The sequence below is a fragment of the Roseofilum sp. Guam genome (assembly GCF_017746735.1).
In the GTDB taxonomy this organism is placed as follows: Bacteria; Cyanobacteriota; Cyanobacteriia; order Cyanobacteriales; family Desertifilaceae; genus Roseofilum; species Roseofilum reptotaenium.
Genome location: NZ_JAGHZN010000037.1, coordinates 1 through 49,074, shown reverse-complemented (window position 1 = coordinate 49,074; position 49,074 = coordinate 1). Strand labels below are relative to the sequence as shown.

The window sequence follows — 49,074 nt, the reverse complement described above, 5'->3', positions numbered from 1 at the left end:
CTATCTTAATTCGTCGGGGCATTGCTTTGCTTGGACACTCTTCATTTATATCGTAACTTATTCATCGGACTTGATATGACTATAGATTGATTCCATTCTTGAGCGTGAAAGAGGCTAAGAATGATAAAAACAAAACTATTTTACAAGTAGATACTGTCTATATTCGACGTGGAACTAGTTCTTGTCCAGCTAATGATGAAGAACTACAAAAGTTGATCAACAGACGAATTGAAGCCGGTTACTCTTCAAAACACCTTCTTGACTTATCAGAACATCTAGAACAACTTAAAATATTGTATAGGGAGAAAGAAGACTGTATGAATATAACAGCAAGGATGCCAAGAGGTATACGTTCAAATTTTGGATTTAACGGTTTTTTTGATGGAGAATACTCTGATTTTGTTGATAAACTCATCGAACAAAAGAGATTGATAATAGAAAGATGCTTATCGCTATAGGTTAATGATTAGGGGTAGATGACTCTACCCCTAATCCACAATTGATGGTTATGCTTTCGCAGTTAAGCGGGTTAAGACTTGAGTCGAGCGATCGACAAAAGATTTCATTCCACCTGCATCAAAGCCTTTTTGTGCCATCAGAGCTAAATCGTAAACTTGATTGCAAATCAGGTTAGCTAACTCCGCGGAAGGAGAAGATCCTTCACCGGAAATAATGCTGCCTTGACTTAAGCGCAATAAGTCTTGAATTAAGGGATGAGCTGTATTGACTAACAGAATATGTTCTTCAGGAAACTTCGCGGTTTCTTGTTGGAACATGGCGTTCATTTCCTGCAAACGGCGCATGAATTCCGGCAATAACACCATTGCGGGTGGGTTTTGTTCATCATTATTGCCTTTCAAGGATTCAGTGCGAATCTGAAGTTTGGGTTTATTGAGCGCTTTCTCAAACAGTTCTTTGATTTGTTCGCTGGCAGTGGTATTGGTTTTCGGATCGACAATTTCTTTGTCTTTGTCCTGCTCCAATAGTTGCTCGTCAATTTCAGCATCCACGCGGGCAAACTTGACATCAGAATGCTCGCGCTCTAGGAAACTGATAAAGTGAGGATCGATGAAGGAATCCATATAGAGAACTTCTAAACCTTGGTTTTGGTGAAGTTGGATATAGGTTCCTTGGTTGACTTCATCGGTGCAGTAGAAGACTCGATTTTCGTGCCGTTCTTTGTTGCGCTCTAGGTATTCTTTTAAGGTGGTATAGGTATGACCTTGAGCGTCTTTGTTGCTGGATTGAACTTCTTGCCAAGCGTCACCTTCTTCGGCTTGCACTTGGACTTCTGGGGAACTTTCAGTCGTTTCCCCTTCCCAGGTGGTACGGTAGATGACGATCTCTTCGACTTGGCCTTTAAATTTGTCGTCGTTGAGGCAGCCGAATTTAACGAATGTGCCTAAGTCTTTCCAGCTCTTGATGTAGTCTTCGCGGGAATCGCGGTACTGTTCTTTGAGGCGATCGCCGACTTTTTTGGCGACAAAGTCTGCTATTCTCCGAACGGTGCGATCCATCTGAAGGGCAGATCTTGACACATTTAGGGGAATATCGGGACTATCAATTACCCCTCGCATAGGAAGCAGGAACTTAGGAATAATTTCCTCGCAATGCTCGGAGACGAACACCTGATTGCAGAACAGCTTGATCTGTCCTTTGGTGACATCTACATCAGGCTTGAGTTTGGGGAAATAGAGAATCCCATTGAGCAAGAAGGGATAATCCGTTTTTAGATGAATCCAGAGTAGGGGTTCTTCTTGGAATGGATAGAGATAGCGATAAAACTCTAGATAGTCCTCATCCGTCAGATCTCGTGGAGATTTACGCCATAGAGCATCCCGTTTATTAATTTGCTCTTCGTCGAGCTTAATGGAAACCGGCATAAAATCACAGTAGGTTTTCACCAACTGCTTAATCCGAGTGGGTTCTAAGTATTCTTCCTCTTCGTCCATGAGGGTAAGAATAATCGTGGTTCCTCGGGTAGTACGTTCCGAATCTTCCAGTTTGAATGCTGGGGAACCGTCACAAGTCCAATGAACTGCTTGCGCTCCATTGCGATAGGACAGAGTATCGATTTCAACTTGTTTGGCCACCATGAAGGAGGAATAAAACCCTAGACCAAAGTGGCCAATAATGCCTTCTTCTGTGGTTCCTTTATACTTTTCTAGGAATTCTTCTGCGCTAGAAAAGGCAACTTGGTTAATATATTTTTTGACTTCATCAGCCGTCATGCCGATGCCGTTATCGCTAATAGAGAGGGTTTTCTTCTCTTTATCAACAGTAATTACGATTTCGGGTTCTCCGACTTCACCGGAAAAGTCATCGGTGTGAGAGACCATTTTGAGTTTGGCGATCGCATCTACTGCGTTAGAGACTAATTCCCGAAAGAAAATCTCATGGTCAGAATAGAGAGATTTTTTGATAATCGGGAAAATATTCTCAGTATGAATACTGATGGTTCCTTGTTCGAGTACAGTTGTCATTGTTGATAATAAAGGATAGCGAGAAGTTACATAAAATAGGGGATTACTGTACAATTTTGGAAGATTGAGGCGGGTTTGCCTAGACGACTGCACCGTACCCTAGATTCGGATCTCCCTACTTTGGACTAATTTTGATGGAGTTTCTGCGAAACCCCATCAAGTAAGGATCGTGGGATTACATTTTCGGCTTTTGCATTGACTTCAGTTTCAGCCAATGTTCAAGTCCCGTTAGATTGATTCATAGGTGCAGGAGCAAGACCTGCACCTGTAGGCGGATTACATGGTAGAAAATTGTCACTCAACCGCTTTATGGTCTTGCTTCCAAGCTTTATAAATCTCAGTAGACATCAGTCATCAAAATTAGACATTTTCGACATTCAGTTATGGAATTATCGCTTCTGAAAACATTTGTCGATGTCGTTAAGCAAGGCAGTTTTGCAGCAGTGGCACGAGAGCGCAACGTTGACCCTTCATCTGTGTCACGGGCGATCGCTCGTTTAGAAACAGAACTGAGTCTGCGCTTACTCCAGCGCACATTACTCCCTAGCTGGTTAATTGCAGATGATTTACGAGATCGCAAACTGATTAATGTGTTTCCATATTATGCTGTAACAGCAACAAGCTTCAATACCGCCGCTTGGTTGCTCTATCCTTCCCGGGCTTATATTCCGCTCAAAGTTCAAGTGTTCATTGATTTTCTCAAGCAATCTATTTCGGGTGAAGTGTAGTCTAACTTAACGTCTTCCCCCACCCTCCACTTCATTAAAGGGCAGGGCTGAAACCCATTTTTCCCGGTCAGGTTCCCTGAACCAAAACTGAGGTTAGACTAGAGAGACGACACTACCAAAGCTCAACCTATGGATTTAGATGCCCAGATTCAAACTTTAATCGATCAAGCACCTCAAGATGGCCATACTCCTCAAATCATCGCGGCGATCGCTCCAGCCCTGAAACGGTTAGCCCAAGAACTGCAACACTCTCAGTATTATATTTTGCAATCGGTCAGTGGGGAGTGGGTGTTTACCACCCTACGCAATAATGAGCAACCGAAATTAACGAAAAAGGTGATTTACGCCTTCCCCACCCTCAAAGATGCGGCTCAATCTCCTTCAGCTAAAGAAGATCCTAACTTGATGGCTGTAGCGATCTCCATTACTTCCCTTCTGTTTCAAATGGTGACGTTGCCGATTGATAGTTTAGTTTTCTTTGAAACTCCAGGAAATTTGCAAGCGGGGGTAGAAGTGTTCGCTGAAGATGTGAAAAATTTAATTCAATCTTATTTGGCTCAACTCTCTTCCGGTGCGGCTCCTCCCATCTCAAATATTCCTCCCAATATAGCTTGATAAAAAGCTGGGTGGATCTTGTCAAATTCTAAATCTAGAATCAAGCCATTGGGATAACACGATTATGGGCTATTGAAGGAAAGGGTGGAACCCGGTTTTCCCTATTCCCTATTCCCTATTCCCTATGTTCTGACTTGTACAAGAAGTCTAATATAAACGACGTAGTACATAGTCAGTAAGATTGATCAGCGTTTCGTAAGATTCTGTTTTCGGCAGATCTGCTAAAGATTCACGAGCCAAACGAGCATGTTTAGCCGCCAGCTCACGGGAGAGCGGTAATCCTTGAGATTTATCAATCCAACTTAGAGCTTGTTCTAAATCTCCGGGTTCCTTAAATTCGCGCTCAATCAAGGTCTCTAAACCTGGGTGTTCTTCCAAGGCATATAATACGGGAGCTGTGAGATTGCCGTTTTTCAAATCTGAAGCTGCGGGTTTGCCCAGTGCTTCATCAGAACCGGTAAAATCGAGAATATCATCTACAATTTGAAAGGCTAACCCTAAATTACGCCCATATACATATAAGTTTTGGGCCATCTGTTCGGAGACACTGCTCAAAACACCGGCTGCTTTTGCACTATTGGCAATCAGCGATGCAGTTTTGTAATAACTTTTTTCTAAATACTCTTCCAGGGATAAACTCGTATCAAATCGTCTCAGTCCTTGTTGAATTTCTCCTTCAGCCAAATCCATAATGACTTCTGATAGCAGCTTGACGACCGCAAGATTATCTAAGTTGGCTAAATACCAGGAAGATTGGGCAAATAGGAAATCCCCAGCTAAGACAGCGATACGATTGCCAAAACTACTGTGAACTGTGGGTAGACCCCGACGTAGATCCGATTCGTCCACCACATCATCATGGACGAGGCTAGCAGTATGGATCATTTCGGTGATTTCCGCTAAACGCCGATGGCGATCGCTAATTTCTGGGTTGGCAGTGGTTGCCCTAGAGATTAAGAGGACAATGGCGGGTCTTAAGCGCTTCCCTCCTGCTCCAAAGAGATACTCAGCGGCTGCAAACAGGATGGGATGACGCGCACTAACCAACTGTTTCAAGTTTTCCGTTAGCAGATCAACGTCTGCTTCAACTGGATGGAATAAGGAGGTCGTTGAGGTCATGAATTAAGCTGACTCTGCCGTTAGTTACGAAACTTTACATATTTATTCTAATACCATGTTGCCGTTTGTCAGGGAATTAGAATCGAGAGAGTCTCACCGAGTACCAATGGTGTGGTTCAAGAGTCCACAACGAAGTTTATTGAGCCAATAAGGGGGCAGATCTCCGATTTTCGGATTTTTTTTCCAAATTGGGCAATATTCCCTCAGCAAGTTGAAAGTTTTGTGTTAGATTAAATAATAAGGATTTCAAATCACTCAGTAACCCAACTGGAAAACTGCAAAGTCGTACAAGTTAGGGCTGATAGACGTTAACCTCAATATAAGTCTTGTTGGTGGAAGGATGCTGCTGTAGTAAACCGTTTTCGGTTTTACTATGCACTCTTTTAGAGTTGGGTCTCTTTCCGAGTCTGTTATATTGAGGGGCTATCAGCACCTGCATCGTCGTTTGTATATTTTTTAGGGATGTCAGGACAGTTGTCCTTCTAGATATACCCCCTATATTTAAGAGGATAAAAAGTCCTTGGCAGAGCAGTTTAAAGCGATCAAGTGGACTGGTTTAAGTCTATCTCCAGAGTCAGACTGGCCGCTGGCTTAACTGGAGGTTACCTCAGCTTTGAAATCCTTGTGCTTGTTCCTTACTCCGCTACTTAACTGATGCCCTATGTACACTGGTTTGCCCCTCATGATTGTTGCCTTAGCTTCTATGTATCTGATGGTTGTGTATTTGCTGTTGACATTTGCCCAACGCAATGCCAAATTATCGAGATCTCGTAGCAGCGCCCGTTAAATTTAAATAAGTTCCATATCCTCACTCACTACCCATAAAGTTTCAAGACCTGATTTACGGGAAAAGATGAAATCTATTGGTGGGTTGATGAGGAGTTAATGGTAAGGGTGGATGAACCCAATCTTTTGATTTCATCTATAGATACGGGTACACCCACCCTTACTCATTAATCATCAAGGGAATAGGGAATAGGGAAAACTTTTAATTCAGATTCTCAAAAGTAATTATTATTTCCAGCAAGAATTAGATCCAAGATAGGGATCGTTATCCTTTATTCTTAATCATCATGACTTGGATGATCTGATTGACGAGAGTATCGGGTAATTCTAGAGCGCGGCATAAACTACCGAGAAGGTCTTCTTCTTCGTTGCTGACTTGGCCATCGGCGAGGACTAGATCGGTGGCGATCGCAAAAGTCGTATCATACAAATCATGGGGTAGGGTGGCGATCGCTGCATCAAACAGAACGTTTCCACCATCGCGCCGCAGCGTTCCACAAAGACTGTCAAACATGCGCCGCATTACATCATCAGAATAGCTACGGAAGAGCCTCATACGGCTCAGAGTTGTATTGAGCAGGCGAACTTCATCATCAGCTAAGTAACCATCTGCGGCAACTACTAATAGCATAATGGCAGCAAAGGCTTCCGCAGGGCCAAGGGTAAGTTGGCTATTTTTTACCGTGTCCTTGCGAAATGCATCAAATAATCCCATAGTAGTGGCTCCAAATCACTGAAATGGCGTTGACTATTTTTTGTGGCCAATTGATTTCTAGGCATTGAGTTGCTTACTAAAATAGCATGGTTTTACGCTATAAGTTTTATAGTGCTGGGTGCTGGTAATCGATCATGGGTAATGGGAAATAGGTAATGGGTAATCGATTAAGTATTTCAGTTGTGGAGTTGGGTAAGATGAGGCAAAGGTTTCTCCAGTTCCTGGTTGCGGGTTTGATGATGGTTTATTTGTGGTTCTCAGGAAATGCGATCGCCTCTGCGTCACCTTCAGTCGATCAGCTTCAACAACAACAGGAACAACTCGAACAGGATCAAAAACTGATTTCCAAGGAACAAGGGCGCTTGAAACACCTAGAGAAAGCTGCTCAAGAACACCTGAAAGGTCTTGAAGGCACTTTAAAGCTGACGAAAAGTCAACTCAAGGGGATTGAAGATCAAATTGAAGGCACGACCCAAAATCTCGATCGCCTCAAGGGAGAACTACACACCCAGAAACTAGAGTATCAAGACTTAGCTGAAGGCGCGATCGCCCGCTTCCAATTTCTGCAACGACAACCGCGTCATTCCGGGTTATCTGTATTGCTTCAGAGTGAAACCCTCACCGACTTTCTCAGTCGTCGTCATCGCTTAACACAACTGGCATTGGCCGATCGCCAACTGCTGCTAACGGTTAAAGCGGTTTTGGATGAGACTCAACAACAGACCCTAGATGTTGAACAAACTTATAATCAATTGTTACTGATGCGCCAACAATTGGTCAATCAAAAAAGTGATTATCAAACGCAAAGTCAAGTTCAAGTCCAATTAATTGAACGGTTGAATAGCGATCAACAAGCTCTAGATGCCGCCTATCTTCAATTACAAAAAGACTCTCAAAACTTAGAAGTCTTAATTCGCCAGCGCCTGGAAACTTCATCCTTGTCCTTACGGAAAGTGCTTAAGCTCAAACCTGGGAAAATGCTTACCCCCAGTTATGGGGAATTTTCCAGTAATTTTGGTTGGCGCACTCACCCCATTTTCGGCGATCAACGGTTTCATAACGGCCTAGATTTTGCGGCTGACTATGGCGCTCCTATCTATGCGGCTCAAAATGGGATTGTTCTATACGCTGGATGGTATGGGGGTTATGGGAATACGGTGATTCTCGATCATGGGAATGGTATTACGAGTCTCTATGCCCATGCCAGTCAAGTTTATGTGCGGGAAGGACAAAGTGTTACTCAAGGAGATGTAGTTGCCGCTACTGGATCGACTGGACTGTCCACTGGCCCCCATTTACACTTTGAAGTAAGGGAAAATGGCACTCCCGTCGATCCGATGAATTATCTGACTTAAACTCGATCTTAATCCCACCAAAAGCTGATGCGATCGCTCGTTTTCAAAGATTGAACGAGCCTCTCCCGCTCGATAAATCCTTGGTCAATGATATCAGGGCAGAATTCATACATTTCATCAGCCCAATACTCGACATCTTCTAGGGGGGAGAGAAAGCGAAGTCTTAACAAATCATAACGAATATAAGTAACAATAAACGGCTGTTGGACTTCTAATTCTTGCAACCATTGCAACACATAACCCGTGCCAATACCATAGTTATCTCCATTTGTCTCCATGGCCGTGATCGCCTCATACTTATCGGTAGTGGGAAAGATCGTCAAACATTCGGGCAAATCATCAAAGATGGTGCGACTAGAAGCAAAAACATAGAATCCCTTAGCCAGGAACTGATTTTGCACCGCTTCCACGTCTAAACCCTTGCGTTTATTGGTTCTGACATTGATGTAAAATCCACCCTCAAGATCGCCAAATTCAATCGGTTTATCGCCGCAGATGTCTGCTAATTCTTGCACTGCTTCCGCATAGGCAGGATTGCGCCCGCGCTCCGAAAAATCAGGATATTCATACTCCACATCAGCGCGGGGATTGTCTTCTTCTTCCAATTCTTTAGCGCGATCGCCTACCTGTTCCCGCAATAAGTTTAAGATATCAGAGCGACCCAAAAACTTGGCTAGGCTCAATGCTGTTTGACCCTCTCGGTCTCGTTGCTCAATATCCACCCCCGCAGCCAGTAATGCACGAATTGCATCGACACTGCCTCGATAAATCGCTCTAGTTAAAGCTGTTCCTCCCTTATAACCCAAATTAGGGTCAGCTCCTGCTGCTAACAAAGCCTCAATCACCTCAAGATTTTCCTCCTCTGAATTGTAGTAAGTCAAGGCATGAATTAGAGCAGTGCTGTCCCCATTCCTAGCATTCACATCCATCCCTTTACTTAACAAGAGCTGCACTAACGCTAAAGAACCCATACGCGCAGCTCGCATTAATAAAGTGTCCCCCTCTTGACTCTGAACCAGAAAATCAGCTCCTTGATGAATCAAGAACAGGGCGATTTCTTCGTGTTTTTCCCAAACAGCAATGTTTAAAGCACTGACACCTTTGGCTTGCACATTTATATCAGCCCCTTCAGCCAATAATCGTTGCACAATGTCCAGATGTCCCTTCTCACAGGCAATCATCAGGGCAGTTACGTTCAAGCCATCCTGTTGATTCAAGTCGGGTTTAGCTGCCAATAAAGCCTCTATAACATTGAGGTGACTGGCTTCCACTGCTAACATGAGGGCTGTTCTCCCGGCTTGGTAACCATGCTGTTTTAAGAAATCAGTATGATAAGAACCAGAAAAGTAGAAGGGTACCTCTCCACCAGCCAGGTCATCGAGATTGGGGTTAGCACCAGCCGAGAGGAGTAGGTTTACCATGTCTACATGGCCTTCCCTTGCGGCTAACATCAGTGGCGTTTTATTTCTCGTATCGCGCCTTGGATCGCGAGTATTCACATCTGCTCCTTGCTCAATAGCCGATCTCGCCGCATCCACTGCCCCCGCAACGGCTGCTTTGAGCAAAATTTCATCGAGGGAGGGGAAGATTTGAGTATCTATAATGCCAAAGGAGCGCAGCACCTCGAAAACTTGGGTATCTTGGTTAAAAGTTGCCCAATCAAAGGCACTCAAACCTTCACCATCCTTTTGATGGAGATGAGCGCCAGCTTCTACAAGAATGGCAACCGTTTGAGCGCATCCACATCGAGCCGCCAAAGTCAAGGGAAATGTATCCCTAATATGAATGGGTTCGACGTTAGGAGATGGAGAAGGTTGAGCTTTGATGGCTTCGAGTTCTTCTAGGGCTTGATTGGCTTCAGATTCAGGGTAAATCGTAATCCCCGAAATCTCTTGATTGACATCGACACCAGCAGCCAGAAGTGCTTTTAAGACTTCATTAGCTTTTGGGTAATTACCTGCGGCTACAGTTAAGGCGATCGCTCTTGTGTCAAAGTCATCGGTTACATTCGGATCGGCTCCCTCATGAAGTAATTGCATAGCAATTTCCCAATGCTTACCTTTAAGCGCACAAAGGAGAGGCGCTTCAGCATCAAGATCGGCACCCGACTCAATTAACAGAAATACCATGTCTTGATCACCCCTGCCAGCAGCTACAGAAAGAGGCGTTCCACCACCAATGGTCTGCACATTCACATCTGCTCCTTTCTCGACTAGGGTGCGGACGACCTCAATCCCATAGGGAAGGGCTGCCACCAATTCAGTTTTGAGTCGATTTTCCCAAGCTCCAGCTTTAACTAATTCGTAGCGAATTTCTCTCTCGTATTCACACATCCGTAGTATATGTTGGTTGCCATCTGTCACATTGGGATTAGCTCCAGCATTGAGCAATTGCTTGACCAGAGAAAGGTTTTTACTTTTAACCGCTTGAATCAGTTGGCGGTCAAGATCGGACATCATACAGCACACCGATAAAGTTCCCTTCTCCTAGTATAGATAGCGCTTCACCTTTCGTGTTAGGTAATACATACAGAGGTTTGCGATGTAATGAAATACAGTAAGAAAACCCCCCTGAATCCCCCAAAGAGCGGGGGACTTTTACTGCCTCCTTTCTAAGGGGGATTGGGGGGATAGAAATGTACCACATAAAGCGCGAACACGGCTGTCTCACTTAGCGATCGACCGATCCCATAATGATATCGATACTACCGAGAATCGCCATAATATCGGCCACTTTCATGCCGCGCAACAAATGGGGCAGAATTTGCAAATTATTAAAATCAGCCGCCCGAATCTTAAAGCGCCAAGGAAACATATCATCACATCCTTGAATAAATACGCCTAATTCTCCTTTTCCAGACTCTAGGCGAACATAATGTTCTCCAGAGGGAATTTTGAACGTTGGCGCTACTTTTTTACCCAAAAATTGATAATCAAAGCCACTCCACTCTGATTTTGGCCCGGCTGCCATGCGTTTGGCTTCGAGGTTCTCGTAGGGGCCACCGGGTAGTCCTTTTAAGGCTTGGCGAAGGATCTTAATCGATTCTCGCATTTCCCGAATCCGCACCAGATAACGGGCAAAGCAGTCACCAGCCGTTTCCCATTGGACTTCCCAATCGAAGTCATCGTAGCATTCGTAGTGGTCTACTTTGCGTAAATCCCACTTCACCCCCGAACCCCGTAACATGGGGCCAGAGAGTCCCCAATTGATGGCTTCTTCCCGGGAAATGGTACCAATTCCTTCAATCCGACGGCGGAAAATGGGGTTATTGGTAATCAGCTTTTCATATTCATCCACTTTGGGGTCAAAGTAGTCGCAAAAGTCGATACATTTATCGACCCAACCGTAGGGTAAGTCGGCCGCTACACCGCCCATGCGAAAATAGTTATTGTTAATGAGGCGTTGGCCTGTGGCTGCTTCCCAGAGGTCATAAATAAGTTCTCGCTCTCGAAAGATGTAGAAAAAGGGCGTTTGAGCGCCAACATCAGCCAGGAAGGGGCCAAGCCACAGAAGGTGGTTGGCAATACGGTTGAGTTCGAGCATAATGACCCGAATATAGCTGGCGCGTTTGGGGACTTCTATCCCTGCCAATTGTTCGGGAGCGTTGACTGTAATGGCTTCATTAAACATCCCTGCTGCATAATCCCAACGGCTAACATAGGGGACAAACATGATGTTGGTGCGGTTTTCGGCGATTTTTTCCATACCTCGATGGAGATAACCGATGACTGGTTCGCAGTCAATCACGTCTTCTCCGTCGAGGGTGACGATTAACCGCAAAACTCCGTGCATGGAGGGATGATGCGGCCCCATGTTGATAACCATTGGGTCGGTTTTGGTCTCAATCCTGGTCATAGGCCTTGGTCTTAGAGGTATGGTTTGGTTACATCTTTTTAATTCTATGATGAAGTCGCGAAAGAAGAAGATTACGGTTTATTTGACAGCCGAGAATGAGGAGTTTCTGGATGAGTATCGCCAAAGTCAGGGCAAGATCCAGTATAGTCGGGCTGTCAATGAGATTTTGGGAGAGTTTTTTGAGCAGCAGGATGAAGATGAGGTAGAAGAGCGGTTGGGTGAGGTGGAGGAGCGCTTAGGTGAGTTGGAGGAGGAATTTTCGGAACTAAGGCACTCTCCAGATTACAGGGGGCAGATCGAGCAGTTGCGATCGCAAATCACTCAATTAACCGAGCGATGCGATCGCCTCATCGCCATCAATGACCAGCAAAAACAGGCTCTCTCCCAAGCTCAACATCGGGAGCGCCAATTCTGCCAACAGTTATCCCAAACCATTCAAACCGTTCAAACCCAGGGGACACCCTCCTCAGATTCCCCAAATCATTCCCAAAATACGACTGAACCAGACCATGAAGCGTTTGATATTTTAGATGCGGAACTGGTCGATAACTCGGCAGAAGATCTCTTATTCAAATTATCCCAAGAGTTAGGCTTAATTTGAATAACTGAGAGTGTAAAGAGTTTCTAGATTTTTTTGCTTTTCTCCTGATTTAAAAGTATAATTCAAGAGTTGGTTTGCGTTCAGGAGACTCAATCAGGCTGAGTCGCTCAAAGAAAAACTCAAATTTAAGCCTTTGGGGATTAATTTAGGGTTAAGTGCAACTCCTTTGCTATATTATGTCATCAAAATTTATTAATGCTCAAGAGAAAATTGCTATCCTTGAGTCCCAAAACCAAGATCTACAAGCAGCCTTAGCCAGAGTAAACCAACATTGGCAAGACACGGTTAAGGAACTGCAAACGGTTAAAGCGGACTTAGAGCGTTTACCCAGCTATCACTCTGAAGCAGAAAATTTTTTATCCTTAGCAATTAACCATATTCCCGAAGCCATCTTCTGGAAAGATTGTTCGTCTGTATTTGTCGGATGTAACCAATATTTCGCTGAATTTGTTGGCTTAAATTCCCCCTCAGAGATAATAGGAAAAACGGATTATGATTTATCTTGTAAACCAGAAGAAATAGAAAAATATCGGGCCGATGATCGCCGAATTATGGACTCCGATACCCCAGAATTAAAAATTATCGAATCGATGCAACACCAGGATGGCAGCCATCATTGGGTAGAAACGAATAAAATTCCTTTGCACGATCAATCGGGAGAAGTCGTTGGTATTTTAGGTACGTTTATTGATGTCACAGATCGTGTAATTGCCGAGCAACAATTACAAAAGCTGAATCAAGAGCTAGAAGAACAAGTCAGCGATCGCACGCAAAAATTACAGGCGACTCAAGCCCGATTACAACGGTTAATTGATAATCTCCCTGGATTAATTTTCCAATTTCGGATCGAAGCGGATGGTACTCGTTCCTTCCCCTATGTTTCCGAAGGCAGTCGAGATCTTTATGAACTCGATCCGGAAAGCTTTATTACCTGTTTTGATTCCGTTCATCCTACAGATATGCCCTCCCTACAGCAAGCCATAGAAGAATCACGAACCTCCCTAAGAAAATTTCAACATGAACATCGGATTATTACTGACGAATCTATCCTGAAGTGGGTACAAGTTATTGCTCGACCAGAAAGACAAACTGACGGTGCGGTGGTCTGGGATGGGATGAGTATTGAAATTAGCGATCGCAAACGACAAGAACAGGCCTTGCACTCTATTGTAGAAGGAACTGCCTCACAAACGGGAGAAGCTTTTTTCAAATCCTGCGTTAAATGTATTGCTATATCTCTAGACGTTGCTTATGCGTTTATTGTTGAAGTGACCTCCCAAGAAGGTGAACCCTTAGCCAACGTACTAGCCGGTTGGGAAGGCTCAGAATTCAGTCGAAAAATCCAGTATAATCTCATCGATACTCCTTGTAATACAATAGTCGAAAATAAGACATTTTGTTGTTATGCACAGGGTCTCCAGTTCCAATTTCCTAACGATCAATACTTGGTTAGTATTGGAGCAGAAAGCTATGTTGGAATGCCTATTTTAAATGCCCAAGAAGAATTGTTGGGATTTATTGCAGTTTTGGATACTCAACCTATGGAAAAAGATCTAGACCTGCAATCTTCCATTTTAGAGATTTTTGCAGCACGAGCGGGAGCAGAAATAGAACGAATTCGAGCTGAAAGAGCGCTACGTCAGAAAGAGACTTTATTACAAATGACCCTAGAAGCCGGAAAAATGGGCTGTTGGAGTTGGAATCGGTACACAAATGATGTGATGTGGTCTGATGGTGTAGAAGGAATTTTGGGGTTGCCTTTAGGATCATTTCATGGCAGATTTGAAAATTATGTTGCCTTGATTCACCCACAGGATCGCGATCGAGTTTTGCATGTCATTGAACAAACGTTAGAGAAAGAGGAAGAATTTAGTATTGAACACCGTATTGTTGTCTCAGAGCGTAAAATCCAATGGTTGCGTTTAATGGGAGAGATTTGGCGAAACGATCGCGGGGAGACCATCGGATTACTCGGATCGGTACTCAATGATACACGTCGAAAAATGTCGGAGATTGCTCTGACTCAATCAGCGCAACGGATTGAAAAACAGGCCCAGCGATCGGAATTACTCAATCAAATTGCCCATCAAATTCGCACCTCCCTAGATCTCGATCGGATTCTACATACAACTGTATATGAAATTCAACGGTTTTTAGAAGTAGACCGGACTCATTTTGCATCCTATGTGGAACAAGAGGATGGAGCCTATTGGGAGGTTATTGCTGAAGTGACGATTGAAGGCTTACCTAGTTTTGTAGGGAAACATCCTGCGGCTAATTTTGGCCCCCTGTCACACCTGTTATTAAGTCAAGAAATTATTAAGATTGATGATGTTTCTACGGTTGAAGATCGGGCCGTCCGAGAGCGGTTAATGGCTTTAGGAAATCAGTCTATCCTGGTGCTGCCTATTGCTACAGAATTTGATCATTTTGGGATTATTACCTGTATTCAGAGTCAACAGGTGCGTTCTTGGCAAGATGATGAAGTTGATTTTCTCAAAGCTGTGGTTGCTCAAGTGGCGATCGCCCTTCAGCAAGCCGATCTACTTGCCCAAAGTCAAGCCCGCGCTCAAGAACTCGAAAGACTTTTAGAGCAACTGAAATTGACGCAAGCTCAGTTAATCCAAAGTGAAAAAATGTCTAGTTTAGGACAAATGGTGGCAGGAGTTGCCCACGAAATCAATAATCCGGTGAATTTTATTCATGGTAATATCACCCACGCACAAGGCTATAGCCAGAATTTAATGGATTTGGTGAGTGTCTATCAACGTTACTATCCCCAGCCCCATCCAGAGGTTGCCGCAGAAATAGAAGCGATTGATTTGGATTTTATTCAAGAAGATTGTCAGAAAATTTTCCATTCTATGGAAGTCGGAACTAATCGCATTCAGGAAATTGTCCAGTCTTTACGCACGTTTTCCCGTTTGGATGAATCGGAACTGAAAGCAGTTGATTTGCATGAAGGTATTGATAGCACCCTCAGTATCTTAAACCCTCGTTTACGGGCGATCAGTTGGCGGCCAGAAATTGAGGTGATTAAGGATTATGGTCAATTGCCTTTGGTCGAATGTTATGCCAGACAACTCAATCAGGTATTTATGAATATTTTGACCAATGCGATTGATGCGTTAGAAGAGAAATCACGCGCTCTGACATCAGAAGATCCGCCTGGGATGACGATTGCGATTGAAACTAGAGTGGCTGGTGAAAATGTTATGATTCGGATTACGGATAACGGATTGGGCATGAATGCGGAAACTCAAGCCAGGCTTTTTGACCCTTTTTATACGACAAAACCCGTGGGTCAAGGCACAGGTTTAGGACTATCAATTAGCTACCAAATTATTACAGAAAAACATCGGGGGTTTCTCTCTTGTGTCTCGTCTCCTGGGGAAACGGCGTTTATAGTTGAAATCCCGATTCGCTATTCTTTCTGATACCGAATCGGGAATCAGAAAAATCCAGTTTTCTCCTTTCCTAGAGCTGTCCATAACTAAAATCATCCCATTTGCTTAACCTCATAATTTGTTATATTGAGGGTATTATTTGAACTCTTATTGCCGAATGACAAGTCTTGATTCAAAAAATTATGCAGAAGTGACATTGGTCTATAGTGGTGGCCGGACAATGGTCTATCGCGGAATAAGAGTGAGCGATCGCCAACCCGTTATCGTCAAAGTCCTGCGTAATCAGCACCCCACCTTCAATGAATTGGTAAAATTTCGCAACCAGTATGCGATCGCCTCTAATCTGGAATATCCTGGAATTGTTCGACCCCTTGCCCTAGAACGTTGCGATCTCGGCTATGCCCTAGTGATGCCAGATGAGGGAGCAATTAGTCTTGGAAAGTATTGGCAGCACTCCCATTACAGTTTATCCGAGTTTCTGATCCTTGCCATTCAGTTAGCCGATACGCTGCATTATTTGAACAAACAGCGAATTATCCACAAAGACATTAAACCGAGCAATATCCTGATTCATCCCCAAACTCACCACGTTCAACTGATTGACTTCAGTATTGCCAGTTTGCTGCCCAAAGAGCAACAGCAATTGATGAATCCCCATGTCCTTGAAGGAACTCTAGCTTATATTTCTCCAGAACAAACCGGACGTATGAACCGGGGAATTGACTATCGGAGTGATTTTTATTCTCTAGGAGTGACTTTTTTTGAATTACTCACAGGAGAATTACCCTTCACAAGTGACGATCCCATGGAATTAGTGCATTGTCACCTGGCAAAAATGCCTGCGGAATTAGGGAGTCGGGAAACTATTCCTCAAGTGCTGTCGGATATTGTCTTGAAGTTGATGGCCAAGAATGCAGAAGACCGCTATCAAAGTGCCTTGGGATTAAAGTATGATTTAGAACAGTGTTTGCAGGAGTGGCAGGCTACTGGAGAGATAGCCAGATTTGCGATCGGACAACGGGATGTGTGCGATCGCTTCCTGATTCCTGAAAAGCTCTACGGGCGAGAGCAAGAAGTACAAATTCTTTTAGAGTCCTTTGAGCGAGTCAGCTTTGGAGAAACAGAAATGATGCTCGTTGCTGGGTTTTCTGGGATTGGGAAAACCGCAGTCATTAACGAAATCCATAAACCCATCGTCCGACAGCGGGGCTATTTTATTCAAGGAAAGTTTGACCAATTTAATCGTAATATTCCCTTCTCTGCTTTGGTGCAAGCATTCCAAGAGTTGATCGAACAATTGTTAGGGTATTCCGATGCAGAATTAGCCATCTGGAAAGCCAGAATCCTACAAGCGGTGGGAGAGAATGGCCAAGTAATCGTTGATATCATACCAGAACTCGAACAGATCATCGGCCAACAACCCCCAGTCCTAGAACTTTCTGGGAGTGCTGCCCAGAACCGGTTTAATTTACTCTTTAGCCAGTTTATTGGTGTCTTCACTACCCAAGAGCATCCCCTGGTCATATTTTTGGATGATTTACAGTGGGCAGATTTAGCTTCTTTGAATCTATTAAAGTTACTGATGGATGATTCAGAAGGGGGATATTTATTGCTCCTTGGAGCCTATCGAGATAATGAAGTTTTCCTCACCCATCCCCTAATGTTAACCCTGGAGGAAATTAAGAAGCAGGGGATAATGCCCTATACCTTAACTCTGAATCCCTTAGGTAAGCCAGAAATTACCTCCTTAATAGCTGATACCTTGCTGTGTTCTGCTGAAATTGCTTCACCTTTGGCCGATTTTATCTATCAAAAAACTCAGGGAAATCCTTTCTTTACCACACAGTTTTTGAAGGGGTTACATGACGATGGTTCGATTAAATTTAATGTGAATGTGGGGTCTTGGCAATGTGACATGTCTAAGGTTCGCCAGCTTACGCTGACCGATGATGTCGTGGAATTCATGATGGGTCGATTACAAAAATTATCACCGACAACCCAAGAAGTGATTAAAATAGCAGCCTGTATTGGCAATAAATTTAATCTCAAAACTTTAGCGCTGGCGGGTCAAAGAACTCCAGAAGAAACAGCCGTTCATTTATGGTCATCTTTAGCTGAAGGTTTTATTTTACCAGAAAGTGATGTCTATAAATTCTATTTGCAAAGTTCTCTACCTCAATCTACAATTCATGCTTCAAATCCCTGTTATCGATTTCTCCACGACCGGGTTCAACAAGCTGCCTATAGTTTAATTGAAGAAGACCAAAGAAAACAAACTCATTTAGAAATTGGTCGCCGGCTTTGGGAACATCTAGATACAGATGTCGAGAATGTTTTTGAGATTGTTGATCATCTCAATAGGGCAGAGGAACTGATCGGCGATCGCGCCCAGAGAGATGAAATTGCCCAACTCAATTTGCTGGCTACTCAAAAAGCTAAAAGCACAACCGCTTACGCCGCAGCTAGGGAATATGCCAATGCGGGGCGCTCCTTCTTAGGAGAAAATAGTTGGTCAACTCAGTATGATCTCACTCTAGCTCTGTATGTCGCCACCCTAGAGGCCGAATTTTTAAGTACAAACTTTGAAGGCATTGAACGTCTCGCTGAAATTGTTCTTCAACGAGCGAAAAATATTCTCGATCGAGTTGAAGTCTATAACATTTTAATTCAGGCTGATATTAGTCAAAACAAGATGCAGAATGTGATAGATTCTGGTCTAAAAGTTTTGCAGATGTTGGAAATCACATTATCGGATGACCCCCGCGATCGAATCAAAAATTTACAACAACTCATCGATCTACCCGAAATGACAGATCCTTACAAGTTAGCGGCAATGGATCTGTTGACTAATATTATTACAACCGCTTGGATGGTCAATCCCGAATTATTGAAACAAATTACGTTTACAATGGTCGATCTGTCTCTAACATACGGCAACTGTTCCTGTTCAATTGTTGGTTATGGTTGGTATAGTATGTTGTTATGCGAAGGGTTGGGTGATCTTGAGCTTGGATATGAGTTGGGCGAACTGTCTGTTCAGTTAATGGAACGATTCAATGCTCCAGAGATTAAAGCCCAAGTGCTAAATATTGTTGCTGGAGGATCTAGGCTCTGGAAACAACATCCCAAACAATGTATAGAATTAGAGCTAGAAGGAATTAAAAATGGATTAGAATCTGGTGATTTTGAATGCGCGAGTTATTCGGCAGCAGAATATTGCCATTTTCTTTTTCTGATGGGTGAAAATCTAGGTTTCGTCAGCAGTGAATTCCAAAAATACAAAGAGATGATTGAACGACTGAAGCAAGATTATCATCTAGATTACATCGCTACTTGGCAACAAATAATCCAGAATTTACAAGGAAATTCAGAAGATCCAACTCAGCTTTTTAGGGATGATTCACAGGGAGAATTGCAAAGATTACAGGAACTTATAGATGAAAATCAAACAGTATTGGTTTATCATTATCATCTCCTTAAAATGATGTTGTCTTATTTATTTAATGATTATTTAAATGCTGTGGAGAATGCTGTTTTGATTATTCCAGAAACAAAAGAGAATGGCAATAATCTATTTTCCATTCCGGCAATCTTTTATTCATCTCTAGCTTTACTGGCTGGGGTGCGAGAAACTGGATTGGTTGAGACAGAACACTATTTGGAAAAAGTAGAACAGAATTTGCTTCAGATGGAACACTGGGCCAAGTTTTCTCCCCTGAATTATCAGCACCAATGCGATCTAATTCAAGCAGAAAAAGCACGAAATCTAGGTCAAAAGTGGGAAGCTGTGGAGTGTTATAAACGAGCGAGAACGGGTGCAAAGGAAGGTGAATATCTGCACCATGAGGCGATCTCCTGTGAGTTAACGGCAGAGTTTTATTTTGAACAAGACATGCCCGAAGTTGCCAAAATTTATCTCATTGATGCTTACTACGCTTATGCACACTGGGGCGCTCAAGCCAAAGTTGTAGACTTGGAACAACGGTATTCCCAGGTACTTGCTCCTATTCTAAATTCAGAAACAAGGTATACTACAGAGAACTTTGATTCCTCTAGAGCTACCTCTGTTCATCTGACTTCAACCAGTTCAGGGGCAAATATCTTTCTGGATTTTTCTTCAGCGATCAAAACCTCTCAAGCCCTATCTGGAGAAATAAATCTAGAACAATTACTGGCAAAATTGATACAATCTCTAATCGAAAATGCTGGAGCAACTAAAGGAGCTTTGCTGTTACTGAAACAGGAGAGTTTATGGATTGAAGCGATCGCCGACTACATAGACGATGCATCCAACATACAAATTCGTTCTTTGGCGCGCTCTCTCCCTCTAGCTTCGACTCAAGAACTCCCCCTGACTATCATCAATCGGGTTTGGCGCACTCGTGAAACTCTAGTCTTGAATCATTCAATCGAGGAATCCCGATTTTCCTCTGACGAGTACTTAAGCCAATCTTTACCCAAGAGTATACTGTGCCTGGCATTACAGAATCAAGGCAAACTGATCGCCATTCTTTATTTAGAAAATAACCTCACAACCGGCACCTTTACCAGCGATCGCCTAGAAGTTCTCAAACTGATCGGTACTCAAGCCACTATTTCCCTAGAAAATGCGCGACTTTACCAACAGTTAGAAGACTACAGTCACAACTTAGAAGAGAAAGTTGAACAGAGAACCCAACAATTACAAGAAAATAACCAACAATTGGAAAAAACTCTCCAACAATTGCAACAAACTCAAGCGCAATTAATTCAAACCGAAAAAATGTCTTCTTTGGGACAAATGGTAGCAGGAATTGCCCATGAAATCAATAATCCTATTAACTTTATTTCTGGGAATATCATGTACGCTCGCCAATATGTGCAAGATTTACTCGATCTAGTCAGCCTTTATGAGGAACACTCCTCGGAAGTGGATACAGCAATCGTCCAAAAATTAGAAGAAATAGAGTTAGATTATTTACGCTCAGATGTAGAGAGTTTGTTTAATTCCATGCAAGCCGGTAGCGAGCGCATTTATAAAATCATTCAAGGATTACGGAATTTTGCCCGACTCGATCAATCTAAGTATAAAAAAGTCGATATTCATGAAGGCTTAGAAAATACTTTACTGCTCTTAAACCATCGTCTCAAGGCTCAACACAATCGTCCAGAAATTAAAATCCTGAAAAACTATAGTCCACTGCCTCTTATCCACTGCTGGGCTAGTCAACTGAATCAAGTATTTTTGAACCTTCTTACCAATGCCATTGATGCTTTAGAAAAAAATCCACCCGATCAATATCCTACCGTTCATATTACGACCACTATACTGGATTCCCAAAAGGTACAAATTTCTATCCAGGACAATGGTTCGGGCATGAGTAAAACCAATCTCCAAAAAGCCTTTGATCCTTTTTTTACGACGAAACCAGTCGGTCAAGGAACAGGATTGGGTTTATCAACCAGTTACCAAATTATTACCCAGCAACATAAAGGACAGTTACGATGTGTTTCTCAGCCGGGAGAGGGGACAGAGTTGATTATCGAAATTCCCATTTAAATCAGTCCAGCTTAATATGAGGCTAATCCGACCTAATATCATGACTTAAAAGTCTATTGGTTGCTGTTAATCAAAGCTAGAATTTGTTCAGCTATTCCCTCTACAATCGGCATCACTGATAAGCGGTTTCCCCGTTTCACCACTAATAGTTCTTCTGGGGAAAATTTCTGTTTTAATTCTGTAATTGAAATCAAGCGGGGAAATTTTTCTATAAACTCGATATCCACGGTTTGCCAGCGAGGAGCTTCTCGTGTCGCTTTCGGATCGTAATGTTTATCCTGGGGATTAAATTGGGTGGGATCGATGACATTCTCGGTAATCACTCTTGCTAATCCGGTAATGCCTGGGGGTTTGGCATTGGAGTGATAAATAAACACCCGATCGCCGACTTTCATTTGTCGTAAGAAGTTTCTGGCTTGATAGTTGCGTACTCCATCCCAAACCGTGGTGCGATCGCGCTCTAAATCCGTAATACTATAATCTGTCGGTTCTGATTTTAACAACCAATATGGCATGAATAATGGCACAGTTCACTAAATCTAGGGCTAGTTTATCATGGTCAAGGGGCGATTGCCTTTTCTTCAGACTCTAATTTTACCTATCCCTCAGTTGATTGCCTATAATTAGAAAATCAGGTCTCTCATCTTAATCCCATGTCAAAATCCCAAGAAAAGCCCAAGGGATGCGGATGCTCCAGTATTCCTCTTTCTGTAATTATCCTCTGTTTAGGACTAGGCTATGGGTTATTTACGCAACGACACCGTTTACCTCTAGGCCAACTTTTACCCCACATTAAAACCGCTATTGCAGCCTTAAACTTGCCCATCGGAGAAACTACTCCAGAGCCATCTATTAGCCCTTCTTCATTGCCTTCTTCCCCCTCCACGACTCCCTCCTCAGAGCCATCACTTAAGCCTTCTCCAACTGCCAAGAAACCAACTCCAGATCCCTCAATTCGTCCATCTCTCACCCCCGAAGAGGTTGTAGCATCTCCTTCTCCTTCCTCTGTCCCAAAGTCCGATCGAATAATCGCAATTCGAGGCATTTATCTGAGTCGATATCTGGCTACTGCAAACGCGAGTGAAAACACAATCCGCGATCGCGTGCGCTACTATAAAAAACAAGGTATCAACACCATTATCCATGGCGTTTGGGGCAATGGTTGCACTATGTACAAGAGTGAAGTCATGGAGAAGAAACTAGGGTATGAAAGTTGTCCCAACCAGTTTCAGGATCAATGGCTAGATTGGCTGATTGATGAAGCGCATAAACAGGGGATGGAAGTTCATGCGTATTTCGAGAAAGGGATTAAGATTGACGAAAATAGCCCTATTTTTGATTTAGCGATCGATCAGCGCTGGATCGTAGCGGGAGTGGATAAAACCCATACAGGAATCGATCATTATGTGCTAGATGTAGCAGTCCCTGAAGTAGCCTCCCTGTTGACTAATGTCCTAGTGGAGTTTGTGGAAAAATACCCCGAAATTGATGCAGTGCAATGGGATGATTACTTAGGATATCATGCCGAATTGCCTGGAAAGAGCGATCGTACGCAAAAATTAACCGATTTTGTCCAAAATATGATTGCTCAAATGAAAGAAGCTAATCCCAATATCAGTTTTGACATTTGTCATCATAATCCCTATTGGGCAAAAACCTATTTTGATGCAGATTGGGAAAACTGGGATGTGGATCGGGTGTTTATCCAAGTCTACAATATGGATAACTTCCAAGATGAGATGAAGTATGTAGCAGCAAATGATGGAATTGCGATTACAGAGCGACAATTTGACTATTTACCTCAATTGGTGAATAATCCAGAAATCGATAGTATTTTGCTGTTTCCCTTGGAAAAACCAGATAAAATGGCGGCAACTTATCACCAGTTAATCGCCGAGAATGGGGAATAGGGGGGGTTAGAAACCCGGTTTCTGTGGACTTGTTGCACGCTGCATTCCCCAATGTCATAGCGATCGCTATCAACAATTCTAAATTCGATCAATACTTTTCAGTAATCAATGATATTATACATCAATAAAAGGGTATTGAGATTATTTCTTCTATTCTGAATCGCTTTGAAAATCAACCTTATCATACAAATCTACTAGAGAAATTTCGCAAGGAATCGCCTGAAACTGGATCACAGATTCAGGCTGACTATATTCTGATAACACCCATTGATTGGGTTCAGTTCGATAATATCGCTCCAAATGCATCGTATATTGATCGATTAACAGATATTCTTGTAAGCTGGGAATTGTGCGATAGGCTTGGAATTTTTGACCACGATCGTATCCCTGGGTAGACTTCGATAAAACTTCAGCAATCAGGATGGGATTGGTGAGAGTATCTTTGCGCCCTTCTTGCAATTGTAATGCTCCTTGAACGACCATAACATCAGGGTAAGTATAGATCCGTTTTTCGGGAATACACAATCGCTGATCGGTCATAAAGGCAAAGTAGGGCTGACGTTTGAGACAAAAGTTTAACGTTGCAAACAAATTACCAGCGATTAAGTTATGATTTGGCATTGCACCTGTCATGAGAATAATCTCCCCATCAATATATTCATGGCGTTCATCACTGTTAACTTCTTGCTCTAGATACTCTTCGGGAGTATAGGTTTTAGTTTTTTCTGCTTGCATCACCATAGGGGTAAAACCTCTGATATTTGGAGCAATTATTGTGAGCTTATTTCTAGATTATAATATCAAATCCTTAAATGTTTGCGACAATTGATTCCTGAGAGGCAAGGGGCTGGGGGCCCCTTGTGAGCGTGCAACATCATACAGAAATAATATAACAGATAAATCCAGTAGGGCGCGTTACGCCAGCGTAACGCACCCTACTGGACTGTTTTATCTAAAATAGTGATTTGTTTGTAGTAAGCACGAAGAGTGCTAAAAAGCCTAGCTGGAGATTGCTCAATCCTTCACTACAAACAAAATCTAATGCATCACATTAGATGAAACAATCCACTACTGCCTTGACTGGAGGTAGCAAGCGCTTTAATCTAAGGATTGGGGGGAAATTCAGATAACCAATCCTCTCCAATTCTTAGGGTTAGATCCGAGCTTAGATCTCCGGTAGACATAGCTTCTAACGTGCCCATTTCCAACTCTTCTAATAGAATTTCTCCACCTTTCAGGTCTCCTTTTTGGACAACGACTTGAGTGGTTTTGAGGGGGTGAGGCCAATCGGGAATAAAATAGAGGTCATAATAGCCTTTCGATTCTAAATAATCAGCGACTTGATGGGCTAATTCAGGTTCGGTAGTGGCATTTTGAATGGCAATTCTGAGGGTTGTGGGGTCTCGACCGGTGGAAACACTATAATCTGGGGTATCCCAAACATTTCCCATCCAAAACTGCTGAAAATATTCTCGGAGGATGCGATCGCGGCCATCGTCGTCCATAATCCAATAACTGGTATTCTCGAAAGGCGAGAATTGGGAAGAACCGGGGAGCATGACCATTTTCAGAGCCTCGTTGTCCATGTCCAGGGTAAACTGCATCAGGGCAATTCTTTCTTCTGGACTCAAGTTGGTATCGATATAGGGTTCCATTGTTCTCAGCACTTGTGCAAGCCGGGGAATGACTACGGGGTTTTTGAGACGTTGCTGGATGGCTTTGAGGAGTAATTGTTGACGTTGCACCCGACCAATATCACCGAGTGCATCCCCCCGAAAACGGACAAAATCCTCTGCTTGCTGACCATTGAGGGTTTGCCATCCAGGAAGGAGTTCAATCGTTAAGCTCTGGGTATAATCGATGTAGGACATGGGCTTAGGAACATAAACCTCTAGTCCTCCCAGGCGATCGACTAATTCAGTTAAAGCCCCTCTTTGAATGCGAATGTAGCGATCGATCTGAATTCCCTTAAGCAGGTCTTCAATTGCATCAATAGTGACCTCTGGACCGCCTAAAAAGTTCACTTCATTGATTTTGCGCTCTCCCAGTTGGGGAACTTGCACTTGGGTATCCCTGGGAATGGAGAGCAGGTTAATGGTTTGGGTTTTGGGATCAATACGCAAGAGCAAGATCGTATCGCTGCGACCCCTAAAACCAGCACTCGATCCGCGATCAACTCCCATGATCAACAGATTCATCGATCGCCTGAGACGATATTGAAAGGGATACCCCAAATTGACCAGAGGTGCTTGTTCTTGGGGTTCCTCTTGCACCATTGTAATCAGTTGTTTGGGGACTAGCAAAGCGGCGATCGCCCCCAATGTAGCAGAAATTAAGGCAGTGATAATAATGACATAGCACCAGAATAAGACCTGATTGGCTTGGATTACCCTAGAGCCACGATCCCATGAATCTTTCCCAGAAGAATAGTCAATCAGTCCAGACAAGTCCGTGAACCTATACAATCAACAATCAAAGGCTATTGTGACATAGAGCTACACCGACTCAAGGAGATCCTTATAAATTCTCTCAAAACTCAAATCAGATCATAGTTATGGATTCACGTTTTCGGTTTTCCAAATTTTCACAGTTCCATCTTTACTACTACTGAGGAGAACTTGCAGTTTAGGATGCGCTAAAAATTGCAGTGCAGTGATGGCTCCATCATGTTCTCTAATGGTCTCTAACAATTCTCCAGTTTGAGTATGCCATAATTTAATCGCTTTATCTTCACCGCCACTAGCGATTAAGGGTTGATGGAAACTAAAGGCCAGAGATGAAAGGGGAGAACCCTGATGAGCTGACCAGAGTTTCGTATAATTCGGAACTTGCCAGAGATAAATCTGATGATTATATCCTGCTGTTGCCAACATTAATCCATCAGGACTAAATGCTAGAGATGAAATTGCCGATGGACTTTTTACCGAACGGACTAATTTTCCATCTGCTATTTGTCGAATTCGCACCAAGGGTTCTAAAGCACTACTGGCAAAATATCTGCCATCCGCAGACAACGCCAGATCCATGAGATGGGCCGAATATCCGGTCAAAATTTTCAGCAGTTGACCGGTTTCAGTATTCCATATTTTGACTGTTTTATCTTCAGATCCTGTGATTAACCACTCACCGTTCGCGCTAAACTGAATACAAGTAACGGCAGCTTGATGAGCATTCAATCTGAGAATTTCTTCTACCTTGCCTTTGCCCAGTTTCCAAGCTTTGATGGTTCCATTTTGACAAGCACTGGCGAAAGATTGACCATCAGCAGATAAGGCAACAGCATTGACGCGATCGCTATGGTCTTCAATCGTTCTTAAAAGATCTCCCGTTTTCAAATTCCAGAGCTTAACCGTACAGTCATAACTACCACTAATCACTAAACCTTGGGCACTGATCGCGCAAGAGCTAACCCCATCTTTATGGTCTGCTAGAATGTGAAGACACTGCCAATCTGAAGACTTAATACTATCTTCTTTAGGCGGACTTTCCGGTTCTGGAATTGGCTCTTCCTCTTTCGGCGTTTCAACCGGATAACTTACTGAAGCAGTAGTTTGTTCTAACTTGATCTGCTTCACCTTAAGAAAGTCAGCTTCCGCTCTATAGGTATACCCTAATTTTTCATAGAGAAACGCTCGATATTGATAGGCTTTGAGATAGTTTTCATTCAGTTTTATCGCATGAGTGAAATCCTCAATTGCCTCTGGATAATCCTCCAATTCGGCATTAACCAGCCCTCGCTGATAATAAAAATCAGGATTGTTTTTTTCAGTCTTCAATTGAACTCTACTAGAGTCAGGTTCCAATACTTGCTGTTTGATTAACTCGTAAGCCTGATTAATTTCCTTAATTTTTTCATCCGCTTGTTTGATGGCACTCTCATCTCCCACAAACCGATCCGGATGCCACTGTTTTACTAGTTGGTGATAAGCTTTTTTGATGCTTTTCAGGTCTGCACCCCGCTTGAGACCGAAAAGTTGCCAAGCCTGTTCTATAGTAATCATCTTGCCCAGATCCTTCTATTCTGAATCTCTTTGAAAATCGACTTTATCATACAAATCTACTAGGGGAATTTCTCCAGGAATGCTATTCAACTGGATAACCGATTCGGGCTGATTGTATTCTGATAACATCCATTGATTGGGTTCAGTGCGGAAATATCGTTCCACTTGCATCGTATATTGATCGATTAACAGATATTCTTGTAAGCTGGGAATCGTGCGATAGGCTTGGAATTTTTGGCCGCGATCGTATCCCTGGGTAGACTTCGATAAAACTTCGGCAATTAGGATCGGATTGGTGAGAGTATCTTTGCGTCCTTCTTGTAGTTGCAATTCTCCCTGAACAACCATCACATCAGGATAAGTATAGATCCGTTTTTCGGGAATCCACAAGCGCTGATCGGTGACAAAGACATCATAAGGTTGGCGTTTGAGACAAAAATGGAGGGTTGCTCCCAAACTCAGGACAATTTTGTTATGACTTGGCATTGCACCCGTCATCAGAATAATCTCCCCATCAATATATTCATGGCGTTCATCACTGTTCACTTCTTGCTCTAGATACTCTTCAGGAGTATAGGTTTTAGTTTTTTCTACTTGCATCACCATAGGGTTAAAACCTCCGATCTTTGGAGCAATTGTTGTGAGCTTATTTCTAGATTATAGTTAAAATAGAAGTGCGATCAAAGCAGCGTAAGGTAAATGCTAATGGTACAGGCTCCTTCCCCACCTAAACCACTTCTACTCCAATTACCTGACGAGCTACTGCTCCAGGTGACACGGGAACAGTTTGTGGCATTAGTTAGCGCAAATCCCGATCTCAGACTTGAATGCACTGCTAGAGGAGAACTGATTGTGAATCCACCCACAGGGGGCGAAACCGGTAAACGAAATGCGAAAATCGGCACTCAGCTCGGTATTTGGGGTGAAGCGAATGAGACGTTAGGAGAATATTTTGACTCATCGACCGGATTTGAGTTGCCCAATGGAGCGAACAGATCCCCGGATGCCTCTTGGGTAAGCAAAGATAAATGGGAAGCGCTGACTCCTGAACAGAGGGAAGGCTTTATTCCCCTATGTCCTGACTTTGTTGTAGAGTTGCGCTCTAAGACGGATAGCCTGAAAGATCTGCGGACTAAGATGCAGGAATATCTAGATAATGGCACTCAGTTAGGATGGCTGATCGATCCGAAGAATAAGCGAGTAGAAATTTATCGGGCGGATCGAGTGGTGGAAGTGGTGGAAAATGCGATCGCTTTATCGGGGGAAGGGATTTTACCCTCCTTTACACTTTCAATGGAACGAATTTGGTCTTAGGTATCGAGCATTTGCTAGGGGGCCGCTAGAAACCGGGTTTCTTTGCACTTCTCGCACCCACCAGATAAATTTCCCATACAATAATTTACTACACAAACTAATATTTCATCATTGTTAATTGTTAATTATTAATTGTTAATTGAATGCTACCATAGCGACAGTTGAACCTTGCAACCTTAAGGAGTTCTGCACCATGTCTCATACCGTTGTGCCTGTGATTTTAGCTGGGGGAAAAGGAGAGCGCTTTTGGCCCCTGAGTCGCAAACATCGGCCCAAGCAGTTTTTGAGCTTAGATGGAACCGGTTCGAGTCTGTTGCAGACCACTGCCGATCGCCTGGTTCAACTGGCTCCAGGTTGGGATAAACTCTGGATCTGCACCTCTAGCCAACTGGCGGCTGGAGTCCAAGAGCAGTTACCCCAACTACCTCCAGAGAACCTCCTCGCAGAACCTGAAGGTCGGGATACCGCACCAGCCGTGGCTTGGACAACCCTCGAAATTGCCCAGCGCTATGGTGAAGATGCCGTCATTGGATTTTTCCCCGCAGATCATTGGATTGGAGATTATCCCGCCTTTGAGAAAACCATTCAAGCAGCCGTAGAACTCGCAGCCACAGAAGAAGCTATTGTTACTCTCGGCATTAAACCCGCCTATCCTTCCACCGGCTACGGCTATATTGAACAGGGAGAACCCAAGGGTAGCTATCTGGATTTACCGGTGTATCGGGTGCAACGCTTCACGGAAAAACCCGACCTTACCACGGCTGAACAGTTTATCGCCCAGGGTAACTTTAGCTGGAATAGCGGCATGTTCATCTTCCGCGCTGGGGTTGTGTTGCAAGAACTCGCCACCCATGCCCCAGAAATTCTCACCCCTCTGCAAAACCAGGGTAAAGCGGCTTATAGCCAGTTACCGAAAATTTCCATCGACTATGCCTTAATGGAGAAAACCCAACTCGCCTATATTTTACCGGCTGATTTTGGCTGGGATGACCTGGGAGACTGGAATGCCATGGCTCGTCTATTGCAAGGAGAGCAGCCGAATTTAGAGTTGGGCAACCATGTCAGCTTGGATACCCAAGGGGCGATCGTGTACGATCGCGATCCAGAGGGTTTAGTCGTGACGATTGGTTTAGAAGATATCGTTATTGTCCGTGATGGGAATGCCACCTTAATCGTCAAAAAAGAGCGCACCCAAGACATTAAAAAAGTGCTGGGACTGCTCAAAGAAAATCCCAAATATCAGAATTTGCTTTAAAACTAAGACAGTATCCCAAATTAATCCCACCATGTTTGCACTCACCAAGACCAGTTCGCGCCAACGGGAAATCTTAGAAGTCGTCTTCCGCAACGGTTGGGATTATATCGAAGGCTTGCTCAAAGGGGATCAACCCGGTGAACCTAAGTTACCTTCTCCCACTGTATTACGCAATATTCTGGTTGATTTAGGGCCCGTATTTGTCAAATTAGGACAACTGCTCAGTACCCGACCTGATTTACTACCGGGTCGTTATATTACGGCTCTGTCCGATTTGCAAGCTAATGTTCCTGCGGTGCCTTGGTCAGATGTGGAGGCCCAACTGCGGCAAAGTTTACCTGTTCCCTTAGAAGAAGCCTTCCCTCAAATTGAGCCAGAGGCGATCGCCGCCGGTTCCCTCGGCCAAGTCCATCGTGCTACCCTCAACACGGGGCAAGAAGTTGCCTTAAAAATCCAACGCCCTGGTATTAGTCGCATTGTCGAGCAAGACATTACCCTCATTAAAGGATTAGCCGAACTGGCCTCACTGAGCGATTTTGGGCAAGACTATGATTTAGTCGCCCTCGCTGACGAATTTACCAAATCCTTGCGTGATGAATTGGACTTCACCAAAGAAGGCCATTTCACCACACAAATGCAAGAAAATTTATCTGCCAGTCGCTGGTTTGACCCCAAACAACTTGTTATTCCCCAAGTCTACTGGGACTATACCAGCGAAAAACTCCTAGTTTTAGAATGGTTAGAAGGCAAACCCCTCCTTTCAGCCGACTTAACCCCATTTGTCACTCCCACCCTATCGCTCGAGCAAAAACGAGATCAGGTCACCACCCTCCTCTTCCGGGCCTTTTTCCAACAAATTTATATTAATGGCTTCTTTCATGCCGATCCTCATCCTGGCAATATTTTCTTGCTCAATGATGGAAGAGTGGCCCTGTTAGACTGTGGCATGATTGGACGCTTAGATCCACGGACTCAACAAATTCTAACCGAAATGTTGCTGGCGATCGTGGATATTGATGCCCAACGTTGCGCCCAACTCACCTTAGATTTAGCTGAATCTAATCAACCCGTTAATCTTAGTCGTTTAGAAGCCGACTATACACGGATGCTTCGCAAATACTATAACGTTAATTTGAGTGAAATTAACTTTAGTGAAGTCTTCTACGAAATTCTCGAAGTTGCCCGCAAAAACAAAATTCGTCTACCCGGTAACATGGGACTCTATGCCAAATCTTTAGCCAACTTAGAAGGAGTCGCCAGAGGCTTTAATCCCCAAATTAATTTACTCGATCAAATTAAACCTCTGATTACCGATATTTTCCAGCGCCAATTGCTCGGAGATAAACCCATTCAAACCTTACTCAGAACTGCTCTCGATTTCAAAAGTCTCTCCTTACAATCCCCTCGTTTAATTGAATTATTTCTCGACCGTTTAACCTCAGAAACCCTGAATTGGAATATTCAGGTTAAAGATCTAGAGCGACTTCGGCGCAGTATTGACGACTCCGCTAACCGCCTCTCCTTTAGCATTCTCGTTGGTTCCCTGATTATGGGAGCAGCCATTATTTCCAGTAATGCCCAAAGTCCCCAACTCTCTTTACTCAGCGCTGTCTTATTTGGAGCCGCCAGCTTTATTGGATTATGGCTTGTCGTTAGTATATTGCGATCGGGACGATTGCGCTCTTAAGGAACCAGGATTAGCTGGTGGAGATTGCCCCTTGAACTGAATACACCGCTTTCTGTAATCCTGGCAGAAGGGCCTCAACATATTCTGGCCAACCAATAACAATCATTTGCTCGTGGGCTAGGGTATCAGGATGAATGGCATTGGGGCTAAACTCTAAGGGTTGACCCTCTAGATCGCAACAAATTAATCCCGCCCTCTGAGCTAAGGCGATGGGGCCGACAGTATCCCAGAGTTTTACCCGACGATTGAAGTAAAAATACAGGCCAACCCGGCCAAAAATCACCTCTAAGACCTTCAAGCCAAAGCTGCCTAAAGAGTAAAACTGAATGTGGGGAACAAACTGAGTTAGGGCTTGGCCATACCTTTTCCGGTCTTGAAAGCCAATTTGCACCGGACAGAATGATGCAGAGGGAGAGGAAGGCATTTGGGGTATGATGGCTTTGGGGAGTTCTTGAGAACGAATTTCAAATAAACCCCAATCCTGGCCTCCATAATATAATCTTGCCCGTGCAGGAGCATAAATCCAACCAGCGATCGGTTGATAATCTCGCAACAACCCTACCATCACCGCATAATCTTGACGACCATTGACTAATCCTTCTGTACCATCTAAGGGGTCAATACACCATAATTGTTCATACCCTTGATGGAATAAGCGTCTTGATGCTTCGTTTTCCTCGGTAATAATGCCATCTTGGGGAAACATACCGCCAAAAACCTGAGACAGCTTCCGGTCTAAATAGCGATCGACATTGGTTACATAATCTCCTGGCCCTTTTTGATCGACCTCAAAAGACTCACTGAGCAATTCAATTTGTTGACCACACTCTTGTAATACTTGAGTGATTTTGGGATTAAACTCAGATGCAATCCGATCCATAGTTCTCTCGACATAAAAAAACGGGGTAACCAGAATTAGGTTAACCCGTTAACTTGGAAACGCGCTAGAGAAATTACTTTTGGACAACCAATTTCACGTTAGCGTTTTGCAGACCAGGACGCTTAACTTCGCTCAGGGTCTTGTTGACTGCATATTTTTGGTTGATGGAGTTGATCAACTCGGTTTGATTGTGCTTTTTTGCAACACCCCAGAGGTCAGCGATCAGGTCGAAAGAACCATCGGCATTACGAGACCAGCCGAGGTCATACTCGCCTTCGAGAACCGCAACGATGTCAGCACGAACCTGTTGGCCATTGTATCCACGCACATTGGCTTCACTCTTAACGGAGATACCCAGGTCACGCAAGGAAGACTTGAGGATTTCAGCGTCGGTGATTTTGGTACGCAGGGTGCTAAAGTGAGACATTTGAGATTTCCTCCTAAGAAAACGTTGTTTGAGAGAAACGACAACTCATGGATTGAAACTATGCCGTTGAGCGCTGATGGCGATCGCTGGCGTTGGATGAACTAGCGAGGGATGCGCTAGTCTTTCCTCCTGTTGGGAGCAGGAGAGAAAGTCTGTTAGAACTCCAGTCGCTGATATTCAGCAACCGAAGCAGCAGCAGGCCGAGCACGTTGTCTTGCCCAGTCTCTGAGGGCAGTGACCTGTTCTTGCATGGTCTTTGACAGGGGCAACGTGGCTTTGATGGCAGCAATGATGTCCAGTTGGGTAAATTCCCGATCCTGGGCAAATGCTTCATACATGGCTGCAATCAGGGCCTGCTCAATTTCAGCTCCGGAAAAACCATCGCAGATCTTCGAGAGTTGCTCGATATCGAAGCGGGATATATCTCGGCGACGTTTTTCTAGATGAATCGTGAAAATATCTTGACGCTCTTGTTCATTGGGTAGATCGACAAAGAAGATTTCGTCAAAGCGGCCTTTACGCAAGAACTCTCCGGGCAATCGCTCTACACGGTTAGCGGTTGCCATGACAAACACTGGGGAGGTTTTTTCTTGCATCCAGGTGAGGAACGATCCGAAGATCCGGCTAGAGGTTCCGCCATCGGAGTCCGCCGAACCGGTTCCTCCAGCAAAGGCTTTGTCGAGTTCATCAATGAACAAGATAGCGGGGGAAATGGATTCAGCCGTTTTCAGGGCATTTCGGAGGTTCGCTTCTGAACGACCAACCATAGACCCATCATAGACTCGACCCATATCCAGGCGCAGTAGGGGTAATCCCCACAGGCGAGAGGTCGTTTTAGCAATTAAGGATTTTCCACAACCGGGAACGCCTAAAATGAGCATTCCTTTGGGTTGGGGGAGTCCGTATTGTCTGGCTCGCTCAGTAAAGGCGTTCGATCGCTGTTTGAGCCAGGATTTGAGTTCTTCTAACCCCCCGACTGAATCAAGGGTTTCGTCTTCTTCAATGTATTCGAGAATACCATTACGGCGAATTAACTGTTTTTTCTCAGATAGAACGATTTCTACCTCAGATCCGGTTAATCGACCGGCTGTTACTTGAGCTTTACGATAGACCTTTTCTGCTTCATCTAGGGTTAATCCTAGGGCAGCTTTGAGGAGTTTTTCTCGCACATTGGTCTTGATCCGACTAGAACCGAGTTGAGCGGATAAGATTTGGTTGAGAGCCTCAAGATCGGGTAAAGGAAAGTCAAGAACAATAATTTCTTTTTCCAATTCAATGGGAATTTCTTGCACAGGAGACATTAATATAATGGTCTTCTGAGTTCCCTTAAAGTTGGCGATCGCATCGCGTAACCACCGCACGATCGTTGGAGTGTAGAAGGAATGCAAGTCCTTAAAGATAAAGATTGCCCCTTCTTTGGAAGGTTGGCGAATCACCCATTCGATCGCCGCTTCCGGTGACAACGTATTGTGCTGGGTTACGCTGCGAGGTTCTCCGTACTCAACCATTCCACGGGTGACTGTCCAAACGTAGAGTCGTCTTGGAGACTTGCCTTGTGCAAGGTTGGCTATGGATTGCTCTGCCCGCTCTTCCTCAGAGGTTACGAGGTAGATTAGGGGATATTGAGCTTTAATTAAAATACTAAGCTGCTCTCGCATAGCGATCGACCTACTTGCAACAGGGGGAATACCGGTTGGGGCTAGACTAATCTGATCCATACTAAGTGGATAACCCAGGGTTAAACGTTTAGCTTACAATCGGATTAGTCCGGCCATTTTATGTCAGCATATGATCCGACAATATTTAGCACGGAACCAATTCTTCCTCGCCAGATTGAGAAATCTGGGGATCAAGGTTTGACACCCTCTCAACTGGCAGTTCCTCTTCAGACAGCACTGTGGGCTGATTCTTAAGAGCGACCAGTTCTCCATCTTGGATAACCACTGAACTCTCACATTCTGGACAGGTATGGATCTGATACGTTTTCCCGTAGGAATCGTTCATATTGTCCACGACCTCTGGATGTTCCAGGTAGAATGTAATTGCCCGTTCTACAATGGCTGACATCGGTTCTAAATCGATCGCCGCTTGTATTTTTAGCCGACGATGGAGTTCTGGGGGAATGTACAGCGTAACTTTTTGCTTGTCTTGCATATAGCTCTGGAGTCGTCCTATCCGGCTATGCCTTATTACCTTATCGATTCTATCATTAGCTGTCAAGACGTAAAGACTATATGACGGCAATATTGTTACATTTGTTTACAAAGCGGAGGATGTGGAGGACAGCGTTAAAAGCGCTCATCCTTTTGTGTGTAATGATTTCAGTCTCTGCTTGCCCTGCCAATCCCCCATTGAATAACTGGAAAATTTATCAAAATCCCCGTTATGGATTTACATTTCCCTATCCCGAGCAATGGCAAGCGCAACCGCCACCGGAAAATCAGGACGGGCAAATTTTCAGCCATCCCGATCGCCCAGAGATTCAGATCCAAGGGTTTGCCCAGTCTCAGGTTGAACTCAATGGCTTATACGATGGTTCAAACTTCATCACCAACCAAGGAATCAAAGGCTTATTAACCCCAACTTTGGAGACGACCACCAGCCGGTTAACCCTGAGAATCTATAGCAATCAAGTCTATTATGTTTGGGAAGGGCGATCGCCCAGTTCAGAATTTGCCCAATATTATCCCCTCTTTGAACAAATCGCGAGGGAATATACCATTCCCTTAGTCGAGTAACGGGCAATCGCAAAAGACAAAACCCGTCCCATGCTGGCGCTCATCGGGTTACTCTCGGTAAACGATGTTTGAAGCTACATAAAATTTCCCAAGAAATAGTGCCAAGAGTGTCAGCCCAATCATCAGCGGTAAACTGATTTTGGCCATCTTGTCCTAAAAGGGTGACGACCTCGCCCACTTGTAGATCGGGGATGCTGCTGACATCAAGCATTAACTGATCCATGGTAATAGCGCCCACTTGGGGAATACGCTGCCCTCGAATACCGACGTGCAGTTTATTGGAGAGGTTACGAGGAACCCCATCGGCATATCCAATACCCACAACAGCAACAGTCATCTCCTGGGCCGTAATATATTGATATCCATAACTAATACCGGTTCCCGCAGGAATAGTTTTGATTTGGGTGATCCTTGCTCTAACTTGCATCACCGGTTTAAGGCTAACCAGACCTTGAAGGTGGGGAGCGGGATAGAGTCCATAGGTAGCCAGTCCGACGCGCACAAAGTCATAATGGCAAGAGCGATCGCATAACGTAGCCGCAGAATTAGCTAAATGCAGTTTTGGCAAAGGTAAACCTGTGGCTTTAATTTGGGCGATCGCCTCTTGAAAACGCTGATGCTGTTGATTCATGATCTGCGGATCGGGACTATCCGCCGTTGCCAAGTGAGAATAGATACTGCCAATTTGGAGATGGGGTAAGTGGGAAACCTGCTGAAAAAACTCAGCTCCTTCTTGCCAAGGAATACCTAAACGGGACATTCCGGTATCCAGTTTCAGGTGAACCGTGAGAGTTTTGCCGAGTTCACTCAGGGTTTCGGAAACAATTAAAGCTTGTTTGGCACTACACAGAGTCGGTTGCAGATGCCAATGGGCGATCGCCTGGATTTGTTCTGGACTATTAACCGCGCCTAAAAGTAGAATCGGGGCTTCTATCCCGGCTTCCCGTAATTGTATTCCCTCTGGAATTGTCGCCACCCCTAACCAACTTGCCCCCGCTTCCAAGGCAGTTTCAGCCACAGCGATCGCCCCATGACCATACGCATCCGCCTTCACGACTGCCATTAACTGACAGTTTTGGTGTAAATGGTGTTTGAGTTCTCGCACATTATGGGCGATCGCCCCTCGATCGATTTCTACCCAAGCTCGTTCCCGCAAAGGCACAGTTGCCCCACTTTCTTGTAAAGATGAACGATTCGATTGAAGTTTCAGCGAAGATTCTTGACTGAGCATATCCACTCCTTACAGACCACACCAAAGTTATTCCACACTGTATCTGGTGTTCCGGATTCCGACAAGAGAGAATGGGGAGTCAGGAGTCAGGAATGGCTCCTTGATGGATTAAAAGGATGAACCTGGTTGTTGAAGAAATTCAGTTTCTTCGGGTGTAGATAAACGACCCAAAAGATCATTTCTGTGGGGATACCGTCCAAATTTCTCGATAATTTCCTTGTGTCTGTATTCAAACTGGAGATTGGACTCTAATCCTGGCTCGCTAAATAATTCCACAGCAATTTCATGAATTCTCAGAGATTCACTATGCATGAAAGGTAGATAAAGAAATGACTTTTGCTCAACCGTAAGATATTGATTCGTTTGATTGGAAATTGCCTCTTGAGCCAGTGCTAATGCTAAGGAATCAAAGGCAAAAGCTAAGGCCTGATTTCGATATATATTTCGAGAAAACTGATCGAGAATAATAATCTCGGCTAATCTTCCTAAAGGCTCTGTCCGCCAAGGGTAAAGTTCACACAGCGTTGCTTGATTATAGACTTGACCAAAGCGATCGCGAATGAGGAGATCGAAGGATTCATCTTTTTTCCACCACTGCTTCGGATCGATTTGGTCAAACCAAAACTCAATAATTTCTCGATACCCCATAGGAACCCCGTTCATCTTAAGATCGGATTGTAGTTATTCTAGCTTAGTCAGTATGGAGTTAATGAATTATCCCCTGTGGAAACAAGTTTTGGAGTTTGTGAAAGTGACGACCGAGGAGGTTGGAGAAGAACTTCTCAAGCAATTTGGTCAGGTGCAGGGACTCGAAAAAGACGATGGTTCTTTGGTAACGCAGGCAGATCAATGGGCCGATCGCCAACTACAAGAACGAATTTTAGCCCAATTTCCCGATCATGGAGTATTAACAGAAGAAACAGCCAAACATTTTCCCGATACTCCTTGGTGTTGGATTATTGACCCCATTGATGGTACAACCAATTTTACGCGTGGCGTTCCCCTGTGGGGAATTTCTATGGCCTTACTCTATCAAGGCACTCCCGTATTTGGCTATGTCTATTTTCCCCCCATTCGTCACTCCTTTTATGGGTTTTGGAATGCTCCCCCAGAGCTGGAAGGTCATCCCGTCGGGGCGTTCTTGAACGATCTCCCCATTACCCCAACGTCCGATCAGCCCAGTCAAAATCATTTCTTTAACCTTTGCAATCTTTGCGCTCGCACGACCTCGGTTTTGCAGGCCGATTCCGCTCCTTTTCCTTGTAAAATTCGGATGCTTGGTGTAGCGACCTACAGTATACTCACCGTTTCTGCCGGAATTGCCATCGGGGGGATAGAAGCGACCCCGAAAATCTGGGATATTGCCGCAGTTTGGGTAATATCCCATGCTGCTGGTGTAGTCTGGGTTCCCCTCACCGATGCGGCTCCTTTTCCCCTCATATCGGGTGAAGATTATCATCATTGTCCCTATCCCACCCTCGTTGTCAGTCACTCCCAATGGGTAGAGTTATTCCAACCTTGGATAGTTACTGTTACTCAATAGGCGGATTTAAAAGTATTTTCTTATTAAGAGTATAACTCAACAAATTGTGAGTGGCTCTTAAGAAGCTTTACGGCGATCATCATAACGCTCTTGAGTTTTACGAGCAATTGAGCCAATTTCTATCGGTGCTTGGTTTTCAGAGAGCGCGTCTTGGACAACTTGCTGGGCATGTTCCCAACAGCGTCCACAACTACTAGACACGTTCAGGCGATCGCAGACTAGATCGATAGAACAAGCTCCTTGGGCGACCGCCTTATGAATATCACGGTCCGTAACTGCATGACAAATACAAATGTACATCCAGGTTCACTGCCTCCACTAGATTTTTAGTTATTCTTGTCTTAACTTAATCCTAAGTTAATGAAAAGTATTCTCAACTAACCCCTTCCATTATGCATTGACAGCCCCTAGGAAGTCAAGTAGGATCGGCGAAGACAACTCGAAATCCATATCTGTTCTTGATCAAAGAGCAATCAATTCAGTTAGGAGAACACCAATGCAGGGCAATACCAATGTCCACACCCAATTAAATGCTGCCCTCAAACTTCAATTGACGGCAATTAACCAGTTTTTTCTCCATGCCAGAATCTGCAAAAACTGGGGACTTCATCAGCTTAACGATAAAGTGTATAAGGCATCGATTGCAGCGATGAAACATGCCGATAAGCTGATTGAGCGAACTTTATTTCTGGAAGGTTTGCCCAATTTACAAGATTTAGGTAAATTACTCATCGGTGAAACAGTACCGGAACTGTTGCAAAACGACTTGAGAATGTATCAAGACATACGGTCAGATCTGCAACAGGCAATTCAACTGTGTGAATCGGTTCAAGACTATGTTAGTCGGGACATGCTAGAAGAGATTCTAGAGGACATAGAAGAGTCGATTGATTGGCTCGAATCCCAACAATGGCTAATCGAAAGTGCAGGGTTAGAAAATTATCTGCAATCGATGATGTAATCACAACAATTATCCGAGTAACCATCCAGATTTAAAGTGAGACGAAAACAATGAAAGGGACAGATCGAGTTATTGACCAACTGCACAAACTGCTCAGAAGTGAACTCGCTGCAAGGGATCAGTATTTTACCCATTCTCGCATGTATGGAGATTGGGGATTGAACAAGCTCTATGAGCGCATCGATCATGAAATGCAAGAAGAAACCCAACATGCGGATGCAATTATTAAGCGATTGTTGTTTTTAGAAGCACGTCCAGATTTATCGCAACAGGAGGGCCTCAATATTGGCTCAACAGTGAAGGAAATGCTCGCCAGTGACTTAGAGTTAGAGTACAAGGTAGTTTCCGACTTGAAAGAAGCGATCGCCGTTTGCGAAACCGAGCAAGATTATCAAACTCGCGAAATCTTAGAAGTGATTCTAACGGATACGGAAGAAGATCATGCCTATTGGTTAGAACAACAATTAAGATTGATGGAGATGATTGGGGAAGCAAACTATATCCAATCTCAGATGTAGGAGTGATGATTATGTTGAGGAACAGGCAAAATGAGGCTCGGTGGATCGGAGTGGGTTTAGCTATCCTGCTGAATTTGAGTCTCTTTGCCTGTACTCAACCCCAGGTTTCTCCCCTTCCAGAGACACCCCTTAGCTCTCCAGAAGAGATCCCAACCGAAAGCATAGAGCGAGTAGTGGCATTAACCTCTCTTTCGGCGGATATTTTACAACGGTTAGACGCTTCTAAATTAGTGGGTATTCCTGGAAGTTCCCTGCTAGAGAAAGACCCCCGGTTCGCGGACATCCCCCCTGTCAGTCAAGGACAAACTGCACCAAGTTTAGAGAAAATTATTGCTCTGAAACCCGATTTAGTTATTGGTGCAACTGGGTTTCACGATCAAATTACGGCCAGGCTTACGGAGCTGAATATTGAGACGTATTTAGTCTCTTTGGAGAGTTGGGAAAGCTTAGAAGCCTTGACGGAAGCGATCGCCTCTGCTATTGATGCTGACCCCCAACCCCTGTTAAACCAATATCAAGCTTTTATTCCTTCTTCCAACCCCCCTGGGCCAAGCACTTTAATTCTGGCCAGTACCCAACCCATTCTATCGCCGAATAAGAATAGTTGGTCAGGTGATTTTTTAAGTCAGTTGAACTTTGAAAATGTCACTGCTGACTTACAAGGCAATGCCCCCATTAGTGGCTATATTACCCTCTCTCCAGAAAAAATATTACAAATTGATCCGGATGTATTAATTGTTATTCAATTTGCCAATCAATCTCCATTAAAAGAATTAGAATCTAATGGATTTTGGTCACAACTTAAAGCAGTTAAAACCCAAAAAGTTTATGTCTTTGACTACTACGGTTTAATTAATCCAGGTACTATAGACTCTATTCGCAACACCAGTGAACAGCTACTAAAAATTAGGGCGGTTACAGGGCAAAGTACCCTAATATTGGACGATGGTTAGAATCAGTTTTGGTGAAGGGACTTTAGATCGCCAAAACTCTTTGACTTAGTCTATAATCCTCTAAGTTTGCGATCGTCCATCCATTCTCATTATTATGTCCCAAACCTGTGAAAAATATATCATCCTTGGGGCAGGTTTTATCGGACTCGGTATTGCCGAGGCTCTGAAATCTGCCCAAATTCCCTACGATCAAGTTGATGCCAGCGATGATATTGGGGGCAATTGGTATCACGGCGTGTATGAAACCGCCCATATTATCTCCTCTCGAAAGGTTACCCAATTCCCTCAGTTTCCTATGCCAGATGACTATCCCGACTTTCCAAGTGCGGCTCAAATGTTAGCCTATCTGCGTGATTTTGCCAACCATTATCGATTACGGGAAAATATCGAACTCAATCGCACAGTCATCGCCGTTAATCCCACCAAGAATAATCTCTGGCACGTCATTTTTGCAAACGGAGAAGAAAGAATTTATAAGGGAATTTTAATCTGCAATGGTCATCATTGGTGCAAGCGCTTTCCAGAATTTCAGGGTGAATTCAAGGGTGAAATCATTCATTCTAAAGATTACAAACATCCGGAGCAACTACGGGGTAAACGAGTCCTTGTTATTGGTGGAGGTAACTCGGGTTGTGATATTGCTGCTGAAGCGGCACGAGTCGCGGCAAAATCGTTTCTTAGCTTGCGGGAGTCTGTTTGGTTTATTCCCAAAACTTTTGTCGGTGTTCCAGTCGTTAATCTGGTTCAATGGTGGATGCCCGAATGGGTACAACGATCTATGGCTCAGACGATTATTCAGCTCACTTTTGGCCCCCATAAACGCTATGGTTTACGCAAACCAAACCATCGCTTATTTGCCAAGCATCCTACTATCAATAATGAAGTTCCTTATTATATTAAACAAGGAAAAATCACGCCCAAGCCTGGCATTGACTCCTTGCATGACTCTACCGTAGAGTTTGTCGATGGTAGTTCGGCTAATATTGATTTGATTGTTTGCGCTACAGGGTATCATCTTGCCTATCCCTTTTTGCCTGATGAACTGCAACGGATAAAAGGGGCGATCGTTCAATGTTATGCTGGTACTTTTTTAGACGATTATAAAGGGATTTACTATATTGGTTGGGGGCAAGCGCGAGGCGGAGTCGGTTCAATTATTGGCTCTTACAGTCAATTTTTAGTGCAATGTTTACAACTACAAGAAGAACTTAAAATTCCTCTGGGCTTAGTCTTCAAAAAATTGGGGCAAGAATTACCCACAACTCACTTATCCGATCCACAAGCTGTTTTTAGACAGTTGAAGTTAGGGAAAGTGGCTTTTCCTTTAATTCGCAAAATTGCTTATACTCTGGATTCCCAATATCCTGAGTTTGAGAATGAAGTTTTACCCAAAAACCAAGCTAAAAGAGTAATATCTTCTACTAACTGTTGATGGATTAAAGATTGACTGTGTAAATCGGCTTGAACGGGTTATGATAAGGTATCCGTAATAAATTTATTACTGTATATGGGGTTAGCGTTAGGAATCGATTTTGGCACATCGGGAGCTAGGGCGATCGCCATTAACCCAGATCGGGCGATCCTTGCTCAGGCAACCTGCACTTACGATCTCCAGCATCCCCAAGTCTGGAAAACTAGTCTGTTTTCGTTATTGGATCAACTGCCACTAGAGTGTCGCCAACAGATTACGCGAATTTTAATCAATGGCACTTCGGCAACCGTCTTATTTTGCGATCGCGAGGGCGAGGCGATCGCACCCCCACTGATGTACAATGACGACCGGGGAAAAGCTGTCATTCCTCAGTTACAACGCTTTGCGCCTGCGGATCATCTGGTTTTGAGTGCCACATCGAGCTTGGCGAAGCTGTTTTGGGGATTAGAAAACCTTTCATTCGGCGATCTCCCAATCTATGTCCTCCATCAAGCTGACTGGTTAGCCTCTTTGCTCCACGGAAGACTCGGGATCAGTGATTATCACAATGCCCTTAAATTGGGCTATGATGTCCATAATTTCTGCTATCCCGATTGGTTTCCCCAACTCCCTGCAACTCTAAAGTTACCAAAAATTTATACCCCGGGAGAAGAGATCGCCCCTATCCTACCAGACATTGCCCAATCCTTTTCCCTCCCCTCCGATTGTCTCATTTGTGCTGGAACCACCGATAGTATTGCCGCCTTTATTGCCAGTGGTGCATCCTTTTCCGGTGATGCGGTGACCTCTCTTGGCTCCACCTTAGTGTTAAAATTGCTCAGTGAAATCCCGGTTAATGATAGCCGTTATGGAATTTATAGCCATCGGTTTGGCGATCGCTATTTAGTAGGAGGCGCTTCTAATACTGGGGGGGCAGTGCTGCGGCATTTTTTTACTGACGTAGAATTAGATACCTTCTCCCGTCAAATTAACCCTCATCAGGAAAGTCCCCTAGATTATTATCCCTTACTCGGAAAAGGCGATCGCTTTCCGATCAACGATCCGAACCTCCTCCCCCGTCTCAATCCCCGTCCAGATAACCCTGTTGAGTTTCTCCATGGACTCCTACAAGCGATCGCCCGTATTGAAGCTCTCGGATATCAACGATTCTCCGAACTGGGCGCTACCCCTCTCAAACGCTTGTATACGGCTGGAGGAGGTGCAAAAAGTGATACGTGGTCACAGTTACGGCAAACCTATTTATCGGTTCCCTTTCTCACCCCCATTAGTCCTTTAGCCGCCTATGGCAGCGCCTGTTTAGCCTTGAATCCAATTTAGTTGAAGATACGAGAAACAAAACCCCTTAATACGCTGAATATTACACGGTTTAGATATAACAAGTTTTTAAGCCAATTTGAGATCCGACAGAAGTTGATTATAATGAGTAGATTATTATAGCCAAGTCATGCCATCACTCTATGAGGTTGCACTTTCACAAGAGGCTTAAGACCCTTGTCTGTCAAGTATATATTAGTGCAAGATATCATAAAATGGTATAATAAATAACTGAAAATCAGCAGAGAACAACTTAATCTCAGCTCCTTGTCCGTCCTCATTAGACTCACGCACTGCTATAACACGTAGCCAGTAACTTACGGTTTTGGTATCAACTATGAAGAAAAAACAGAGAGGATCATCGGAAAAAACCGCTGAACTCTTGCCATCGAAAAACCATAACCGGGGTGCATCCAATCAGTCATCAACTGCCTGTTGGTCAATTTTAGCGATCGATCGAGATCCACGGATTTATCAGACTTTGATAGAGAAATTTCAGGACTTTGTATTTCAAGGAAAACCCTTACAAATCGAATGGATAAAGACTAGAAAAAAAGCGCAAAGTTATCTAGAAGTCCACCCAGATTTGAGCATTGTCTTTATCGATCTAGATCTAGAAAAACTCAGGGGTGGGTTAGAACTGGTTCAGTGGATTAGAGAAGATTGTCCCAACTCATGCCATCGCCTTATCGTCTGTGCAACAGAGCCGGATCAAGCCTTAGAGTTTTCCATATGGCTCAATTATGATATTAATGATTATCAGCATAAAGATCAACTCAATCAACAAACGTTGGGCATCTGTTTATTAAAAAGCCTACGCTCCTATCAAGAAATTCAAAACTTAGAAAAAAAACGCCAAGAACTCACCGTTTTATCGACCCAACTCAAACATTCAAATCAAACTTTAGAGGCTCAAGTTAAATCCAGAACTCAAGAGCTGGCAACCAAAACGAAGCAACTAGAGCAAGAAATTAGCGATCGCACCCTCGCCGAAACCGATAAGCGAGCATCCGAAGATAAATTTTCCATTGTCTTTCAGTGTACTCCACACCCCATTACCATCACCTCCATGAAAGATGGGCGACATCTAGAAGTCAATGATGCCTTTCTAAGAACCACCGGATATACCAACGAAGAAGTCATAGGGCGCACCGCCGTAGAATTGCAACTCTGGACAAAAATGGAACAGAGAGTCAACCTCTTTGAAACCCTAGTGAGTCAGGGCTTTATCCGTGATTATGAATTTGAATTTTGTACCAAATCCGGAGAGCGTCGCATTACCTTACTTTCTGCCGATATCATTAAACTCAGGGGAGAAGATTGTTTACTGTCGGTCACCAATGATATTACCCAACGCAAACAAGCAGAAGAAGCCCTAGCCAAATCCAAAGAAACAGCAGAACAGGCGAATAAAGCCAAAAGTGAATTTTTGGCTAACATGAGCCATGAACTGCGCACCCCCTTAAATGCCATTCTTGGCTTTACCCAAATCATGAGTCGAGATGGCTCGCTCAAGCAGGAACACCAAGAAAATTTAGAGATTATTGGGCGATCGGGAGAACATCTTCTAGAGTTGATTAATGATATTTTGGAAATGTCCAAAATAGAAGCAGGTCGAGTGACCCTCAATCCCAGTAACTTCGATCTCTATCGCCTGCTCAAAAGTATTGAAGAAATGCTTCAGCTTAAAGCCACGTCAAAAGGCTTGCACCTCCTCTTTGAACGGGACTCGTATGTACCCCAATTTATTGGTGCAGATGAAGGAAAATTGCGCCAAGTTTTAATTAATTTATTGGGGAACGCGATTAAATTTACCCAAGATGGGGGGGTTGCCCTTCGGGTCAATGGACAATCAACAGCAGGACATCAGGAAGAGACGACAATTGAGTTTCGAGTCGAAGATACAGGCCCAGGAATTGCCCCAGAAGAGTTGCATCAACTGTTTGAACCCTTTGGGCAAACGGAAACCGGGCGTAAATCTCAACAGGGGACTGGATTGGGACTGCCCATTAGTCGTCAGTTTGTACAGTTGATGGGGGGAGATTTGACCGTGACTTCCCAAGTGGATTGCGGATCGACCTTTGCCTTTTCTATCCAAGTCAAATTAATAGATTCAAGTGAGATTGAGTTCTCTGTTCCCACTCGTAAGGTGAAGGGATTAGCTCCTGGGCAACCCACTAAACGGATTTTAGCTGTAGATGATCGCCAAGAAAGTCGGATGCTCCTGCTGCAAATGTTGGGCAATTTAGGCTTTGAGGTGGAGGTAGCATCTAATGGCCAAGAGGCGATTTCCATCTGGAAACGATGGTATCCCCATTTAATTCTCATGGATATACAAATGCCGGTCATGGACGGTTACGAAGCCACCCGACAAATTAAAAGTACCTCCAAAGGTCGCAGTACCCTCATTTTTGCCCTCACAGCCAGCGCCTTTGAAGAAGAACGCAATTTAGTCCTCAGTGCTGGATGTGATGAATTCTTGCGTAAACCCTTCCGAGAAAACATTCTCTTAGAAAAAATTGCCCAACATCTAGGAATTGAGTATCTTTATCAAGAGAATGAAAATTCCCCCTCAGAAGCCGATCAACCTCTAGCGCGTCCTTTAGAAGACTATCTCGCAGAAATGACACCAGAGTGGATCGAAGAACTCTATCAAACTGCTATTAAAGGATTTGATGATGAAATGGTCTTACTCATTGACCAAATTCCCCAATCCTTAAGTCCTCTATCCCAGCAATTATCAGAATGGGCCCATAATTTTCGCTTTGACTGTGTGGTGTCGTTAATTGAAAAGGTAAGACCATGATCGCAGAACCGGAACTCATGGGGCGCAATATCTTAATTGTGGACGATCTGCCCGATAATTTACGTTTGCTCTCCAAAATGCTGACCCAGCAGGGGTATAAAGTACGAAAAGCCATCAATGGAGAAATGGCGATCGCCTCCTGCACCGCCCAGCCCCCGGATTTAATCTTACTCGATATTAATATGCCTGGCATGAATGGCTATCAAGTTTGTGATACCCTCAAATCTTCACCCATGACTGCCCAAATTCCCATTATTTTCTTGAGTGCCTTAGATGAAGCCAACCATAAATTGCAGGCCTTCAAATCTGGCGGACTAGACTACATTACCAAACCCTTCCAAGTTGAAGAAGTCTTAGCTAGGGTAGAGCATCAACTTAGCCTCTGTTATCAACAGAATAAACTCAAAGAAGAACTCGAACAACTCAAAGAAGAGGTCAACCAACGACAACAAACGCAACAGAATTTAGAACGGCTCGTGACCGTAGATGAACTCACCCAACTCAGTAATCGTCGCCATTTTAATGATTATCTCAAACAAGAATGGAAACGGTTATTTTCTCTACCTTCCTATACCGGAGGATATCCCCAAGCCCTATCGTTGATTTTGGCGGATGTCGATTATTTTAAACTTTATAATGATACCTATGGCCATCTGAAGGGCGATCAATGTCTACAAAAGGTGGCTCAAGCGATGAAACAAGTCGTCACCTATTCTGGCTCTTTAGTTGCCCGATATGGGGGAGAAGAATTTGCTGTTATTTTACCCAATGCCTCGTCAGATTATGCCTTACAAGTGGCTGAACTCATTCGTATGCAAGTTAAAGCCCTCAAAATTCCCCATAGTCAATCGATCGTGAGTTCATATGTTACGGTTAGTTTGGGGGTTGCTTGTCGGTTTCCAGATTCCGATTTATCTCCAGAAGATTTGATTTCCAGTGCTGATAAAGCGCTCTATCATGCCAAACAACAAGGCAGGAATTCTGTCTTTCGATAACGATTTAACCGTCTAAAAACTGTCAACAGTTGTCCTGTTATACCCAATTCTTATAGTGAACAATAATACAGATTCAAAAAACCTTTTAATTGTCGATGATACTCCGGATAATATTCGCTTACTCTCTACGATGTTAGCCGAACAAGGGTATAAAGTGCGTAAAGCTCTCAATGGAGAAATGGCCTTAAATTCTTGCCAGGCCGATCCTCCCGATTTAGTCATTCTCGATATTAAAATGCCCGATTTAGATGGGTATACGGTTTGCGAACGCTTAAAACTTAATCCAGAGACTGCGGAAATTCCAGTGGTTTTTATTAGCGCTTTAGATGATGTGATTGATAAGGTAAAGGCCTTTCAAGTCGGGGGAGTAGATTATATTAGTAAACCATTTCAGTGTGAAGAAGTATTAGCACGCGTTAGAAGTCAATTAACCATTCGAGAATTAACCTTTAAATTAGAACAAAAAGTGGAAGCTCGAACGGCGGCTTTATTGGGGGCTTTTGAAAGTTTGCAGCATACTCAACTTCAGTTGGTTCAAAGTGAAAAAATGGCAACCTTGGGCCAACTCATTGCCGGAATTGCCCATGAAATTAATAATCCCTTGGGATTTATTACGAATAATCTGGCATTTGCCCAAGAAGGGGTACAGAGTTTAATGGACCATTTACAACTCTATAAGCGGGAATATCCCCAACCTACAGAGGCAATTATCGATCACTCGGAGACCATTGATTTAGAGTATGTATTAGAAGACTTACCCAATATTCTCGATTCAATTAAGATAGGTAGCGATCGCATCCAACAACTTAGTGTTTCCTTACGCAAGTTTTCCCGAAAAAATAATGATCAGCCAGTAGAATCCGATCTTCACGATGGACTCGAAAGTACCCTACTCATCCTCAAACACCGCCTCAAAAGCAATGGGAATCGAGGAGCCATTGAAATCAGAAAAGAATATCAAGAGTTACCTCAAATTCTCTGTTATCCCGAACAACTCAATCAAGTATTTATGAATCTGTTAGCCAACAGTATTGATGCTTTAGATGAGCGGTGTGAGAAAAATGGGGGGCATTCTTCAGAGGAATCCTATAGCATTACCATTGCAACCGAATTTATCCGCGATCGCTCCCTCATCCAAATTCGGGTTACCGATAACGGGTTAGGCATCCCTGAAGACATACAAAGTCAAATTTTTGACTATCAATTCACCACTAAACCAGCGGGAAAAGGCACAGGATTAGGATTGGCGATCGCCCACCAAATTATCCAACGCCATGATGGACTCCTTGAATGCCACTCCATTCCCCAACAAAAAACCACATTTACTATCTGCTTGCCCATTAAGAATCATATTGATTCATGAATCATCTTAAAGTGGACAGTTTTCAGCATGACAAACCCTGAAAGGTAATCGGTTCAAGTATTTCAATGACTTCATAATAGCTAAAATAATGAAAATCATTTCTAGTTGGATTTTCGCCTAGAACAAAAGCGACCCCTTTAATATTACTCAGTGAATCAAATATTTATCCTGTATTTTGTGCTGACAAATCAGTGGTAATAAGTAAGGGTTTGTTGGCAGCGATCGCATTGATATCAGAAACTTGAAGTTCATCAGGAAAATCAGGGCATTTTTCTTTTAGGAATTTCCATGAATCTATTACATCAGGTAATAGATCGATTTGAGCAAAGTCAAACTTAACATTATGTAAATCTCCAAGTATCCAGGAAGGATCGCTATCGTAAGAACATTCTAATATCAAATCCTTAAATGTTTGCTACAATTGAGGGGGGGTGAAAGGGGTGCGATCGCTAAGGGCAAGGGGGTCTGTGTAAAGATTATATCAAAGGAGAGAGAAAAATGGTAGGAAGGCTGAAGATAGAAATCAAGGAATCAACAACAGAA

At 43.7% G+C, this 49,074-nt stretch carries 39 protein-coding genes; 21 read left to right on the top strand and 18 right to left on the bottom strand.

From position 1 onward, the window contains the following. The first annotated feature begins 98 nt into the window (after window positions 1–98). Entirely contained in the window at window positions 99–458 is a 360-nt protein-coding gene (locus tag J7529_RS15455) for a hypothetical protein (protein ID WP_318729735.1), read from the top strand. 48 nt (window positions 459–506) lie between these two features. Here J7529_RS15455 and htpG read toward each other — a convergent pair whose 3' ends face one another. Next, window positions 507–2,483, bottom strand: coding sequence for a molecular chaperone HtpG (gene htpG, locus J7529_RS15450; RefSeq protein ID WP_318729734.1), 1,977 nt, complete (start codon window positions 2,481–2,483; stop codon window positions 507–509). A gap of 383 nt (window positions 2,484–2,866) precedes the next feature. On the opposite strand from htpG, the gene J7529_RS15445 reads away from it, so the two are divergent. Together J7529_RS15445 and J7529_RS15440 are read left to right on the top strand one after the other, a co-directional pair. Next, on the top strand, window positions 2,867–3,211 hold the full coding sequence (locus tag J7529_RS15445) for a LysR family transcriptional regulator (protein WP_271944780.1): 345 nt from the start codon (window positions 2,867–2,869) through the stop codon (window positions 3,209–3,211). Window positions 3,212–3,340: 129 nt separating this feature from the next. Further along, complete coding sequence (locus J7529_RS15440) at window positions 3,341–3,826, top strand: hypothetical protein (protein WP_318729732.1); 486 nt, start codon at window positions 3,341–3,343, stop codon at window positions 3,824–3,826. 147 nt (window positions 3,827–3,973) lie between these two features. On the opposite strand, the gene sds is transcribed toward J7529_RS15440, so the two are convergent. Both sds and J7529_RS15430 read right to left on the bottom strand, forming a co-directional pair. Beyond that, window positions 3,974–4,945 carry a solanesyl diphosphate synthase gene (gene sds, locus J7529_RS15435; RefSeq protein WP_271944794.1) on the bottom strand — a complete coding sequence of 324 codons (972 nt, stop codon included), beginning with the start codon at window positions 4,943–4,945 and terminating at the stop codon, window positions 3,974–3,976. 1,051 nt (window positions 4,946–5,996) lie between these two features. Continuing rightward, window positions 5,997–6,446, bottom strand: a complete 450-nt coding sequence (locus J7529_RS15430) for a tellurite resistance TerB family protein (protein ID WP_318729730.1) — start codon at window positions 6,444–6,446, stop codon at window positions 5,997–5,999. Window positions 6,447–6,601: 155 nt separating this feature from the next. On the opposite strand from J7529_RS15430, the gene J7529_RS15425 reads away from it, so the two are divergent. Beyond that, window positions 6,602–7,801, top strand: a complete 1,200-nt coding sequence (locus J7529_RS15425; RefSeq protein WP_318729729.1) for a murein hydrolase activator EnvC family protein — start codon at window positions 6,602–6,604, stop codon at window positions 7,799–7,801. Between the two features lie 8 nt (window positions 7,802–7,809). On the opposite strand, the gene J7529_RS15420 is transcribed toward J7529_RS15425, so the two are convergent. Both J7529_RS15420 and J7529_RS15415 read right to left on the bottom strand, forming a co-directional pair. Further along, the gene (locus J7529_RS15420; RefSeq protein ID WP_318729728.1) at window positions 7,810–10,260 is read right to left on the bottom strand and encodes an ankyrin repeat domain-containing protein; all 2,451 of its coding nucleotides are present in this window, start codon (window positions 10,258–10,260) and stop codon (window positions 7,810–7,812) included. Between the two features lie 211 nt (window positions 10,261–10,471). Further along, window positions 10,472–11,656 (bottom strand): NAD(P)H-quinone oxidoreductase subunit H, encoded by a 1,185-nt coding sequence (locus J7529_RS15415; RefSeq protein ID WP_271944802.1) that lies wholly within the window; start codon window positions 11,654–11,656, stop codon window positions 10,472–10,474. Window positions 11,657–11,702: 46 nt separating this feature from the next. Between J7529_RS15415 and J7529_RS15410 the strand changes: the two genes are divergently transcribed. From J7529_RS15410 to J7529_RS15400, 3 genes are all read left to right on the top strand, one after another. Next, entirely contained in the window at window positions 11,703–12,257 is a 555-nt protein-coding gene (locus J7529_RS15410; protein WP_318729727.1) for a hypothetical protein, read from the top strand. 176 nt (window positions 12,258–12,433) lie between these two features. Further along, on the top strand, window positions 12,434–15,694 hold the full coding sequence (locus tag J7529_RS15405) for a PAS domain-containing protein (protein WP_318729726.1): 3,261 nt from the start codon (window positions 12,434–12,436) through the stop codon (window positions 15,692–15,694). 127 nt (window positions 15,695–15,821) lie between these two features. After that, window positions 15,822–21,203 carry an AAA family ATPase gene (locus tag J7529_RS15400; protein WP_318729725.1) on the top strand — a complete coding sequence of 1,794 codons (5,382 nt, stop codon included), beginning with the start codon at window positions 15,822–15,824 and terminating at the stop codon, window positions 21,201–21,203. Between the two features lie 53 nt (window positions 21,204–21,256). Here J7529_RS15400 and J7529_RS15395 read toward each other — a convergent pair whose 3' ends face one another. Further along, the gene (locus J7529_RS15395; protein ID WP_318729723.1) at window positions 21,257–21,718 is read right to left on the bottom strand and encodes an EVE domain-containing protein; all 462 of its coding nucleotides are present in this window, start codon (window positions 21,716–21,718) and stop codon (window positions 21,257–21,259) included. 138 nt (window positions 21,719–21,856) lie between these two features. On the opposite strand from J7529_RS15395, the gene J7529_RS15390 reads away from it, so the two are divergent. Then, entirely contained in the window at window positions 21,857–23,113 is a 1,257-nt protein-coding gene (locus tag J7529_RS15390) for a family 10 glycosylhydrolase (RefSeq protein WP_318729722.1), read from the top strand. A 150-nt stretch (window positions 23,114–23,263) separates the two neighbouring features. On the opposite strand, the gene J7529_RS15385 is transcribed toward J7529_RS15390, so the two are convergent. From J7529_RS15385 to J7529_RS15370, 4 genes are all read right to left on the bottom strand, one after another. Beyond that, window positions 23,264–23,854 (bottom strand): Uma2 family endonuclease, encoded by a 591-nt coding sequence (locus J7529_RS15385; RefSeq protein WP_318729720.1) that lies wholly within the window; start codon window positions 23,852–23,854, stop codon window positions 23,264–23,266. A gap of 362 nt (window positions 23,855–24,216) precedes the next feature. Next, entirely contained in the window at window positions 24,217–25,560 is a 1,344-nt protein-coding gene (locus tag J7529_RS15380) for an LCP family protein (RefSeq protein WP_318729719.1), read from the bottom strand. Window positions 25,561–25,665: 105 nt separating this feature from the next. Beyond that, window positions 25,666–27,114: a DnaJ domain-containing protein gene (locus J7529_RS15375; RefSeq protein ID WP_318729718.1), complete on the bottom strand. Its 1,449-nt coding sequence runs from the start codon at window positions 27,112–27,114 to the stop codon at window positions 25,666–25,668. A gap of 15 nt (window positions 27,115–27,129) precedes the next feature. After that, a complete protein-coding gene (locus J7529_RS15370; RefSeq protein WP_318729717.1) occupies window positions 27,130–27,720 on the bottom strand; it encodes a Uma2 family endonuclease in 591 nt (196 codons plus the stop codon). A 99-nt stretch (window positions 27,721–27,819) separates the two neighbouring features. Here J7529_RS15370 and J7529_RS15365 point away from each other — a divergent pair, with 99 nt between their 5' ends. The 3 genes from J7529_RS15365 (at window position 27,820) to J7529_RS15355 (ending at window position 31,370) form a co-directional block, all read left to right on the top strand. Beyond that, window positions 27,820–28,428, top strand: a complete 609-nt coding sequence (locus J7529_RS15365; protein WP_318729716.1) for a Uma2 family endonuclease — start codon at window positions 27,820–27,822, stop codon at window positions 28,426–28,428. A 193-nt stretch (window positions 28,429–28,621) separates the two neighbouring features. Continuing rightward, window positions 28,622–29,683, top strand: coding sequence for a mannose-1-phosphate guanylyltransferase (locus J7529_RS15360; RefSeq protein WP_271944975.1), 1,062 nt, complete (start codon window positions 28,622–28,624; stop codon window positions 29,681–29,683). A 31-nt stretch (window positions 29,684–29,714) separates the two neighbouring features. Continuing rightward, complete coding sequence (locus tag J7529_RS15355; RefSeq protein ID WP_318729714.1) at window positions 29,715–31,370, top strand: AarF/ABC1/UbiB kinase family protein; 1,656 nt, start codon at window positions 29,715–29,717, stop codon at window positions 31,368–31,370. Between the two features lie 10 nt (window positions 31,371–31,380). On the opposite strand, the gene J7529_RS15350 is transcribed toward J7529_RS15355, so the two are convergent. The 4 genes from J7529_RS15350 to J7529_RS15335 form a co-directional block, all read right to left on the bottom strand. Continuing rightward, a complete protein-coding gene (locus J7529_RS15350; protein WP_318729713.1) occupies window positions 31,381–32,250 on the bottom strand; it encodes an inositol monophosphatase family protein in 870 nt (289 codons plus the stop codon). A gap of 73 nt (window positions 32,251–32,323) precedes the next feature. Next, entirely contained in the window at window positions 32,324–32,677 is a 354-nt protein-coding gene (locus tag J7529_RS15345; RefSeq protein WP_271944967.1) for a DUF1257 domain-containing protein, read from the bottom strand. A gap of 155 nt (window positions 32,678–32,832) precedes the next feature. Then, window positions 32,833–34,335 (bottom strand): AAA family ATPase, encoded by a 1,503-nt coding sequence (locus J7529_RS15340; RefSeq protein WP_413038897.1) that lies wholly within the window; start codon window positions 34,333–34,335, stop codon window positions 32,833–32,835. A 145-nt stretch (window positions 34,336–34,480) separates the two neighbouring features. Next, window positions 34,481–34,831, bottom strand: coding sequence for a hypothetical protein (locus J7529_RS15335; protein WP_318729711.1), 351 nt, complete (start codon window positions 34,829–34,831; stop codon window positions 34,481–34,483). 161 nt (window positions 34,832–34,992) lie between these two features. Here J7529_RS15335 and J7529_RS15330 point away from each other — a divergent pair, with 161 nt between their 5' ends. Further along, window positions 34,993–35,415: a hypothetical protein gene (locus J7529_RS15330; RefSeq protein ID WP_271944960.1), complete on the top strand. Its 423-nt coding sequence runs from the start codon at window positions 34,993–34,995 to the stop codon at window positions 35,413–35,415. A 40-nt stretch (window positions 35,416–35,455) separates the two neighbouring features. On the opposite strand, the gene alr is transcribed toward J7529_RS15330, so the two are convergent. After that, window positions 35,456–36,646, bottom strand: a complete 1,191-nt coding sequence (gene alr, locus J7529_RS15325; RefSeq protein ID WP_318729710.1) for an alanine racemase — start codon at window positions 36,644–36,646, stop codon at window positions 35,456–35,458. Between the two features lie 108 nt (window positions 36,647–36,754). Beyond that, window positions 36,755–37,294: a DUF924 family protein gene (locus tag J7529_RS15320; RefSeq protein ID WP_318729708.1), complete on the bottom strand. Its 540-nt coding sequence runs from the start codon at window positions 37,292–37,294 to the stop codon at window positions 36,755–36,757. A 61-nt stretch (window positions 37,295–37,355) separates the two neighbouring features. Between J7529_RS15320 and J7529_RS15315 the strand changes: the two genes are divergently transcribed. Then, on the top strand, window positions 37,356–38,189 hold the full coding sequence (locus J7529_RS15315) for an inositol monophosphatase family protein (protein WP_318729706.1): 834 nt from the start codon (window positions 37,356–37,358) through the stop codon (window positions 38,187–38,189). Between the two features lie 57 nt (window positions 38,190–38,246). Here the strand turns inward: J7529_RS15315 and J7529_RS15310 are convergent, their stop codons facing one another. Then, the gene (locus J7529_RS15310; RefSeq protein ID WP_271944948.1) at window positions 38,247–38,489 is read right to left on the bottom strand and encodes a (2Fe-2S)-binding protein; all 243 of its coding nucleotides are present in this window, start codon (window positions 38,487–38,489) and stop codon (window positions 38,247–38,249) included. A gap of 196 nt (window positions 38,490–38,685) precedes the next feature. Between J7529_RS15310 and bfr (J7529_RS15305) the strand changes: the two genes are divergently transcribed. The 8 genes from bfr (J7529_RS15305) to J7529_RS15270 all read left to right on the top strand — a co-directional run bounded on the left by bfr (J7529_RS15305) (window position 38,686) and on the right by J7529_RS15270 (window position 48,531). Further along, window positions 38,686–39,150, top strand: a complete 465-nt coding sequence (gene bfr / locus J7529_RS15305) for a bacterioferritin (protein ID WP_271944946.1) — start codon at window positions 38,686–38,688, stop codon at window positions 39,148–39,150. A gap of 50 nt (window positions 39,151–39,200) precedes the next feature. Next, the gene (bfr, locus tag J7529_RS15300; RefSeq protein WP_271944943.1) at window positions 39,201–39,668 is read left to right on the top strand and encodes a bacterioferritin; all 468 of its coding nucleotides are present in this window, start codon (window positions 39,201–39,203) and stop codon (window positions 39,666–39,668) included. A gap of 11 nt (window positions 39,669–39,679) precedes the next feature. Then, window positions 39,680–40,621, top strand: coding sequence for an ABC transporter substrate-binding protein (locus J7529_RS15295; RefSeq protein ID WP_318729705.1), 942 nt, complete (start codon window positions 39,680–39,682; stop codon window positions 40,619–40,621). 94 nt (window positions 40,622–40,715) lie between these two features. Beyond that, window positions 40,716–42,053 (top strand): flavin-containing monooxygenase, encoded by a 1,338-nt coding sequence (locus tag J7529_RS15290; protein ID WP_318729704.1) that lies wholly within the window; start codon window positions 40,716–40,718, stop codon window positions 42,051–42,053. A gap of 75 nt (window positions 42,054–42,128) precedes the next feature. Beyond that, window positions 42,129–43,370 carry an FGGY-family carbohydrate kinase gene (locus J7529_RS15285; protein WP_318729703.1) on the top strand — a complete coding sequence of 414 codons (1,242 nt, stop codon included), beginning with the start codon at window positions 42,129–42,131 and terminating at the stop codon, window positions 43,368–43,370. Between the two features lie 334 nt (window positions 43,371–43,704). Further along, window positions 43,705–46,173: a response regulator gene (locus tag J7529_RS15280; RefSeq protein ID WP_318729702.1), complete on the top strand. Its 2,469-nt coding sequence runs from the start codon at window positions 43,705–43,707 to the stop codon at window positions 46,171–46,173. Further along, window positions 46,170–47,168 (top strand): diguanylate cyclase domain-containing protein, encoded by a 999-nt coding sequence (locus tag J7529_RS15275; protein WP_318729701.1) that lies wholly within the window; start codon window positions 46,170–46,172, stop codon window positions 47,166–47,168. Before J7529_RS15280 ends, J7529_RS15275 begins: the two co-directional genes overlap by 4 nt. 55 nt (window positions 47,169–47,223) lie before the next feature. After that, a complete protein-coding gene (locus J7529_RS15270; protein ID WP_318729698.1) occupies window positions 47,224–48,531 on the top strand; it encodes a response regulator in 1,308 nt (435 codons plus the stop codon). Window positions 48,532–48,694: 163 nt separating this feature from the next. On the opposite strand, the gene J7529_RS15265 is transcribed toward J7529_RS15270, so the two are convergent. Continuing rightward, complete coding sequence (locus tag J7529_RS15265) at window positions 48,695–48,931, bottom strand: hypothetical protein (protein WP_318729697.1); 237 nt, start codon at window positions 48,929–48,931, stop codon at window positions 48,695–48,697. Window positions 48,932–49,074: the final 143 nt, after the last annotated feature.

Coding starts and splice junctions, on each gene's coding strand:
- J7529_RS15395 (WP_318729723.1), bottom strand. CDS start 21,718: ATGCCATATTGGTTGTTAAAATCAGAACCGACAGATTATAGTATTACG.
- J7529_RS15320 (WP_318729708.1), bottom strand. CDS start 37,294: ATGGGGTATCGAGAAATTATTGAGTTTTGGTTTGACCAAATCGATCCG.
- sds (WP_271944794.1), bottom strand. CDS start 4,945: ATGACCTCAACGACCTCCTTATTCCATCCAGTTGAAGCAGACGTTGAT.
- J7529_RS15315 (WP_318729706.1), top strand. CDS start 37,356: ATGAATTATCCCCTGTGGAAACAAGTTTTGGAGTTTGTGAAAGTGACG.
- J7529_RS15420 (WP_318729728.1), bottom strand. CDS start 10,260: ATGATGTCCGATCTTGACCGCCAACTGATTCAAGCGGTTAAAAGTAAA.
- bfr (WP_271944943.1), top strand. CDS start 39,201: ATGAAAGGGACAGATCGAGTTATTGACCAACTGCACAAACTGCTCAGA.
- J7529_RS15430 (WP_318729730.1), bottom strand. CDS start 6,446: ATGGGATTATTTGATGCATTTCGCAAGGACACGGTAAAAAATAGCCAA.
- J7529_RS15340 (WP_413038897.1), bottom strand. CDS start 34,335: ATGCGAGAGCAGCTTAGTATTTTAATTAAAGCTCAATATCCCCTAATC.
- J7529_RS15350 (WP_318729713.1), bottom strand. CDS start 32,250: ATGGATCGGATTGCATCTGAGTTTAATCCCAAAATCACTCAAGTATTA.
- htpG (WP_318729734.1), bottom strand. CDS start 2,483: ATGACAACTGTACTCGAACAAGGAACCATCAGTATTCATACTGAGAAT.
- J7529_RS15285 (WP_318729703.1), top strand. CDS start 42,129: ATGGGGTTAGCGTTAGGAATCGATTTTGGCACATCGGGAGCTAGGGCG.
- J7529_RS15355 (WP_318729714.1), top strand. CDS start 29,715: ATGTTTGCACTCACCAAGACCAGTTCGCGCCAACGGGAAATCTTAGAA.
- J7529_RS15375 (WP_318729718.1), bottom strand. CDS start 27,114: ATGATTACTATAGAACAGGCTTGGCAACTTTTCGGTCTCAAGCGGGGT.
- J7529_RS15275 (WP_318729701.1), top strand. CDS start 46,170: ATGATCGCAGAACCGGAACTCATGGGGCGCAATATCTTAATTGTGGAC.
- J7529_RS15330 (WP_271944960.1), top strand. CDS start 34,993: ATGATTTCAGTCTCTGCTTGCCCTGCCAATCCCCCATTGAATAACTGG.
- J7529_RS15405 (WP_318729726.1), top strand. CDS start 12,434: ATGTCATCAAAATTTATTAATGCTCAAGAGAAAATTGCTATCCTTGAG.
- bfr (WP_271944946.1), top strand. CDS start 38,686: ATGCAGGGCAATACCAATGTCCACACCCAATTAAATGCTGCCCTCAAA.
- J7529_RS15280 (WP_318729702.1), top strand. CDS start 43,705: ATGAAGAAAAAACAGAGAGGATCATCGGAAAAAACCGCTGAACTCTTG.
- J7529_RS15370 (WP_318729717.1), bottom strand. CDS start 27,720: ATGGTGATGCAAGTAGAAAAAACTAAAACCTATACTCCTGAAGAGTAT.
- J7529_RS15365 (WP_318729716.1), top strand. CDS start 27,820: ATGGTACAGGCTCCTTCCCCACCTAAACCACTTCTACTCCAATTACCT.
- J7529_RS15440 (WP_318729732.1), top strand. CDS start 3,341: ATGGATTTAGATGCCCAGATTCAAACTTTAATCGATCAAGCACCTCAA.
- J7529_RS15390 (WP_318729722.1), top strand. CDS start 21,857: ATGTCAAAATCCCAAGAAAAGCCCAAGGGATGCGGATGCTCCAGTATT.
- J7529_RS15400 (WP_318729725.1), top strand. CDS start 15,822: ATGACAAGTCTTGATTCAAAAAATTATGCAGAAGTGACATTGGTCTAT.
- J7529_RS15415 (WP_271944802.1), bottom strand. CDS start 11,656: ATGACCAGGATTGAGACCAAAACCGACCCAATGGTTATCAACATGGGG.
- alr (WP_318729710.1), bottom strand. CDS start 36,646: ATGCTCAGTCAAGAATCTTCGCTGAAACTTCAATCGAATCGTTCATCT.
- J7529_RS15335 (WP_318729711.1), bottom strand. CDS start 34,831: ATGCAAGACAAGCAAAAAGTTACGCTGTACATTCCCCCAGAACTCCAT.
- J7529_RS15295 (WP_318729705.1), top strand. CDS start 39,680: ATGTTGAGGAACAGGCAAAATGAGGCTCGGTGGATCGGAGTGGGTTTA.
- J7529_RS15445 (WP_271944780.1), top strand. CDS start 2,867: ATGGAATTATCGCTTCTGAAAACATTTGTCGATGTCGTTAAGCAAGGC.
- J7529_RS15410 (WP_318729727.1), top strand. CDS start 11,703: ATGATGAAGTCGCGAAAGAAGAAGATTACGGTTTATTTGACAGCCGAG.
- J7529_RS15425 (WP_318729729.1), top strand. CDS start 6,602: ATGGGTAATCGATTAAGTATTTCAGTTGTGGAGTTGGGTAAGATGAGG.
- J7529_RS15310 (WP_271944948.1), bottom strand. CDS start 38,489: ATGTACATTTGTATTTGTCATGCAGTTACGGACCGTGATATTCATAAG.
- J7529_RS15345 (WP_271944967.1), bottom strand. CDS start 32,677: ATGTCTCACTTTAGCACCCTGCGTACCAAAATCACCGACGCTGAAATC.
- J7529_RS15290 (WP_318729704.1), top strand. CDS start 40,716: ATGTCCCAAACCTGTGAAAAATATATCATCCTTGGGGCAGGTTTTATC.
- J7529_RS15360 (WP_271944975.1), top strand. CDS start 28,622: ATGTCTCATACCGTTGTGCCTGTGATTTTAGCTGGGGGAAAAGGAGAG.
- J7529_RS15385 (WP_318729720.1), bottom strand. CDS start 23,854: ATGGTGATGCAAGCAGAAAAAACTAAAACCTATACTCCCGAAGAGTAT.